This is a genomic window from Amylibacter marinus (assembly GCF_030160015.1).
Classification (GTDB): Bacteria; Pseudomonadota; Alphaproteobacteria; order Rhodobacterales; family Rhodobacteraceae; genus Amylibacter; species Amylibacter marinus.
In genome coordinates this window covers 1-57,671 of record NZ_BSNN01000007.1, presented here as the reverse complement: position 1 = coordinate 57,671, position 57,671 = coordinate 1, and the positions used below count along the sequence as shown (strand labels likewise).

At 51.1% G+C, this 57,671-nt stretch carries 45 protein-coding genes (1 of these 45 running past the window's edge); 9 read left to right on the top strand and 36 right to left on the bottom strand.

What is annotated here, in order from left to right:
• The 4 genes in view from QQL62_RS11400 to QQL62_RS11385 are tightly spaced (at most 20 nt apart) and all read right to left on the bottom strand, a layout consistent with a single transcriptional unit that may run on beyond the window.
• Nucleotides 1–113 carry the start of an SDR family NAD(P)-dependent oxidoreductase gene (locus tag QQL62_RS11400; protein ID WP_284379211.1) on the bottom strand. Its footprint begins 634 nt before the window's first position, so the window shows 113 of its 747 coding nt (coding positions 1–113); it begins with the start codon at nt 111–113; its stop codon lies beyond the left edge, outside the window.
• Between the two features lie 20 nt (nt 114–133).
• A complete protein-coding gene (locus tag QQL62_RS11395) occupies nt 134–1,138 on the bottom strand; it encodes a 3-oxoacyl-ACP synthase III family protein (protein WP_284379208.1) in 1,005 nt (334 codons plus the stop codon).
• A 12-nt stretch (nt 1,139–1,150) separates the two neighbouring features.
• Nucleotides 1,151–1,366 carry a phosphopantetheine-binding protein gene (locus tag QQL62_RS11390; RefSeq protein WP_284379205.1) on the bottom strand — a complete coding sequence of 72 codons (216 nt, stop codon included), beginning with the start codon at nt 1,364–1,366 and terminating at the stop codon, nt 1,151–1,153.
• A 10-nt stretch (nt 1,367–1,376) separates the two neighbouring features.
• Nucleotides 1,377–2,390, bottom strand: a complete 1,014-nt coding sequence (locus QQL62_RS11385) for a 3-oxoacyl-ACP synthase III family protein (RefSeq protein WP_284379203.1) — start codon at nt 2,388–2,390, stop codon at nt 1,377–1,379.
• Nucleotides 2,391–2,727: 337 nt separating this feature from the next.
• Between QQL62_RS11385 and QQL62_RS11380 the strand changes: the two genes are divergently transcribed.
• The 3 genes from QQL62_RS11380 (at nt 2,728) to QQL62_RS11370 (ending at nt 6,044) form a co-directional block, all read left to right on the top strand.
• Complete coding sequence (locus QQL62_RS11380; protein ID WP_284379200.1) at nt 2,728–3,480, top strand: metallophosphoesterase; 753 nt, start codon at nt 2,728–2,730, stop codon at nt 3,478–3,480.
• A gap of 132 nt (nt 3,481–3,612) precedes the next feature.
• Nucleotides 3,613–4,773, top strand: coding sequence for a glycosyltransferase family 4 protein (locus QQL62_RS11375; RefSeq protein WP_284379197.1), 1,161 nt, complete (start codon nt 3,613–3,615; stop codon nt 4,771–4,773).
• Nucleotides 4,774–4,847: 74 nt separating this feature from the next.
• Complete coding sequence (locus QQL62_RS11370) at nt 4,848–6,044, top strand: O-antigen ligase family protein (RefSeq protein ID WP_284379194.1); 1,197 nt, start codon at nt 4,848–4,850, stop codon at nt 6,042–6,044.
• On the opposite strand, the gene QQL62_RS11365 is transcribed toward QQL62_RS11370, so the two are convergent.
• Both QQL62_RS11365 and QQL62_RS11360 read right to left on the bottom strand, forming a co-directional pair.
• Nucleotides 6,041–7,246: a DegT/DnrJ/EryC1/StrS family aminotransferase gene (locus QQL62_RS11365; protein ID WP_284379191.1), complete on the bottom strand. Its 1,206-nt coding sequence runs from the start codon at nt 7,244–7,246 to the stop codon at nt 6,041–6,043. The two genes, QQL62_RS11370 and QQL62_RS11365, sit on opposite strands and share 4 nt — an antisense overlap.
• A 16-nt stretch (nt 7,247–7,262) precedes the next feature.
• Entirely contained in the window at nt 7,263–7,853 is a 591-nt protein-coding gene (locus QQL62_RS11360) for a sugar transferase (RefSeq protein ID WP_284379188.1), read from the bottom strand.
• Between the two features lie 224 nt (nt 7,854–8,077).
• Between QQL62_RS11360 and QQL62_RS11355 the strand changes: the two genes are divergently transcribed.
• On the top strand, nt 8,078–9,349 hold the full coding sequence (locus tag QQL62_RS11355; protein WP_284379185.1) for a lipopolysaccharide biosynthesis protein: 1,272 nt from the start codon (nt 8,078–8,080) through the stop codon (nt 9,347–9,349).
• Here QQL62_RS11355 and QQL62_RS11350 read toward each other — a convergent pair.
• From QQL62_RS11350 to wecB, 7 genes are read right to left on the bottom strand one after another with little or no spacing between them, the layout of a single operon-like run.
• On the bottom strand, nt 9,346–10,767 hold the full coding sequence (locus QQL62_RS11350) for a phenylacetate--CoA ligase family protein (protein WP_284379181.1): 1,422 nt from the start codon (nt 10,765–10,767) through the stop codon (nt 9,346–9,348). The genes QQL62_RS11355 and QQL62_RS11350 overlap by 4 nt on opposite strands.
• Nucleotides 10,768–10,771: 4 nt before the next feature.
• Complete coding sequence (locus QQL62_RS11345) at nt 10,772–11,860, bottom strand: DegT/DnrJ/EryC1/StrS family aminotransferase (protein WP_284379178.1); 1,089 nt, start codon at nt 11,858–11,860, stop codon at nt 10,772–10,774.
• Complete coding sequence (locus QQL62_RS11340) at nt 11,861–12,442, bottom strand: acyltransferase (protein WP_284379176.1); 582 nt, start codon at nt 12,440–12,442, stop codon at nt 11,861–11,863.
• Nucleotides 12,439–13,389, bottom strand: a complete 951-nt coding sequence (locus QQL62_RS11335) for a Gfo/Idh/MocA family protein (RefSeq protein WP_284379172.1) — start codon at nt 13,387–13,389, stop codon at nt 12,439–12,441. The genes QQL62_RS11340 and QQL62_RS11335 overlap by 4 nt, the downstream gene beginning before the upstream one ends.
• Nucleotides 13,390–13,406: 17 nt before the next feature.
• Entirely contained in the window at nt 13,407–14,684 is a 1,278-nt protein-coding gene (tviB, locus tag QQL62_RS11330) for a Vi polysaccharide biosynthesis UDP-N-acetylglucosamine C-6 dehydrogenase TviB (RefSeq protein ID WP_284379170.1), read from the bottom strand.
• A gap of 18 nt (nt 14,685–14,702) precedes the next feature.
• A complete protein-coding gene (locus QQL62_RS11325) occupies nt 14,703–15,719 on the bottom strand; it encodes an NAD-dependent epimerase/dehydratase family protein (RefSeq protein WP_284379167.1) in 1,017 nt (338 codons plus the stop codon).
• Nucleotides 15,719–16,810: a non-hydrolyzing UDP-N-acetylglucosamine 2-epimerase gene (gene wecB, locus QQL62_RS11320; RefSeq protein WP_284379165.1), complete on the bottom strand. Its 1,092-nt coding sequence runs from the start codon at nt 16,808–16,810 to the stop codon at nt 15,719–15,721. Before wecB ends, QQL62_RS11325 begins: the two co-directional genes overlap by 1 nt.
• A gap of 156 nt (nt 16,811–16,966) precedes the next feature.
• Here wecB and QQL62_RS11315 point away from each other — a divergent pair, with 156 nt between their 5' ends.
• The gene (locus QQL62_RS11315) at nt 16,967–18,229 is read left to right on the top strand and encodes a glycosyltransferase (protein WP_284379163.1); all 1,263 of its coding nucleotides are present in this window, start codon (nt 16,967–16,969) and stop codon (nt 18,227–18,229) included.
• Here the strand turns inward: QQL62_RS11315 and QQL62_RS11310 are convergent.
• A complete protein-coding gene (locus tag QQL62_RS11310; RefSeq protein ID WP_284379158.1) occupies nt 18,226–19,356 on the bottom strand; it encodes a nucleotidyltransferase family protein in 1,131 nt (376 codons plus the stop codon). The genes QQL62_RS11315 and QQL62_RS11310 overlap by 4 nt on opposite strands.
• A gap of 148 nt (nt 19,357–19,504) precedes the next feature.
• Between QQL62_RS11310 and QQL62_RS11305 the strand changes: the two genes are divergently transcribed.
• On the top strand, nt 19,505–21,670 hold the full coding sequence (locus tag QQL62_RS11305; protein WP_284379155.1) for a GumC family protein: 2,166 nt from the start codon (nt 19,505–19,507) through the stop codon (nt 21,668–21,670).
• Here the strand turns inward: QQL62_RS11305 and QQL62_RS11300 are convergent.
• Complete coding sequence (locus tag QQL62_RS11300) at nt 21,667–23,367, bottom strand: ABC transporter ATP-binding protein (RefSeq protein WP_284379152.1); 1,701 nt, start codon at nt 23,365–23,367, stop codon at nt 21,667–21,669. The genes QQL62_RS11305 and QQL62_RS11300 overlap by 4 nt on opposite strands.
• A complete protein-coding gene (locus tag QQL62_RS11295; RefSeq protein WP_284379149.1) occupies nt 23,364–23,858 on the bottom strand; it encodes a lasso peptide biosynthesis B2 protein in 495 nt (164 codons plus the stop codon). The genes QQL62_RS11300 and QQL62_RS11295 overlap by 4 nt, the downstream gene beginning before the upstream one ends.
• A 223-nt stretch (nt 23,859–24,081) precedes the next feature.
• Here QQL62_RS11295 and QQL62_RS11290 point away from each other — a divergent pair, with 223 nt between their 5' ends.
• The 3 genes from QQL62_RS11290 to QQL62_RS11280 all read left to right on the top strand — a co-directional run bounded on the left by QQL62_RS11290 (nt 24,082) and on the right by QQL62_RS11280 (nt 28,830).
• Nucleotides 24,082–25,956: a polysaccharide biosynthesis protein gene (locus tag QQL62_RS11290; protein WP_284379146.1), complete on the top strand. Its 1,875-nt coding sequence runs from the start codon at nt 24,082–24,084 to the stop codon at nt 25,954–25,956.
• A gap of 130 nt (nt 25,957–26,086) precedes the next feature.
• Entirely contained in the window at nt 26,087–28,189 is a 2,103-nt protein-coding gene (locus tag QQL62_RS11285; RefSeq protein ID WP_284379143.1) for a YjbH domain-containing protein, read from the top strand.
• Between the two features lie 2 nt (nt 28,190–28,191).
• Nucleotides 28,192–28,830: a YjbF family lipoprotein gene (locus QQL62_RS11280; RefSeq protein WP_284379140.1), complete on the top strand. Its 639-nt coding sequence runs from the start codon at nt 28,192–28,194 to the stop codon at nt 28,828–28,830.
• Nucleotides 28,831–28,856: 26 nt separating this feature from the next.
• Here QQL62_RS11280 and QQL62_RS11275 read toward each other — a convergent pair whose 3' ends face one another.
• The 20 genes from QQL62_RS11275 to QQL62_RS11180 all read right to left on the bottom strand — a co-directional run.
• Nucleotides 28,857–29,978, bottom strand: coding sequence for an SH3 domain-containing protein (locus QQL62_RS11275; protein ID WP_284379138.1), 1,122 nt, complete (start codon nt 29,976–29,978; stop codon nt 28,857–28,859).
• A 17-nt stretch (nt 29,979–29,995) separates the two neighbouring features.
• Nucleotides 29,996–33,367 (bottom strand): hypothetical protein, encoded by a 3,372-nt coding sequence (locus QQL62_RS11270; protein ID WP_284379135.1) that lies wholly within the window; start codon nt 33,365–33,367, stop codon nt 29,996–29,998.
• Between the two features lie 15 nt (nt 33,368–33,382).
• Nucleotides 33,383–34,192, bottom strand: a complete 810-nt coding sequence (locus tag QQL62_RS11265) for an FHA domain-containing protein (RefSeq protein WP_284379133.1) — start codon at nt 34,190–34,192, stop codon at nt 33,383–33,385.
• Between the two features lie 88 nt (nt 34,193–34,280).
• Nucleotides 34,281–37,874, bottom strand: coding sequence for a caspase family protein (locus QQL62_RS11260; protein WP_284379131.1), 3,594 nt, complete (start codon nt 37,872–37,874; stop codon nt 34,281–34,283).
• 77 nt (nt 37,875–37,951) lie between these two features.
• Nucleotides 37,952–38,818: a type II secretion system F family protein gene (locus QQL62_RS11255; protein ID WP_284379129.1), complete on the bottom strand. Its 867-nt coding sequence runs from the start codon at nt 38,816–38,818 to the stop codon at nt 37,952–37,954.
• Nucleotides 38,815–39,672 carry a type II secretion system F family protein gene (locus QQL62_RS11250; protein WP_284379124.1) on the bottom strand — a complete coding sequence of 286 codons (858 nt, stop codon included), beginning with the start codon at nt 39,670–39,672 and terminating at the stop codon, nt 38,815–38,817. Before QQL62_RS11250 ends, QQL62_RS11255 begins: the two co-directional genes overlap by 4 nt.
• A gap of 9 nt (nt 39,673–39,681) precedes the next feature.
• Nucleotides 39,682–41,577, bottom strand: coding sequence for a TadA family conjugal transfer-associated ATPase (locus QQL62_RS11245; protein WP_284379121.1), 1,896 nt, complete (start codon nt 41,575–41,577; stop codon nt 39,682–39,684).
• 5 nt (nt 41,578–41,582) lie between these two features.
• On the bottom strand, nt 41,583–42,287 hold the full coding sequence (gene cpaB / locus QQL62_RS11240) for a Flp pilus assembly protein CpaB (protein ID WP_284379117.1): 705 nt from the start codon (nt 42,285–42,287) through the stop codon (nt 41,583–41,585).
• Between the two features lie 223 nt (nt 42,288–42,510).
• Nucleotides 42,511–43,326 carry a hypothetical protein gene (locus QQL62_RS11235; RefSeq protein ID WP_284379115.1) on the bottom strand — a complete coding sequence of 272 codons (816 nt, stop codon included), beginning with the start codon at nt 43,324–43,326 and terminating at the stop codon, nt 42,511–42,513.
• 88 nt (nt 43,327–43,414) lie between these two features.
• Complete coding sequence (locus tag QQL62_RS11230) at nt 43,415–45,127, bottom strand: TadE/TadG family type IV pilus assembly protein (RefSeq protein WP_284379113.1); 1,713 nt, start codon at nt 45,125–45,127, stop codon at nt 43,415–43,417.
• Nucleotides 45,124–45,783 (bottom strand): TadE/TadG family type IV pilus assembly protein, encoded by a 660-nt coding sequence (locus QQL62_RS11225; protein ID WP_284379112.1) that lies wholly within the window; start codon nt 45,781–45,783, stop codon nt 45,124–45,126. Before QQL62_RS11225 ends, QQL62_RS11230 begins: the two co-directional genes overlap by 4 nt.
• Nucleotides 45,784–45,828: 45 nt before the next feature.
• On the bottom strand, nt 45,829–46,035 hold the full coding sequence (locus QQL62_RS11220) for a hypothetical protein (protein WP_284379110.1): 207 nt from the start codon (nt 46,033–46,035) through the stop codon (nt 45,829–45,831).
• An 8-nt stretch (nt 46,036–46,043) separates the two neighbouring features.
• Entirely contained in the window at nt 46,044–46,202 is a 159-nt protein-coding gene (locus QQL62_RS11215) for a hypothetical protein (protein ID WP_284379107.1), read from the bottom strand.
• A 107-nt stretch (nt 46,203–46,309) separates the two neighbouring features.
• Nucleotides 46,310–47,461: a TadA family conjugal transfer-associated ATPase gene (locus QQL62_RS11210; protein WP_284379104.1), complete on the bottom strand. Its 1,152-nt coding sequence runs from the start codon at nt 47,459–47,461 to the stop codon at nt 46,310–46,312.
• On the bottom strand, nt 47,458–47,586 hold the full coding sequence (locus QQL62_RS11205) for a hypothetical protein (protein ID WP_284379102.1): 129 nt from the start codon (nt 47,584–47,586) through the stop codon (nt 47,458–47,460). Before QQL62_RS11205 ends, QQL62_RS11210 begins: the two co-directional genes overlap by 4 nt.
• A gap of 12 nt (nt 47,587–47,598) precedes the next feature.
• Entirely contained in the window at nt 47,599–49,485 is a 1,887-nt protein-coding gene (locus tag QQL62_RS11200) for an ABC transporter permease family protein (protein ID WP_284379099.1), read from the bottom strand.
• Nucleotides 49,482–50,285 (bottom strand): ATP-binding cassette domain-containing protein, encoded by an 804-nt coding sequence (locus QQL62_RS11195; protein WP_284379097.1) that lies wholly within the window; start codon nt 50,283–50,285, stop codon nt 49,482–49,484. The genes QQL62_RS11200 and QQL62_RS11195 overlap by 4 nt, the downstream gene beginning before the upstream one ends.
• Nucleotides 50,286–50,306: 21 nt before the next feature.
• The gene (locus tag QQL62_RS11190; protein ID WP_284379094.1) at nt 50,307–52,835 is read right to left on the bottom strand and encodes a hypothetical protein; all 2,529 of its coding nucleotides are present in this window, start codon (nt 52,833–52,835) and stop codon (nt 50,307–50,309) included.
• A gap of 51 nt (nt 52,836–52,886) precedes the next feature.
• Nucleotides 52,887–55,004: a hypothetical protein gene (locus QQL62_RS11185; protein WP_284379092.1), complete on the bottom strand. Its 2,118-nt coding sequence runs from the start codon at nt 55,002–55,004 to the stop codon at nt 52,887–52,889.
• Nucleotides 55,005–55,200: 196 nt separating this feature from the next.
• A partial coding sequence (locus QQL62_RS11180; RefSeq protein ID WP_431355768.1) for a beta strand repeat-containing protein occupies nt 55,201–57,671 on the bottom strand: 2,471 nt, incomplete at its 5' end.

Below are 57,671 nucleotides of genomic sequence, written 5' to 3'. Positions count from 1 at the left end.
TCTAGGCTACGCCCTAGTGCCAACACGCGCGCACCATGGCGTGCAAGTTGCTGTGCCACGGCACGTCCCAGGCCCGATGAGGCACCTGTGACGATGAATGTTTTGTCAGCCATTATCCGGTCATGAAACAGGGTCATAAAAAGACCGTTTCGGCGCATTGAACATTCCCAATTTCCATAGAGACTGCGGCCCAAGAGAAGCCTACGCCAAATCCCAGTAGGGCATAGGGTTGGTTGGGGCCTTGGATTTGTTCGCGGACATCACTGCACAAAAGCAAAGGTAGGGTGGCGCTACTGGTGTTGCCAAAATCTTGGATATTTATCGGGACTTGATCAGGGTTTAATTTTGCCTTCTTCGCAATATGTTTTAGCATAAATGCGTTTGCTTGGTGCATCAGCACATAAGCGAAGTCAGTTGGTTCTTTGTTGTCCAGCTTGGCCAAGTCTTTGATCAGCTTGGGGATCGATTTTAGGGTAAAGTTGAAAACCGAAGCCCCGTCCATATACAGGTAGTCGTCCTTGTCGTTGGTTTTTACGGCCGAGCGAAACTGTCCGTTTTCTATTTTAAGGCTGTCTATACCACTGCTGTCACTGCCAATGATGAATTTGGGTTTTTGTGTAGTTTCTGATGCGGTGATTAGGGTTGCGGTCCCTGCATCGCCGAAAATCATTGCGGTAGAGCGATCCTCAACAGACAGGGTTTTTGATATGGTATCACCGGCAAGCAACAGCACCTTTTTGTAGCGCCCCCCAGAAATTAAATCATGCGCCAGCGACAATCCTAGCACATAGCCCGAGCAACCTGCATTTATATCCAAACATGTACAATCTGAGGGCAGGCCCAGCTGTCTATGGGCAACGAAGGAAGACCCTGGAAGAACATAATCAGGGGTCTGTGTTACGAAGATAACGGCATCGCAGTCGCTGATACCGCCGGTCACTTTGTCGCCCAATTGCTGGGCGGCATGAATGCATAAATCAGCCGTTGTCTCGGATTCCGATGCCCAATAGCGGGTTTCTACGCCAGCCATTTTCGCAATGTCGTGTACAGTTTTGCTGTCGATATTGGCTTCAAAGAAATCGTTTTGAATACGACGTTTTGGCAAGCAAGAGATGATACCGACGATTTGAGAGCTCATTTTATGCCTCAACTAACCTTTGGATTTGATGAGGTCGAGTACGTCCTGAACCGTCTTACAGGCAACCAGTTCATTGCCATCAAGAAGCACGTTGAATTGTTCATCGACCAAGACGATTGTTGAAACAACGGCTAGTGAATCCATTTTGTCACCAAAGGCAAATTCTGGCGTCACAATTTCGTCTTCCAGCTCTAGGATTTCAGACAATTCTTCGAAAAATTCAGACATGTGTATTCCTTTATATTTCCACAATGCAGGCAGCCCAAGAAAGACCTACGCCAAACCCTGCGAGCAACAGCTTATCGCCTGTTTCGAATCTATGATCATCGATACAGCTTTTCAATAGGATAGGTATCGTTGATGATACTGTATTACCAGTATATTCTAGCGACAGTGGCGCCTTGTTTGGGTCGATTTTTAACTTCTTAATCAATTTTTCCAGCATTAATAAACTGGCCTGATGGAAGATGAAATGGTCGATTTGTTCTAGGTCTAATTCTGCCTTGGTTAGCAGGGCCTTGATGGCCTTTGGCACCTCGCCTAGGCCGAACATCATGATCTTTGATCCATCCATAAACAGCTGGTCTGCGCTGCGGGTATTGCCGAATTCGTCCCTGACCTCGTGAGCGCTATCCTTGGTAGGGCGTTGACGAAATCCCCCCGCTGGTACGATCAGCTGGTTGGCGCCAGCGCCATTTGTGCCAAAGACAAAATCCTTGATACCCTGTGGCCCTTCCGAGGCGGTAATGACCGAGGCCGCCGCCCCATCGCCAAACAAGGTGCGCACGCTGGTATCGTTTTCGTTGATCAGTTTCGTATAGGTATCGGCGGTGATCAGCAGGATTTTGCGCGCGATACCGCCGACGATCATGCCCTTGGCCACGGCTAAGCTATAAACATAGCCAGAGCACCCTTGGTTAATATCAAAAGCCCCGATGTGTTTTGGTAGGCCTAGCCGATCCTGAATAATACAGGCGCTGGTTGGTAAAAAGTGATCAGCGGTCTGCGAGCAGAAGATAAGGTAGTCGATTTCATCCATTAATTCGGGATATTTCATCAGCAGTTTTTGCGCCGCTTTCACGCCTAAATCCACGGATGTCTCATTTGGCGCTGATATTCTGCGCTCTGAGATGCCGGTTTTGGCTAGTATCTTTTCTGGTGTCCAAGAGGGAAAGGTTACGCAGAGGTCTGCATTGCTAAGCACGTGATCTGGGAAATGGGTCTCGATGTGTTCAATTCGTGCATTAATCATGAATTCGCCCTTGAGCTATCAAATTTGGAGGGGTGCAACACTGAATAGATAGATTGCTTGGGGCGGGGCTTCAAGCACCAACGCAGCGTTGCGCTGCAAGGGGAGGGCGGGCTGGGCACATATCGGCATACCAATTGTGCCAGTATTTTGGGATCAGTACCTGTGGTGGGGTCAGACTGGGCGGTGCATCCGCCTAAATGCCCAAGTAGATTTTGATTGAAGAACCTCGTGTACAAAGGCGCCAAGGATGGCGTATTTACGATGCTCTGTGGTATATCGGGGTGGCTCTTTTATAATTTGGTGCTTGGGCCTATATATTTGGTAAAACACTGGGTGCATGATGGGCATATTAAGTAAATTATTTGGCAAGAAAACCGCAGAAGAAAACTGGCCGGATTTTGCGGGGGCATTATCGGTTAGCCGCCCCTTGTTCGTGGTGGGGGATCTGCATGGGCGTCTGGATCTGTTAGAGCGATTGCTGTCGAAACAGCCGGCGGGCACCCATTTGGTTTTTGTGGGTGATTTGATCGATCGCGGCGAACAATCGGCCGAGGTTTTGCACCGTGTGGCACAGCTGTGTGATGAGGGTGCGCAATGTTTGATGGGCAACCACGAACGCATGATGCTGGATTTTTTGGATGACCCCAGCGAAAAGGGCCCGCGATGGTTACGCTATGGCGGATTGCAGACGCTGAACAGTTTCGGGTTGCGCGGGGTTTCAGAGCGCGCCAGCGGGTTGGAATTGATCGAGGCTGTGCAGGGGCTACGCGATAAAATGCCCAACGGAATGGAGGCATGGTTGCGCGCATTGCCCCATCAGCTGTCGTTTGGGAATCTGCATGTGGTGCATGCGGCGGCCAGCCCCAATCACCCGATGGAGACGCAAAAAGAAAGCGCTCTGTTATGGGGGCACCCCCAGTTTATCAAAAAGCCCCGCCAAGATGGACAATTTGTGGTGCATGGCCACGTAATTGTGCCACAGGCGAAGATTGAGCAGGGGTGCATATCGATCGATACGGGTGGCTATGCCACGGGCAATCTGACGGGCGCGCATTTCTACGCTGATCAGGTGGAATTTATCACCGCCTAAGATGTGCGTTGATTTGTGTGGGGACGCACGCTAAGGGGGTGTGTCGATCCCTTGACATTCTAAGCCGTGATTTTATTTCTGAGGTATATGTCTTTTCCATGCGCTACTGGCGTAATTTATAGGAGCATCTAGGTGCCCAAAAAATTCTTGATTTGTTGTTCTTTTGCGCCCTCCTTGATTACATTTCGCGGGGATCTGCTAGCGAGCATTCGCGCGCGCGGCATCGATATCGTGGCTGTCGCGCCAGAATTTGATGATAAAACTCGCCAATGGTGCGAGGCGCGCGGGATCCAATGCGAGCCAGTTTATATGAACCCTCAGGGGTTAAACCCCGTTAAGGATTTACGCACTCTTGTTGGGATTTGGCGCTTGATCCGCAAGCATCGCCCCGATGTGACCTTGGGCTATACGCATAAGCCCACGCTTTATACCGCCTATGCCGCCTTTGCCGCAGGTGTAAAGCATCGCGCGATGATGGTGACAGGGCTAGGCTATGCGTTTTCACCCGATGGCAGCCGGATTGCGCGCCTTATCACGGCCATTACCAAGGGCATGTTTTGGGTGGCAACACGCATGAGCCATGTCACGATTTTCCATAACAGCGATAATGAGGCCCTGTTTGTTGATGGGGGGCTGTGCAAGCGCGGGGCGAATACGGTCGTGGTTGGCGGATCGGGTGTGAATATCACCAATTTTCCAAAAGTTCCGGTGCGCGATGTTCCCAGCGATGAGTTTGTATTTTTGCTGGTGGCCCGTTTGGTGAAATACAAGGGCATTACAGAATATGCGCGCGCGGCACAGGCCCTACGGGCCGAATACCCCAAGGCACGGTTTGTGCTGGTGGGCGTCCATGATCAATCGCCCATTGGGTATCAGGGTGCAGATTTCGATTTTGTGAAAGAGCATTTAGAGTTCAAAGGCCCAAGCGATCAGATTGCTAAAGAGATGGCAGAGTGTGATGTGTTTGTTTTGCCATCCTATAGCGAGGGATTGCCACGCACGGTGCTAGAGGCCATGGCCACAGGGCGCGCGGTGATCACCACGGATACCGAGGGGTGCCGCTCGACTGTGAATGTGGGGGAAAACGGCATTCTGGTAGCGCCGCGCGATTGGCAGAGCCTGTGCGATGGGATGCGCGAGTTTTTGCGCGGCGATCATGATGTGGCGAAAATGGGGGATGCGGGGCGCGCATTTGTGGAATCCACATTTGATGTTAGGGTGGTAAATGAACAGATGCGGCGTGCGTTGGGCGTTGATCAGGATTTAACCGCGTCGGGCGAAGGCGAGCAATGAGATATATAATTTTAGGGGCGTTGTTGCTTTATGTGTTCTTAAGTTCACGGATAACTGGTGCTAAGGCGGGAGAGTTGAGCGTTACAGATCGTTTGATTGCTGCGGATGTCTTTGCATTGGTTCTAATTGGCTTGGTGCTGATCTTGGGCTTCAGTGGTAAACGATTAAAAGTGCATGGCGTGTATTGGATGTTTCTCCCTTTGCTTGGGTTGTTTTTGCTGTCTGCTATATTTGCGGATAAACCAGATAAGGCTTTTACAGAAACTGTAATTTTATTGTTCAGTGCTTGCGTTTCCATAGCTATTGCCAATTTGATCTATAATTTGACAGAACAAGACCTAAAGATTTTTCTGAAGGGCTACGCTTTATTGCTAGGCGTTTTGTCGGCGTATTTCCTACTAGATTATATGGTTTTAAATGTTGCTTGGGGTGGGCTTAAAGGGACGTTTCGCAATACCGGGCAGGCAGGCACTTTTCTGGGCACCCATGCCGCAATTTGTTTGGCACTTTCGATGTCGGGGTTGGTCCCGAAAAACTGGATTTATAATATCTGTATTGGCTTACTGGTTCTAGCCCTTATCCTAACGGTTAAGCGTGCGGCGCTGATTGGTTTGATTTCTGGGGTTTTCTTCGTGATGGTTTTTCTGCTGCTTTCTAAGTCCAAAACCGAAAAACGTATTGGGGTTAGGATTCTTGTGATAACTGCTTTAACAATTTTTGTTGGCAGTATTTTGGTGCAGATTGCAATAGAATTGGTGCCCGGCTTGGCATGGCGGTTTGAAACCAAGGTTAACTCTGATACCGTAGATGACTTCGCTTCTGGATTTTTTGCCGAGAACGTTGAAGGCACACTAAAGGCTTTGGATGAAAATCCATTTGTTGGTGTTGGCGCAGGCAATGTCGCGGGTGTCTATACGGCCAAGTACGAGATTCATTCGACCTATTTGGGCATATTGGCTACCTCGGGTATTTTGGGGGCCGTGGCCTATCTGATGTTCGTGTTACGCTGTTTTATTATGTTACTAAATGGGGGGCGTAATCGCGCCGATGATCCCTATGCCAAGTTCATTTTCTACATGTTGCCCATGTGTATGGGCATGTTCATTTCGTGGGGGTATACCTACCATCTGCGCAAGCGTAGTTTTTGGTTTATGGTGGCGATGCTAACGGCAATTTATGCTATAAAACGGCGCCGCGCGGCCGAGGTGGTGGCGGCGCAGTATTATGAGATGGAGCAGGAACCGAGGCCTGTTATTTCAGCCCCCGCCTAGCCTGTGGCTTGTGCCAAGATGGTTTGAATTACACGACAGCTCTTATCCATCTCGGCCTGTGTCAGGGTTGGATGCACCAAAAACGTCAGGCATGTATCGCCCAGTTTTTTTGTGGTTTCTAGGGGCTGTGTAGGGCGCCAACCTGTGCTATCAAAGGCGGCCTCGCGGTATAGTTCGGAACATGTACCTTGGAAACAGGGCACGCCGGCGGTGCTGATTGCATCAACGATGCGGTCGCGTGTCCAGTCTTTGCCTAGGTTTTCTGGGCGCACGAAGGCACAGAATCGATAAAAGGCATGGGTTATGCCACTGGGGGTGGGGGTAATGCGCACTGGGCCTGTGGCATGGGCAAATTCGGCCAAGGTGCTCTCTAGGCGTTTCGCGTTTTTCTGGCGCGCGTCTTGCCACTCAGCCAAGCGGCGTAATTGGATGCGCCCGATGGCAGATTGCATTTCTGCTAGGCGCCAATTGGTGCCGAAATCCTCGATGACCCACCGATATCCGGGGGGGTGTTGTTTTTCATAGACTGCATCCCAGCTTTTGCCGTGATCTTTGTGCGCCCACATGCGCTTCCACAGGGCGGGATCATTGCAGGTGACCATGCCGCCTTCGCCACCGGTGGTGATTATTTTATCCTGACAGAATGACCAAGCGCCCACATCCCCCAAGGCCCCGACCGGGGTGTCGCCTATCTTGGCGCCATGGGCCTGTGCGCAATCTTCGATCAATTTAATATCGCGCCCTGTGACCAATTGTTTGAAACCCAGCATATCACAGGGCCAGCCGCCCAGATGTACGCAGAGAATAGCGCGGGTGCTTGTGGTGATATGGGGGGCGACGGTATGAGGGGTGATGTTTTGGCTATCTGCATCGATGTCTGCAAAAACAGGAATAGCGCCGGCGCTGACCACAGCCGAAACCGAGGCCATGAAACTGCGCGGGGTGACGATAACCTCGTCGCTGGCCTGTCCGCCATTGCGTGCGCCTATGCCCAGCCCCTGTAGCGCCAGATCAAGAGCCAACGTGCCATTGGCCACAGCGATCGCGTGGTTTGCACCTGCGAATTCTGCGAATTCTTTTTCGAATTCGCGCCCCTGTGTGCCTGTCCAATAGTTGACCTTGTTGGACAGCAGGATTTGAGAAACTGCATTTGCTTCTTCATCAGTGAAACTGGGCCAAGGGGAGAAGGGGCCGTTGAGCATGGGTTATCCGATCTGTTTACGATGTGCCGGTGAATTTGGACATGGTGGCCTCGCCCGCGGCAGAAATGCCATCACGCTTAATGACTTTCTTTACGGTTAGCGCAAGGATTTTAATATCCAGCCAAAGCGTGCGGTTTTCCACATACCAGACATCTAGCGCGAATTTTTCATCCCATGATAAAGCATTGCGCCCGTTTATCTGGGCCCAGCCTGTGATGCCGGGGCGAAGATCATGGCGGCGTGCTTGTTCTGGCGAGTAAAGCGGTAGGTATTCGACCAAGAGAGGGCGCGGGCCAACGAGGCTCATATCGCCGCGCAAGACATTGTACAATTCTGGCAATTCATCCAATGAGCTGCTGCGCAGCTTGGCCCCCAGCGGGGTAATGCGATCCGCATCGGGCAGGGGGGTACCGTCGGGGGCATTGGCATCCTTCATCGAGCGGAACTTGATCATTTCAAACGGTTTTCCGTCCCGACCGGGGCGGGTTTGGCGAAAGAAAACGGGTGCGCCCATATCTGATTTTATTTTGAAATACAAAAGAAGAAAAACGGGGCTAAGCAAGATCAGGCCAATGCCAGAGCCGAAAATATCGAAGAGGCGTTTCATAGATTTATCCAAACAGATTATGCTGTTATTGCCAGAGTTTAGACGCTTGGAGATGGTATGGAAACCGGATAATTATTAGAGATTGGCACTGTAGATCTCGCGTAATTACTTGGATTTTCTACAGGGCATATGGAGCACTAGGTATAGAGGGCAATCTCTATTGCGCGAAACTTTAAATTCCATACACTTTAAAGGTGAGGTTGTGATTTAGGAATTTGGTCCCAATGATTCAAAAAGGCTCGGCGCATTTAATACATCAATTTGCAACCAGTGGTGGTTTGATTGCGACAGGGGTTATGTTGAATTTGTTTTTACAAATCGTAATCACACGCAGCCTTGGGATAGAGACGCTTGGGGAATTCACGCTCTGGCGCAATAATATTCTACTGGTTTCTGGGGGGGCAAATTTTGGCATGGCATTGCTGATTCTAAAAGAAGTTCCAAAATTGAGAGCAGAGGGCAATGCGGGTGAACAGCGTAAGTTTTTATTCTTTGTGATATCGGTTTTGCTGGTTGGGCTCTGCTTAGTATCTATGCTCTATTGGCTTTTCAGTCCACTTCCCTCGGCCTCTAATATAATATTTTACCTGAGCTGTGCTGGATTCAGTGTGGTGGTCTTAGGAGCAAGTTACATTCGCGCCAGTGGCGATTTGGTGCTGGCCTTGGTATTGGATAATATTTCGGTGCGCATGTTATTGCTTGGCTTTCTGTTGATTGGTCTCGTTATGGGGGGACGTCTGAACGTACAAATTTTGTATTTTGCGGCTATTTTGGTAACAGCAAGTATCCTGTCAGTGGCCGTCTGGCAGAAGTTTCGTCAAAATATTAGACGGGTTGGGCATGGCGCAGGGGTTGGGTACCGATATTGGTCGCAGGAAACTGCAGGTTTCTTTCTGTTGTCGGTGGCATATTTACTGGGCGAGCGATCCACACTGTTTATTTCTGGTCTATTTTTACCAGCATTCGATCTAGGCCAATTTGCATTTATGTCGATGTTGGCGGGTTTGTTGATGGTTCCGCAAATGGCGGTTAATCGTGTTATCGCTCCGCAGATGGCGAATAAATATCTACAGAAAGACTTTGTAGGTCTGCGAGAAATTGTGCGAATTGCACGTTGGTTTTTGTTTGCAATTGGGGTTTGTGGGGCAGGTGTTTTGTATCTTGCTTATCCGCTGGCTGAAAGCGCGACAAATGCCAAAGGTGCGATTATACCGTCGGTTTTTTTTATTATGCTTTTGTCGGGTGTTGTTCTGTGTATCGGGGCGCCGGTAGGGATTGGCATCTCCATGATTGGTCGCCAGAGGGCAGCTGCCATAGTTTTTGGGTCTGCGGTTATTATTAAGATTCTGGCATTTTATATGCTGGTGCCAAGATACGGTATAGTGGCCTTGGTACTTGTGGAACTGGGGTATGTGATTTTATGGAATCTGATTATGGCTGGTAGGTTTTATTATTTTCTACAACTGGAAGAACAAGCCGATAAACCAGTGGTTTAGGAATGCGGGCTGTTGTCCTTCATTCCGATTACGGCGCGCAATTTTCCGTTGGTTCCGCGGGGCAGGGATTGGTGGTGCTCGGTGGTGATCTCTACCGCCCCGAGGCGGGCCAGAAGCTCGGATCGCACGCCATCTAGGTCTGTGTCTTTGAAACCTGCGCGCGTATCGGGTACCACGCGCAGGGTAATGGCCATGGGGGCGGTTTGCTCAATTTGGCATTCAACAATTGTTGACGGCGTTTTTTTGAATACCGGATCAAGACGGCCTACATAGCCCCGTTCTGTGGTGTGTAGGATATCTTCTTGGCGCCCTGTGATCGATTGAACCACCGGCATATCCCATGATTTCGCATGGCGGGCAGGGTCGGGCAGGGTGACACTATCGCCGATACGATAGCGGATCAATGGATAGGCATGGGTGGTAAAGCTGGTTACCAGCATTTCTGCGGTTTCGCCGGCCTGTGCTGGGATATCGGTGCCTGCGCGTACGAATTCAAATACGCCGCTATCGGTGTTGATCACCAGATCGCCGTTGATGTCTTGGGTGATGAAGGGCGCGCCCTCGGAGGAGGCATATTGATTGAGGATCGGGCAATCGCCAAAGGCGGCGGCGATCTCTTCGCGTTGAAAGGGTTCTAATGTTTCGGCAGTGGTCATGATCAGGCGCGGGGTGATCTTGCCCGCCAGACCATGGGCGTTGATGAAACGCGCCAAGATGTAAATTGCGCTGGGGTAGCCATCGATCAGTTCTGGCTCGTAGGTGATTAGGCGGTCTACATAGGTCAGCAGGTTTTCTGATTTCAGATTATACGATGACATCAGCATCTGGCGCATCGGCCAGTTCATCCGCCAGAACACCTTGGTCTGTTGGGCATTTGGAAACAGGGTGCGCCCAGAAAATCGCACGGATTTTGGCAAGAGGGGTATGTCAAACTGTGCGAACATACGCTGTAATGTGGCGAAACGGGTGCGGGTGTCTGCGGGCGTAAATGCCACCGAAATCGGCGTGCCGGTGGTGCCAGAGGTAAAGCTCTTGTTCAGCGACTTGGGGTCATATTTGGTGCTGGCGATGCGATCAGTTTCGCGGCGCAGGGTGTCCTTTTCTAGGATCGGACAGTGTTGCAGATCAGATAGGCTGTTTAGGCTGTGGGGGTCGAAGCCCGCCTGTTTAAAGGCGGCCGTGTAATGGGGGCAGGTATCCTGTGCATGGATAAGGAAGGCGCGCAATTTATCCAGTTGCAGCTGTTCTAGCTCTGCGCGCGGGCGGCTTGCCTGTGCGATTAACTGTGCCAGTTCTGTTTTAAACCCAGCGCCGTAGCGCTGCTTGCGAAAAATTGTCCCTTGCACGGATATCAGCGCGTTTTGCGCCCAGATTGGTAATCGGGGATAGATCTGCTCGGCGTGTTTCTGCAATCCCATGGTGTTAGTGCGCCGCTTGGATCAGGGTCTCGATCACACGATCCTGATCTGATGTGGAAATATAGGGGTGCATGGGCAGGCTGATCACCTGAGTAGCCGCCAGATTGCCGTGGGGCAGGGTGGCGGTATCATCGGCCACTGCGGGTTGTTGGTTCAGCGGCAATGGATAGTGGATGGCGGTGGGGATGCCAGCGGATTTCAGCGCATCCTGCACCTGATCCCGGTTGTTCACGCGCAGGGTATATTGGGCCCATGCGCTGGTGTTTTCGGGGGCAATATCGGGCGTGGTGATGCCATTGTGGCCGGCAAAGCCCGCAGTGTAGTAATCGGCCGCTTTTTGGCGGGCCTTTAGCTCGTCGTCTAATATTTCCAATTTCGGCAGTAGAATTGCGGCCTGTAGCGTATCTAGGCGGCTGTTCACGCCAACGCGAATGTGGTGATAGCGGCGATCTTGGCCATGGCGCGCGATTTGGCGTAATACCACGGCCAAATCTGGGTCGGATGTGAAAATCGCCCCACCATCGCCGTAGCACCCCAGCGGTTTCGAGGGGAAAAAGCTGGTGCAGCCGATGGTGGTTAAGTTGGCGGAGCGTTTGGATTTATGTGTGGCACCAAAGCTCTGGGCCGCGTCTTCGATCACGGGGATATTGTGGCGCGCGGCAATTTCGTTGATTGCATCCATATTGGGGCACTGACCATAGAGGGATACGGGGATAATCGCCTTGGTTTTGGGGGTGATTGCTGCCTCGATCAGGGCAGGATCTATGGCGAATGTGATGGGGTCAATATCCACATAGATGGGTTTTGCCCCCAGCACCGCTACGGTTTCAGCGGTGGCGATATAGCTAAACGCGGGGGTGATCACATGGTCCCCATACCCCACACCCACAGCCATCAGCGCAACCTGCAACGCATCGGTGCCATTGGCACAGCTGATGCAATGGCTGGCACCGGTGAAATCGGCCAGCCGCTCTTCGAGTTCCTGCACCTCTGGGCCGTTGATATATTGGCCATGGGCCAGCACGGCGGCGATACCTGCATCGATTTTTTCGCGCAGGCGGTCTTGTTGGGCGGCCAGATCGATGAAGTTCATTTAGGCCTCTTCCATGCTCAGCGCGCCGTTGTTTAGCGTGTATTTCGCACCTGTGTGCGGGCAGGTGGTTGCCCCAAATCCCGTTAGCGGTAGGTCTATTTGCTCGCCGTAGGCACTCATCCAGCCGATCTGGCGGGCAGGGACGCCAACCATTAGCGCAAAATCGGGCACATCTTGGGTAACAACCGCGCCCGCACCAATAAAGGCGTGCTGGCCGATGGTGGTACCGCAGACAACGGTGCAATTGGCGCCTAGGCTGGCGCCGCGGCGCACCAATGTATCGCGGTATTCATCGCGCCGTGGCACCAGTGCGCGTGGATTATAGACATTGGTAAACACCATTGATGGCCCGCAGAAAACGCCATCCTCTAGGGTGACGTTATCATAGACGGAGACATTGTTTTGTACCTTGCAGCCATCGCCTATTTCAACGCGGTTGCCTACAAAGACACCTTGGCCCAAGGAGACATTGGTGCCGATTTTTGCACCAGAGCAGATATGCACGAAATGCCAGACACGGCTGCCGGCGCCGATTTGGGCACCTTCGTCTACGATGGCGCTGGGGTGGATGGTGGTGCTCATTTCACGATATCTTTTAGCATTGGGTGATAATCGCCGACCAGCCCTGTGGGGGTGGCATCACGAATGGTGGAAACCGCCTGAATAGCAGTGCGGTTTTCCTCTAGGCCGAAGCCGCGCCCTGCCAAAATTTCTTGGTAGCTGCGGGTGTGCAGATCGGTGAATCCGCCAGAGAATTCGATCTCTTCGCCATTTACAGTGATCGAGCGATAGGTGCGTTGGCCCTGATCGCGCAGTTTGGCGGGCACATCTGTTTCGTCTAGCGACAGCACCCAACGGACGCGGGCGTTTTCATATTCTAGAAAGCCAGCCGCCTTGGTTGGCTCGTTCATATGGGTGACGTTATCTTGTAGATTGCCAAAGAGGAAATACAGCATATCAAAGAAATGCACGCCGATATTGGTGGCAATACCGCCTGATTTATTCACATCGCCCTTCCAGCTTTGCAGGTACCAATTGCCCCGCGAGGTTACGTAGGACAGGTCGACCTCGAATTTTTTGTCCCTTGGGGCGGCGGCGATTTTATCGCGCAGGGCGATGATGGCGGGATGCACGCGCAATTGTAGGATGGTGTGGATGTTGCGCCCTGTGGCCTGTTCCATTTCAATCAAACCATCGATGTTCCATGGGTTCAGTACCAGAGGTTTTTCGCAGATAGCATCGGCGCCTGCACGCAGGGCAAATCGAGAATGGGAATCATGCAGGTAATTGGGCGAACAGATCGCCATATAGTCGATTGGCGCGGTGCCGGTGCGCTGTAGCTTGTCTATGTGGCGGTCAAAGCGTTCGAATTCGGTGAAAAAATGCGCATCTGGAAAATAGCTGTCGATGATACCTACGGAATCGTTGGGGTCAAAGGCAGCAGACAGGGTGCCTTCGGTTTCTTTGATGGCCTGCATGTGACGGGGTGCGATATATCCAGCGGCACCGATCAGGGCGAAGTTTGTCATGTTCTTTTCCAATTCTTTTACAGGCGCAGGTCCGCATCATCTGCGGATAATACATATTTCAAATCATATAAAACCGAGGTTTCTTTGCCTAGGGTGCGGATGCCCTTGGCACCCATGTCGCGGAATTCATTATGGGCTACGGCCAGCACCATGGCATCATAGCTGGCGGGCTCGGGCGTCTCGATACAGCTGATGCCGTATTCGGCGCGGGCCTCATCGCAATCAATCCATGGATCATAGACATCGACCTCTACCCCGTATTCGTGCAGTTCTGCGATGACATCCACAATGCGGGTATTGCGCAGGTCCGGGCAATTCTCCTTGAAGGCCAGCCCCATGATCAGCACCTTTGCGCCGTCAACCTGAATGCGTGCTTTCAACAGCTGTTTGACCAGCTGGCTGGCCACATAGGCGCCCATGCCATCATTCAGGCGTCGTCCAGCGAGGATAATTTCTGGGTGATAGCCAATTTCCTGCGCCTTGTGGGTCAGGTAGTAGGGGTCTACGCCGATACAGTGCCCACCGACCAAGCCAGGGCGGAAGGGTAGGAAATTCCACTTGGTACCCGCGGCCTTTAGCACCTCTTCGGTATCGATGCCCATGCGGTTGAAAATCAATGCCAGCTCGTTAATCAGGGCGATATTCACATCGCGCTGGGTGTTTTCAATCACCTTGGCGGCCTCGGCCACGCGGATAGAGCTGGCCTGATATGTGCCTGCGGTGATGATTTCGCGGTAGAGCGCATCGACCAGATCAGCCACCGCGGGGGTAGAGCCAGAGGTGACCTTCTGGATTGTGGGCAGGCGGTGCTGTTTGTCGCCTGGGTTAATGCGCTCTGGGCTGTAGCCTGCGTAAAAATCGCGGTTGAATGTCAGGCCCGAGGTGCGTTCCAGCACGGGTACACAGTTTTCTTCGGTGGCACCGGGGAAAACTGTGCTCTCATAAATTACAATATCGCCCTGTTTCAGCACAGAACCGATTGTCTCAGAGGCCTTTATCAGGGGGGTTAGATCGGGGCGGTTGTGTTCATCAATGGGTGTGGGGACGGTTACGATATAGCAGGTGCATTCTGCCAAATCGGCGGTTTGGGTGCTAAAGCGTAACTGTTTTGCCTCGGCCAGCTCATCACTGCTGACCTCTAGAGTGGAATCCTGGCCGTTTTGCAGGGCATCCACGCGGGGCTGGTTGATATCAAACCCGAGTGTTGGGCGTGATTTGCCGAATTCCACCGCCAAGGGCAGGCCCACATAGCCCAGACCGATAACTGCTATTTTTAAATCAGATAATTGATGCATTTTTGTGATCCCAAAGACCTAAACTTGATAATAATCGCGGTACCATGCCACAAATTTTGCAACGCCGACCTTGATATCGGTGCTGGGCTGATAACCAGTTAAATTTTTCAACAGATCCGCATTGGCCCATGTGGCGGGTACATCGCCTGTTTGCATGCCCATGTAATTGCGGATGGCGGGTTTGCCCAGCTCTGTTTCGATGGCGTCGATGTAATCGAGCAGGCGCACCTTGTCTGAATTGCCGATGTTGACCACGCGAAAGGGGGCCACGGGGGACAGGCTGTCGCCCTCGGGGATATCGGCGGGTGTTTCGGGGCGTTTGGGCGGTGTATCGATCAACAGGCGGATGCCTTTTACCAAATCTTCTACATAGGTGAAATCGCGGTACATATCGCCGTTGTTGTAGATATCAATTGGCGTATCTTCCAAGATGCCTTTGGTGAATTTAAACAGCGCCATATCGGGGCGCCCCCAAGGGCCGTAAACCGTAAAGAAGCGGAACATGGTGGTGGGGATATCCCACAGGTGCGCATAGGAATGGCCCATGTTCTCACCGGCCTTCTTGGTGGCGGCATAGATGGTCATGGGGGTTTCGGTTTTTTCACGCTCGTTAAACGGCATCACATCGTTTGCGCCATAAACCGAAGAGGTCGAGGCCATCAGCAAATGCTCAGGCGCCAGCTCGCGCGCGGCCTCCATGATATTGAAGGTGCCTATAACATTGCTTTCGATATAGGCGCGGGGGTTTTCTAGGCTGTAGCGCACGCCAGCCTGTGCGGCCAGATGCACGATTGCGTCGGGTTCAAAGGGATCGATGGTGGCGCGCAGAAAGTCGTTATCCTCTAGCTGGCCTTCAACGAAGCTGAAGCGTTCGTTTTGGAGCAGCAGCTGGGTACGCCGCTTTTTAAGGTTTACGTCGTAGTAGTCGCTCATACCATCATAGCCAAGAACGGTGAAACCCTCGGCCAGCAACAGTTTGGCCAGATGAAAGCCGATAAAACCAGCGGTTCCAGTGATAAAGACGCGTTTTGACATTATAATTCCGATAGAAGAGTTTGTACGATTTGGCGCGTGGCGCTGCCATCACCATAGGGTTTTTGCAGGCTATCGCCAGTCTGATTCTCAAGGCGCGCGGCGCTGCTGGTGATATTGGCAGGGTCGCGCACATCTACCAATTCGGCCCAGCCCATATCCAGCAATTCTACCCATTCGGTTTCGTCGCGCAGAATCGATACGGGGGTCGCGTGGAAATAGGCCTCTTTTTGCACACCGCCGCTATCGGTTAGCACCAATTTCGCGGATTGCATCAGGCGGATGATATCTAGAAAACCCAAGGGATCGGTCAGGGTTAAACCGGCCGTGAGCTGATCAAACAGCCCCGCCACGTTTAGCGCATTTCGGGTGCGGGGGTGCAGGGGCAGAACCAGTGGCATTTCACGGGCCAATTCCTGAAAGGCTGTGAAAATAGCGCGCAGGTTTTCAACACTGTCGGTATTGGCAGGGCGATGCAGGGTCGCCAGCCGGAAATGACCCTCGGTGAGGTCAAGGTCTGTAAGGATGGCGGATTTTTCCCGGGCGATATCGGCGTAGTGTAAAGCGGCGTCATACATGACATCACCGCAGTTGGTCACGCGCGCGCCTGCAATGCCCTCGGTTTTTAGATTATCCACCGCCAATTGCGTTGGTGCGAACAGCCAGTTGGACAGGTGGTCTGTCATCACGCGGTTGATTTCCTCGGGCATGGCGCGATTGAATGAGCGTAGGCCTGCCTCGACATGGGCGATCGGGATCTGATTTTGCGCGGCGGCCAATGCGCCGGCCATAGTGGAATTTGTATCACCATACACCAAAACAGCATCTGGTTTTTCGTCGAGTAGGACGGTTTCGATTTTTTCCAGCTGACGGCCGGTCATCTGGCCGTGGCGCCCGCCTGATACCCCTAGGTTATAGGCGGGTTTGGGGATGTTCAACTCGTCAAAAAACACATCCGACATGTTTTCATCGAAATGTTGCCCTGTGTGCAGCAATGTTTCGCTGATACCATCGGTACGGGCGATTTCATGTGAAATGGTGCTGGCCTTGATAAATTGGGGACGTGCGCCAAGAATTGTGATGATTTTTTTCATAAAATGCCCCTGTGTTCTAGGCAGAGACTTAACAACCCTTGCCAGAATGTCTAGTAGTGGGTTGGCAAATTTCTATATAGGCGGTCTGATGCATTTCTGGCTGGACAGGCCACTGAAACCAAGGCAGATATCTGAGTGATTGATGCAGGATTTCTTATGAAAAATTATCTTTTGGTTGCCTATGCCTATCCCCCGATCAGCGCCCCTGGTGCGGTGCGTGCCACCCGCCAGATTGCGCATCTAGAACCATTAGGTTGGCGCGCCACTGTTGTGACCGTGCAGGATGGGTATAGCCTGCGCAAGGGCGGGCTGGCTGATCCATTGGATAATCAGGGTGGGCGTTTGTTGCGCATCAAGGATCCGGTTGCACAGGCACATGGGCGCATTATCGCGCCATCCAGCGAGGCGCCAAGCCTACGCCAACGGGTATTGGGGCGATTAAAAGCGTTGGCGAATGCGGTTATTTTTCCGGATCGCTCGATCCTATGGGCGCTGGGTGTGCGCAAAATGGCCAAGGCGATACCGAATGATTTTGAGCTGGTCTATTCCAGCTCGCCCACCGCGTCTTCGCATTTGGCTGGTTATTTTCTGGCGCGCCGCTTGGGGGTACCATGGATTGCTGAATTCCGCGATCCACTTAGCTGGATTTCAGAAAAGAACACCATGGGGGCGATCCGCAGATCATTGCTGTGTAAATACGAGGCTTGGGTGGTCAAGCGCGCAGATGCGGTTGTGGTGGTATCTGAGGCCTTTGCGGAGTATTTTAGCGGGCTTTATCCGGATGCGGATATTGTTTCAATTGCCAATGGCGCGGTGTTTGACGAGACGCAGCTAAAGGCCGTGTTGGACGCGCGTGCGGCGCGCGGTCAGGGCGAAAAATTGCGTCTGGTCCATACGGGATCTTTTTATAATGGTGAGCGCCCGATTGCGCCTTTGATCGAGGCTGTGAAGCTGGCGCAGGAAAAACACGCTGTGGCCTGCGAAATTTTATGTGCGGGCAATGATGCGCATTTGGCCACAGCGGCGGCCAAAGAGCTGGGCTGTCTTGAAATGGTGAAAGATCTTGGGGTTCTTAGCCACGCCGAGACCGTGGATTTATTGCAATCGGCCGATGCGACCCTGTCGTTGTTACATAATGAAGATCTGGGTAAAATCTCGATCATGTCAAAATTCCTGGACTACCTGCCCGCGGGGGCACCGATTTTGAATCTAGGGGCACATGATGCGATGTTGTCACGGATCATCCGCGAGGACAGTGCGGGGGGCAGTTTTGAATATGGCGATACCGATGCGATTGCCGCATGGATTGCGGATCTGCCCAATATGGCACAACCGGATACCGTGGCCTTGTGCCAAAAATGGTCGGCCGAGAATATGGCGAAGAATGTAGCTGACTTGATGGCGCGGGTGTTGGGCTAGGGGCGCCCTACAATTTGGCCTAGCTTCTTGAAAAACCGCATGCGGGTTTCGCGGCCCAGCAGATTTTTGACGATGCGCTGGCGTTCTTGTTTATCCCATAGGCCATAGCGCATGAAATCTGTGATGAAGTAGCCGAAATACAGCAGGCTGTTTAACGGCGAATTTTGGTTTGTGTAGGTGTAGAGCGCATAGCGCATCCTTAGGCTTAGGGAATGGGGGGCGCTTAACTCGTCGGCACCGCAAAATTTGATGCAGAGGTATTTCCAAAAATCCAGATCCTGAGGGCGGTTAATCGCGGCAAAATGTGCATCCAGCGCGCGCTGTTGGTCTGTGTCTAGGCGGCGATACAGCAAATAGCCTTCGAAGATATTGCGCAGTCTAAAATTGGCATGAACGGCGCGTTGATCGCCGTATTGGCTGTGGATGATATTAATGATCAGCTGATCCACAGGGCTAGGGGCATATAGGCCAGGCATGGCCTCTTGGGCGTTGGTCGCAAGACTTTTGGGCATGAATGCCTGTGCATGTTTTGCGATTAAATCTTGGTGCAGCTCTACGCGTTTTTTATAGGGTGGTTTGAACAGCGCGGGCAGGTGGTGGTGGGCCTTGCGCGCACTGCGCAAATAGTCTGTATCTGCCGTGGCAAGGTCAAAGGCTTGGTCTTGTGCCGCATATCCCATTTGCTGGAACTGGCGTAGAGTTGAGGTGCCTTGAAAGTAGAAATCCAAATCGGCCAAAAACCTGTGTGCAACGCTGGGGTATAGATCATCAAGCAGGCGCAACCCGCCTTTGAGAACAATCATGGGATCTGTTGTGTTTTGATGAAAGGCATCCGCGATCTCTATCAGCTGTTCTTTGCTTTGCTGACCCTGTGCCAAGTGATGCAGATAGGCGAATTTCAGCTCGCTTTTTAGCGCGCTGGGAATCAAGGGATGCCAGGTTTTGGTCTCGATCAGCAGGGCCACCAGATTGGTCCAAACGCGGCTCTCGCGGGCCAGTTTGCGCGTTTTTTCCCAGTCTTTACTGAGCAGGATCAGGGTTTCGGCCAGCTGTTGATCCGTGCCGCGGCCAAAATATCCATAACGCAAAACTGTAGAAATATATGTGAGGGTTGTTATTTTATTCACGGATTTGGCTCTTTTTTTGTCATTGTACGAACTATATCGGGGCGGGTGGTTTACATCCAGTGATTTGACTATATTTAGGAGACTGGTTGCAAAATAATGCTCGGCCAGAGCCCTGTTGTTGTTTAGGTATATTAAGGAATTGAACGCCGTGAAAAATGCAAATGTACCGAGTGCCGTAAAATCACAAGCGAATGCAGATGATATTGATCTGTTTTGGATCCTAAAGGTTCTGTGGCGCGGTAAATTCATTGTTGCATTCACTGCATTTGTTGGGTTCACGCTGGGTGGTTACTATGCCTTTCGTGTGGCGGTACCAATCTATCCTGCAACGGCATTGTTGGTTATGGAAACCGAACGCCAGAATGTGGTTAATTTACAAAGTGTGGTTGCTGAAAATCTGATCAGCGGCAATGTGCGAGATACGGGTAAAATCAACACGGAGATGCTGGTTATTCGTTCGCGATCTATGATGAAAAAACTGGTCGACCATTTGGATTTGATGAATGATCCAAAGTACAATCCCAACCTGCGTGAGGCGGTTGTTGAGGAAGAGAAGTCTTTCTTGCAGGACTTCAGTTTGCGTAAATTTGTCTGGGGATTGTTTTCGGATGCCAAGCCCCAAGAGAAGATTGTGCTAACCAATGAGCAAGTGCAGGAAGGGTTGATCAGCCGCCTGAATGGGTTTTTTGCACTTTCCCCTGTAGAGCGCACCTTCGCGTTTCAAATCACCGCACGTTCAACCGACCGCGCCGAGGCTGTGCGCATGGCTAATGGCTTGGCCGCGGTCTACATCCAAGATGGCATCGATCAGAAATTCGACGTCACCGAAAAGGCGAGCGAGTGGCTGAGCCAAAAAGCGGCAGAGCTGAAGGCAGAGATTGATGCGGATGAAAATCGCCTGCGTGAATTCCAAGATAGCACAGATCTGGTCAGTGCCGAAAACTTGGTGGCGCTGAACCGTCAGCTAAAGGACATGCGCCAACGTCTGAGCCTGTACCAAGAGGATATCGACCGTGTGAATGTACAAATGGAGCTGGCTAAACTGGCCTTGGCCGAGCAGGATATTGAAAAGTTGCGCGCCTTTGCTACGCGTCCTGCCTACGCTGCTCTTGCACCTATTTTGGGCAATACCCGTTGGGACTTGACCGATATCCATACCAGCCTTGATCGCCGTATGCAGGATTTGAAGGTTGAATCGATCAGTGCAACACAAAAATTACAGGGATTATCAATTTCAGAGCAGGCGCTGAAGCAACAGGTCGAGCGCCAGTCCAGCGATTTGTTGAAATTACGCCAGCTAGAGGGCCAATTGCAGGCCAATGGATTGCTCTACGAGAGTTTTATCACCCGCCTGAAAGAGATCACCTTGCAACAGGGTTTGTTTGCCCCCACCACACGCTTGTTGTCCGAGGCCACCCCACGGCGCGCCACGTCCCCGCGGCGCAGCGTGATTATGATGCTGACACTGTTGATGGGCATTGGTGCGGGTATAGGAATATTATTCATTCGTGAGATCATGAACAATGCATTCCGTGCGCCAGAGGAATTGGAAGACTATACCAACCTGCGCGTTTTGGGTGTGGTGCCAAAACTAAAGGTGAAAACCCGCAAGGATGTTTTGACCTATACGCAGGATCACCCCACCTCTGCGTTTAGTGAATCGGTCAACAATTTGCGCACCTCGATTTTGCTGGCTGATATCGAGAAAGAGCCGCAGGTGATTATGATTACGTCTTCAACCCCTGCAGAGGGTAAGACATCTGTTTCTCTTTCCTTGGCGCAGAATATGTCTGGGCTGGGCAAAAAGGTTCTGTTGATGGAGTGCGATATCCGCAAACGGATTTTCTCGGAATATTTCGATGTTGGCTCTTATCCTGGTTTTGTGTCTCTGATGATGGGAACGGCAGAACTAGAGGATTGCTTGATCAAGCCAATGGAGAACGGGCCGCATATCATTTCCGGTGATAAAACATCGTCTAATGCCACGGATGTGTTCTCTTCTCAGAAGTTCATAGATCTGTTGGCGCGGCTGCGCGAGGAGTATGACTATATTATCATAGATACGCCACCTGTGCTGGCGGTGCCGGATGCGCGTGTGATTGCGCGCCATGCAGACAGTATTGTGTATTCGGTATTGTGGGATGGTACCACCAAGTCCGAATTGCGCGCAGGCTTGAATATGCTGGAAAGCGTGGGCACCCCAGTGGATGGTTTGATCCTGAACATGGTGGACGTGAAGAAGGTCAAGAAATACGGCTATAGCGGTAACTATGGTTATTACTATGGTAAGAACAGCTACTATACCGCCGATTAGCCCACTGTAGCAGTCCCTGCATCAACGGTGATAATCTGATCTGCATTTTCCAATGTGGGCAGGCGGTGGCCGATAATGATCATCGTTAAATCACCATGCAAGGTCTGGATGGAATCGCGAATGCGTAATTCATTTTCCAGATCCAGCGCAGAGGTTGCCTCGTCTAGGATCAACAGCTTTGGTGCATTCAGCATGGCGCGTGCCAGCGCAATGCGTTGACGCTCGCCACCCGATAGGCGAATGCCACCATCGCCCACCACCGTATCCAACCCATCGGGTAAATCAAATACGAACTCTGCCGCGGCCTTGCGCAGCGCTTGTTCCAGGGCATCATCATCTGCATCCATACGCGCCCATAACAGGTTATTGCGAATGCTATCGTGAAACAGGAACACATCTTGGGGCACATAGGCGATTGACTGGCGCCACGCGCGCCGGTTGGCACTTGTTAATTCCTGACCATCGATGGTTATTTCGCCGGTATCTGGGGTCAGCAAGCCCATGATCATATCCGCCAATGTGGATTTTCCAGAGCCAGAAGCGCCTTTGATGGCTGTGGTTTTATTTGCGGGGATATCCAGCGTGATGTCGCGCAGGGCATAGCGCCCCTCGTGGCCATAAGAGAAAGAGATATTTTTTAGGCGGATGGTGTGGTTCAACGCAAGTGGGGCCTCTGCGCCTTGATCTGGGGTATCTTGGTGCTGATCTGCCTGTGATAGGGTCTGGCTCAGGCTGTCTAGTGCGGGCTCTGCGTGAAGCAGGATATTTATGTCCGACTGTAGCTTTCGAAACATCGGCGCGGCACGCGCAAGGATCAGCACCAAGATCAGCAAACTTTCCATCTGTAGGGTCAGATAGTCTAGCCCGATGATCAGGAATCCCGCCAGAAACAGCGCAATAATCACTTGAAATAATGCCCCCGCACGGGCGTTCACGCGGGTGAATGCCAGCCGCTGATCCCGCAGGTTTTGCATGATTTGTTCCATAACCTGGCGGTGGCGGTGCTCGTTGCCCAGAATTTTGGTCAGCTTGATCCCACCCAAGCCCTCGTCGATGATCTGTTGCATCACCTTGTGGGCATTGTTTAGTCTGCGCCCTAATTGGCCTGCGCGGCTGTGTTGCTTGCGCAATAATAGTGCCGCGATCACGCCCACCAACAGCGCCACCGCAGTCATCGGCACAGACAGCGCCGCCGCCACCAGCAGATAGATTGCTAATCGCACAATATTGACCAAAAACTGTATGGATACAGACAGACCCTGAGAGATGCGCGCGATATCATTTAGCAACAGGCTGGTGTGATCGGATTTACGCAACCCCAGCAACCATTTCCACTGTGCCCCCAACAGGGCGGCAAAGGTCTGGCTGCGCAGATCGTCCATCAGCTCTAGCTGGATCCGCTGAGAAACCACCGAGCGCAGATAGTCAATAATGGCGCGCAAGGCCACAAGGCCCACAAAAATCATCACGATAGACTTGGTGGTATTTGGGACGCCAAATTGTTGTACCATCTGTCCGACGCGCGCGGCCATTCCCCCGCTGTCGGCTGATTGACTCTGTAGGCTGGCCAAGAGCGGCACCAACAACAACAGGCCAATGCCCTCGGTTAGCCCAGCGAGGGTGGTGGTGGCAAAAATCAGCGCGGTTTTGCGTGGGGAATGGCGCCATAGCAGGGATAGAAAGCGGGTGAAAATCATGAGCCGGCCTTTTGCCAAGAATCTGCGCCAAAGCTGCCAACCACAGTGTATTCATTAAAGGCATGGCCGCCGGCCACCGCACAGGGGCCAGAGACCACCCAAGCATGGGCCTTAAGGCAATTGTTTTTGCCCTGTTTGTTAACGCCAAAAAACATCATATAGGGCACGCCATAGAGACCCAACAGAACCCGGGCCGCGATGGCCTGTGGGAAGCAATTGCTGGTCCAGGGGGTATAGCGCGCGGCCAATTTGATCACTGCTTGAATTTGGCGCGCGCGGCGCTTCTGGGGTTTGGTTAACAGCGGCACAGCGCTCATCAGCCCCTCGCGACGACCCAATAACCGCGCAAGGCGGCGAAACTCGACCGTAAGAATCATCGCCCGCGCCGCGCCCAACATTAACCAAACCGCGGGCAACCAGACCAATGTGAACAGAGGCTTTTTTAGCAAAAATCGAAATTTGCGCAGCAGGGTGCGAATAATTGATGGCAAGTGAGTCTCTATCGTTAACGGCTTAGAAAGTTTTGTGTCGGTTTATAGGAGGTGCTGCGCATGGGCAAGTCGCCATAGTCTTGGCGCAATACAACCCAAGGATGAATTGCTATTTGAGAGAAACAAGCTAATATATTGACAGCTAAGCTTGAATTTCCAAGCAAAGATATTAAATACCCATTTGGATCGCGGGCCGATTGCAAACGGAACTGGAAAGACCGGAATGAAAAATTTTATCCGAAACCTTTCGCGTAGATCAAAGCGCCGGATCCTGATCCTCTTTGATTGCATAACAATTCTGGCCGCTCTTTATCTGGCGTTGGCCCTTGATGCTAAGGCGGCGGTGCCCATGGCGTCCTTGCAAGAGGCGGCCTTTTTGTTTCCATTGTTGATGGCGATAGGTGGGGTTCTGGTATCCTTCATCGGCCTGCCACGTATCAAGCTAAGCGCCTATGAAAACCACGGGATTGTTCTATCTGCGTTGGCTTCGCTCAGCTTGGCCGCGATGGGGTTGCTGGTTACGGCCATGTTCCCTGTGACGATCGCCAAGTCCACCTTTGTGGTTTTTGGGGGATTGTTTTTTATCATTAGCGTCACGGCGCGGTTGGTGGGGCAGAAAATCCTGTTGTTGATGTTCGAGGATGAAACCATACGCAAGCGGGTTCTGGTATACGGTGCCGGTCAGGCAGGGGGCCAGTTGGCCGCCGCATTAGCCATGACCAGCGAGGTAAAGCCGGTCTGTTTTGTGGATGATGATCCTGCCTTGGCTGGGCTAATCGTGGGCGGGTTACCTGTTATTTCCGCGCGCAATATCGAAAAAACCATCACGGATCGCCGTATTGAGCGTGTGGTGGTGGCCATCCCCTCTGCCCCCGATAGCCGCCGGCGCGAGCTGCTACGTGATCTAAGTGACCTGCCTTGCGAGGTGTTGGCCCTGCCGTCATTTATTGATTTGTTGGATGGCAAACAGGATCTGGTAGAGAGCCTGAAGCCCATTTCGCTGGATGACCTGCTGGGGCGCGATCTGGTGGATTTGGAATTACCTGAGGTGGCCCAGACCTATGCCGGAAAATCGGTCGTTATCACAGGGGCGGGGGGGTCTATCGGATCCGAGTTGGCGCGCCAACTGCTGCGTTGCGGCATCCGCCACCTAACCCTTTTTGACCATTCAGAATATGCGCTGTATTCCATCGAGCGTGAATTGTCCGAGGTGGCCCATGCCGCGGGGATCAAGCTCAGCGCCCGGCTAGGATCGGTGACCGATCCTGTGCAGGTTGGCAATTGTTTCACCACCGCTGAAGCGGAAATCGTACTGCATGCCGCAGCCTATAAGCATGTGCCCTTGGTCGAGTCCAATGAGGCCGTTGGGATGTATAACAATGTTCACGGCACTAAGGTGGTGGCTGATGCGGCGCTGGCACATGGGCTAGAGCGTTTTATTCTGGTTTCTACTGACAAGGCTGTGCGCCCCACCAATGTGATGGGCTCATCCAAACGTCTGGCGGAGCTGGTGATCCAAGATTTGGCCTCGCGCCATCAAACGCCGCTGTTTTCTATGGTGCGGTTTGGTAATGTATTGGGCTCTTCTGGCTCGGTCATCCCGCTGTTTCGCGAGCAAATCGAACGTGGAGGGCCGGTAACTGTAACCCATGGCGATGTTACGCGATTTTTCATGACTATCCCCGAGGCGGCGCGACTGGTTCTGCTGGCGGGTAGTTATGCGCGTGGTGGCGATGTATTTGTGCTGGATATGGGCGCACCTGTTAAAATTGTTGATTTGGCAGAAACTATGATCCGCCTATCAGGGCGCACCCTGCGCAATGAGCAAAATCCAGATGGGGATATTGCTGTTGAAATTACTGGTCTTCGCCCAGGTGAAAAGCTCTATGAAGAGTTGTTGATCGGGTCAGATATGCTGACCACACCCCATGCTAAAATCCTGCGCGCCCAAGAAGAAAAGCTGTCTGAGCTAGAAGTCGCTAATTTCCTACGTGATTTACAGGTGGCAGCCCAAACTGGCGATGCAGATGCAATGCGAAATATCATTATGCGCCATGTTGCCGGCCATGAAATTGCCCGCGCCAGCAGCGATACCTAGGCCGAAGACGTAGGCGTCTCCTAAAAAACACACTTTTCACTCCTGCTGTCTGTTCTCGGAATTTTGATGTAATTGCCGGTGTGGTCTGCTATTCAGAGGGAAAATTTTGAGGCCGAAAATGGGGAAATCCGTGCATATAATTTCTACGCGACTGGCTGGGGTGCTGGCATCCTGTTCGGCCTTGTGTCTCGCCACCCCAATCACCGCGCAAACCTTGGGCTTTGGGGCATCGACCAACCATTATGGTGGCACGGGCCTAATTGATATGCCTACCGCCGAAAGCCAACCTGACGGCGAGCTAAGTGTTACCATGGCTGGTTTTGCGGGCACCACACGTGGGGCATTTGCCTTTCAGATTTTGCCGCGCCTGTCGGGTACATTCCGCTATACCCGATTGGCCAATTGGATACAGGGCGGCGACACCTATGATCGCAGTTTCGATATGCAATATCGCCTGCTAGACGAGGCAAAATATCGCCCCGCAGTGGCCATTGGCCTGCGGGATTTTCTGGGCACGGGGATTTATAGCGGCCAATATCTAGTGGGTACCAAGAACATTGGCACCAAGCTAAAGGTCACCGCGGGTCTTGGTTGGGGCCGTTTCTCCAACAGCGATGAATTCCAGAGAGATACCTCAGGCAATCCAGGTGGAACATTATTATACCGCGAGTGGTTTACAGGGCCAGTGGGCGGATTTGCGGGGATTGAATGGCAAACACCTGTTAAGAACCTGCGACTAAAGGCCGAGTATAGTTCCGATAGTTATATCCGCGAGAACCGCATTGCGGGCGAGCGAACCGAGGCAACCTTTGAGCGCAAATCATCGCTGAATTTCGGGCTGGAATATGACACCAAATGGGGTGTGACGTTGGGCGCCTATCACATGTATGGCTCTGAGTTGGGTTTTAGTGTGCGCACATCTCTAAACCCGCATCGCGGCCGTGGGATCGCCGAGCGTGCCCCCCGCCCGATTGCCGTGCGCGGCCCTGATATCGATCGCGATACCTCTTGGACAAAAATCAACGGGATCTCGCAAACAGCGCGCAAACAACTGGACAAGATTCTGAATCGCGATGGCATGGCGCTAGAAGGTCTGTATTTTTCAGGCGAAACCGCCGAAATTCGCGTGCGCAATTCCCGCTATGTATCCACCGCTCAGGCGGTAGGGCGCAGTGCGCGCGCCATGGCCCGCGTTTTTCCAGATTCCGTAGAAAAATTTATTGTGGTACCTATGGTTGATGGGCTGGCCACCGCCGCATTTCATATCGAACGCAGTGACCTAGAAGAGTTCGAAAACCATCCGAATGCCGCGCGCATGATGGCCGGGCGAGTGGAAATCAACGATGCTCGTCTACTAGAATCAGGCGAGGGGGCTGTTTCTGGCCTGTATCCCGCGTTTAACTGGTCTTTGGCGCCTTTTGTTTCTGTACGTATTTTTGATGCCAGCAACCCCTTTGCAGTCAGTGCAGGCATTCGCCTATCTGGGGCCTATCAACCGCGCGCCGGGCTAACCTTTGCCGGATCAATCGTAAAGAATCTGAAACATGATGATGTATCATTCGACGATGTAGTCAGCGATGGTCTACACCGGGTGCGCACCGATTCTGGACGCTACAATGCCGAAGGCGACCCCTCTCTGGAGCGCTTGACCGGCGAGTATCTGTTTAAGGTGCGCCCCGATACCTATGGCCGCGTGACCGTAGGATATCTAGAAAAAATGTATGGTGGTGTCTCGGGTGAAATTTTATGGAAACCAGCCGACAGTAAATGGGGGTTTGGGGCCGAGCTGAACTATGTGAAGCAACGTGATTTTGACCAGCGCTTTGGGTTCCAAGATTACGATGTGGTCACGGGCCATGTTTCTGCATATTTGGATTTGCCGCGCGGATTTGTGGCGCAATTGGATGTGGGGCAATATCTGGCGGGCGACAAGGGTGGTACCATATCGCTACACCGAACCTTTGGTAATGGTTGGAAGGTGGGCGCCTATGCCACCCTTACGGATGTGCCCTTTGAAGAGTACGGTGAGGGCAGTTTTGACAAAGGTCTGAGCCTGACAATCCCGCTGGGGTGGGTTACTGGTCAACAAAATCGACGCTCTATCGAAAATACATTGGCCTCGCTTACGCGTGATGGTGGCGCGCGCCTAAGGGTGCAGAACCGCCTCTATGGCCTAGTTGAAAATTCACACGCCACAGCGGCGTCGGCCTCTTGGGCCAGATTTTGGAAGTAGTTATGACACGTAAAAACGCAGTTCTATTGGCATTAGTTTCTGGGATAGGCCTCAGCGCATGCGGGTCAAAAGGCCAGGAGCGCCCACAAATTTTTGGCGGTGCGATCACACAGGCCATTGTAAAAGCCCGCCAAGAGCAAAAGGCAGGCCCAGTGCAACAAAAGACCGTATCAGCACAATCCCTAGAAGCGATCAAAACGTCGGTAGTGCTGGTTTCTGTACCGCGCATTGGCTACCAGAGCTATGGAACCCAGATTTCAGATAATGGTGGTTATGTTAATTATCGAACTAAATCCCAGCAGTCCTTTACCACCAATGGCGGACAGTTAACCGGGACAAATGGTTTGGCCTTTGATCTGATGTCTGCCGAAACTGGTTACGGGAAACGGGTTTATCGGTTCTTGTCATCGACCAATTCAATTCGCACACTTACTGTGAACTGCGAAGAAACCAAAACCGCCACTGAGACCATCGAAGTGCACGGCAAAAACTATCTAACAACCCTGACTGAGGAAACCTGTCGCAATGCCAGCAACGCATTTCGAAATCGCATCTGGCGCGACAAATCGGGTGAGCCACGCAAGGCTGAACAGTGGGTCAGCTTTGAAATGGGGTTTGCAGTGATTGAATGGGTTAATTAGGGGTCGCGCCAACGTCGGCGCACCCCCTAGTTTATTTGCTTTAGCGTTGGCGAATTTTGCTTGATATAGCCACAGGGCACGTTTGGCGCTGGCGAGCCCAGACGTATAATCCAATAGCCAGAAGTCGATCCAACGATTGATTTAATCGTATTACCCGCACCCCAACTGAAGCGCACGGTGCCCTTGGTATCGCGATAAACCTTGGTTGGACCGGTGGTTTTAAACCGCACAGCTAATGCTTGTTTGTTGCATTTAGAATTGCCCACTGACTTAGCGGGCTTTGGGGCCGGTTTCCTTGGCGCAGGCACCACTGTTTTAGGCTTCACAACGGCTGTAGGCTTAGCCACCGCTGGGAATGCTTCGAAGCCAAAGTTCGCGGCGGTAACATATCCTTTGCCGCCCTTAATACGCAGCCACTTACCACCGCGTGCAATAGAATGACGCTCGATCGCAATGATCTTACTGCCTTGCTTCACCTGCCCTGTTATTGCGCTTTGGGTGCTTGGGCCCTTGCGAATATTGGTGTTTTTCTTGGCATAATATGTCGTGTTTGGCAATTTAACCACGGTAGCAGTTTTTGCAACCGGCTTCGCAGGAGACGCGGGAACGGCGGTTGATGCCGTTTCGGCGGGTTTTTCCACAACCTTTGGTGCGGGCTTTGCAAGCTCGAAACCATCGGGCATTGGCTTTAGGCGGGCATATTCCTCCGCCATGGGCATATCATCAAAACGAGGCGTCTTGTCCGTGCCAAGAACATTGGTTTTGGCCAATAAGAACTGCAATGTGCCTGTGTTATATTTGGCCAATGCATCCTCTAGGTAATCTACGGTTGCCGCGCGACGATTGCGAGACAGCGCCCGCAGCACGGATTTGGTTTTGGCCTCTACCAAGACCTGCTCCAGTTTGCGTACCAAAACATAAGCCTCGCCTTCGGTTGCGGCTCGTTTGATTGCATCGCTGGTCTTTGTCGATGCAATCAATCCTTGGTACATTTCCTGTGCTTTGTCTTCATCCGTGGCAATCATTTCAAAAGCGGCACTGAGCGTTTGGAAATCCTCTTTGATTAAATCGGATTGCGCAAACAGCGCGCTGCCACTCCCAATGGCCAAAGCAGACACAGTAACCAATATTTTGAAGCTTGGTATCATCCCCTTCACACCCAACCTTATTGCGCAGATTGCGCACAGATATCGCCTGCCGCAATTCTGAACCCAAGTTTTGGGCGCAGGCTGTTGTTGGACACACAGCTTGCGTTGATCTCGCCGCCAATATCATTCAGCACCAGATTCTTGCCAATGGCCGATTCCGCACCACATGCATCAGAGAACAACTCGCCAACCGGTACAGAAATGGCCTCTCCACTTTGGGATTTAGCCAAAACCGTAGCGACCGCGGGGGCAACACATACAGGTTTCTGAACTGTTTTTGACACATATTCCGCATAGCGGCGCGCCAACCAGTAAGAGATATTAACCGCTGTCCCTGCCGCGCCTTCTTGAACGTTGGCGATCTCGGTTTTGATATCCCCCTGTTGTGGGCGCAGCGAGTCATTGAAGGTCTGCATCTCAGCCATTGTTACAGGTTTGCTATCGATACAGAATCCAAGCGATGTATTATCATTCGCCGGCAGCGCGATACCCGCATCCAGAGCGGCCTTCTTCACCGCGTCTGACCCTTGGATCAGCTGTTCATCACTTAGGATAACCGGATGCAGTGTATAGCCAGCATCGAACGCACAGTTGATCAATTCACCCGCATCAAAGCGCGTAATTAGAGATTGCACGGCGGCGATCGCATCCGTTAGGGATGCGTTTTTCTCTAGGATATTTGCATCTGCAGGTGCCAATGTGGCGGCAACCTTGATGTATTCTGGGTGGCTGGCCAGGGGCGATGCCGAAACATCTGTGACCAACGCATCATACTGACCCTGCAATGATCCATTCGTGGCCTGTGCAGCGGCGAATGCATCGCTGGCCTTGTCCAGATTTGCAATGACGGCATAGGCCTTAGAGGCATAATCATCATAAGAGGTCTGATCATGCGGGATATTCACCTCTTTCAGATCTTCGTATTCTGATACCGCAAATGTGTACTCTGGGATAAAGAACCCAACGCCATCCTCTTTTAGACCAGCCTCGGTTACCTTAATTTCCTCTAGCAATTCGCGGGCATCTAATTCGATGTTGCCACGCTTGGCCAGCCCATAACCGGTTTCACATTTTTGGAAATCCTCGCGCACCATATTGGCCGTATCAACAGATTTGATGTGGTTCAAAATAGACGATAGCTCGGCCCAGATTTTGGTATTTTCGATGCCATTCACACCTTCGATGCTGGACATCATAGCGTTGCAGGCAGACTGGCCCTCGGCCCATTGCGCCTCTAGCTTGTCCATTTCACCGGCCAAAGATCCACTGATTTTGCTCAGAATTGACCAATCTTTATAGGTCGAAAATGACTCACGGTTCACAAATTGGCTAGATAGAGTCGCGATTTGCGGCTCGTCTATCCATTTGTTTTTATTGGCGGTTTCCAGTGCAGATTCAATGTTTTGTGTCAGGCGTGGCAGTTCTGCGGCCAGACCCTCCATGTGTGAAGACATCTGTCCCAGGCTGGCATCTAGGCCACTTAATGTGTTGAAGAAGCCCACAAACCCTGCGGTTTGCTCTGGTAGACCTGCCGCTTTCAGCTCTGCAAAGGCATCGCTGGCATCTTTGAATCCAATGTTGGCATCCCCTGCGTCTGCTTTGTCCAATGCGGCTAGGGTTGCCTCGGTTGCGCTAAAGCGCTCGTCCCCCGCCTTGGTCAGGCGTTTCAAATCAAAGGCCTGCAATTTCGACAATGCCGCCTTCTTCTTGGCCAGATTTTCACTAGAAATTGCTAATGGCGCTACGTTACGCACACGTGACAGCAATCCTTTCTCTTCGCTGGATTGTTTCGTTGATTGTAGCAATTGAGTGGCAACCTCATTGTCCAATGTCGCCTGTTCCAGCCCAGATACAAAAGCAGTGTTACGTTGTTGGTTGATTTCATCAGCCAATCCGCCCAAGAGAACCTCGATCTGATCGAATTTGCGCGCTTTTTCAGCATCCGCAGCACTGGCCAAAATGTCATCCACGCTAAGGGCCGAGAAATCTGTGCCCTCTTCTACGCTGTTATCAATTCCGTTTTGGATATCGCTTTTGAATAGTGCAATTAGATCACCACGCAGCTTGTTAACCTCGGCATTGCCTTTTTCACAATAACCTTGGGTCTCTAACAGCTTGGCCTCGTCTTTGCCATTCTCGCTGATCCGCGCGTTGAAAAATTCGACATTTGCCCAATCGGACAAAGAGGTCACACGGCTTTCCTTCAAACTTGCCACGTTCTGACCAAAGGTCGAACAGGCAGCACCGGTGGCCGCATATTGCGCTTCAAGAGCTTTTTTCTTGGCATTGGATTGCATAAGCATAAACCCACCGCCGGCCAATACCAAAACAGCCGCCGCAATACCGCCGATCAACAGCGGATTGGTTCCACCGCCACCGCCAGAACGCGCCGCACCCGTGGGCACCTCCATCACGCCAACATCGGAAATATCACCACCCATGATGGTCATCAAACCATGGTATAGAATCTCGGCATCATCAGGGCGCACACCCTTGTCCATTGAGACCGCATAATTCATGAATTCGGAAATCTCGGGGCTGATTTTTTCGCCGGTTAGCATCGACAATTTACCCGCATCCAGCTCTAGGTCTGAATGGGCTAAGTTTGTCCATAGAATGTGATCTGTCAGCTTGCCTGAAATTTCACGCGGATCGTCGCTGGCTTCTTCATCACTGGTGAAAAATTGAATGAATGGGGCTGGCCCCATCAGGAAATACAAAATGAACTTCCCTAGCGAGTAAACGTCGCTTTCTTTGTCCTTTTGTTGGGGCGGTTCGCTGCCTCCATCAAAGACCTCTGGTGCTGTAAAGGCCGGCTCAAAGAACAGCGATTGCGCTGGTTCTTCTGCGGCAATATCGCCAAAATTCAACAGATCAACCTGCAACAGCAATGTCTCACTCTCGCGAATACAAGACAGGGTTTGATGCCCCAGCGCGCCGTGAATCATACCAAATTCATGCAGGATATTGACCGCCTGAACCAGCTTGCGCATGGCACCCAGTTTTTCTGGCATGCTGAATTTATCGTTCTGTGCCCAATCAACACCTTCGCCGCGGCGCTCCGATGCCATCATGTTTTTCTCGGAAGAACGGCGCGTAACCAAGAACATCGACCCGCCGGCATTCTTGCCCTCAATCAGCTCGATCGCCTCTGGCAAGCATTCGTGCAACGCCTCTTTGAAATAATCCTTGAATTGCGTGCGAATGATTTTTTTCGCATTGCCATTTGCCCAAACATCATCGCGCGGAACATAGATCCGCACTGGTCTGCGTGATAGGCGGTCCTCGGCCTCTACAATTGTACACCAGCCAAATTCATAGGCTTGCGCGCGGTCATATTCAAATTCCTGCGAAAGGATATCGTGCAGAGCACCGGATAGATCGGACATTGTTTCCCCTAATTCTTATTGTAATACGCTGAGACGATCGAGCGCGATTTCTGTGGTCTTCAGATGGCGATCAACCATGATGGCAATAACCTTCCCATATAGTTCTGCCGCATCAGGATATTTTTCCTGTTGCTCCATGCGCCAAGCATCTGAAAAAACCGTTAAAACCTGGTTCTTGAAATCTTCCTCTAGGGCGGTTTTTTCCTCTTCGGATAGACCGGCCTGCAAGAATGTCTTCAGCTCGTTGAATGTTTCGGGGCGATTGGACAGCGCCACCTCCATGCGGGCCGCATCTTTGCTGGTGTCAATGCTTTTTAGATCCTCGTCCAGCGCTGTCAAAACCTGTGAAATCTGTAATTGCCCTTGACTGGTGGCATTGCCGCCCGCGTTCATCATGAAATACATGCCAACCAACAGCATCAAAACCACATAGGCACCGCCACCGATCAAAATCGCCGGGCTGATAGCAGAGGCGCTTTTCTCTTTCGTGGCCTTCTCTTTCTTGGGCACCGTCAACGCCAGATCATAACGATAGCTCTGGCCCTTTTTCAGGCTAGGCAACCGAATGAAATCACCATTCTTTAGCGTGTTGCGCCGCTTTAGATGCTGATCATTTAGCAAAATACTCTTTGGTTCAAACTCAATCAGTATCCATTTGCCAGCTGTCTGTTTCAGCTCTGCAAATTTAACGCCATATGGCACACCAGACAGCTCGATGTCTGCCCCGCTACCTTTGCCGCCAAGTGTACATTCATCACCAGGAATAGAGATCTTTTGACCGATTTGCGGCCCGTCTTTAACAATTAATTCAACTAGTTCTGACATTTGTACTCGTCCAATTTATTTAAATTACAGTAGAACATAGATTTGTTTTTAGGCAAATCCTTTTTCTTCTTTCTCAAACAGCTTTGCATTACCTAAGCCCCCCCAAGCTTGCAGCGCATTTCCCGTTTGCCAATTTCTTCACACAAACGGTTACCTTCACTTTTTTCTTTTTCTTCGTCTTTTTCTTGATCGGCTCTGGCGCTGGCTCGGCTACCTTGGCCGGTTCTTCTACCTTTTTGGGTGCCGGTGTCGGTTTCTTCACCTCTGTTTTCGGCTTGGTCGTAGTAGGCGCTGGGGTGGCCACAACCTTTTTCGGGGCAACCTTGCGTGTCACACATTTTCCGGCGATCAAATCTTGATTGCTGTTACACACCAAAGGGCAAATCCGCGTATTTGGCAATTTCTGCAAATCATCCAGCAGAGCGCAGGTCGGCAGATTACTATCTGGGTTGATCTTGGCATGACGGAAATATTTGTCCAATCCCCCCTGTGAACCGCGGCCCCATGCCCCATCCGGCGCACCTACATTACAGCCCACGGCGTTCAATTTCACCTGCAAGGCACGGAAACCCTCGCGCTTTAGCACGCCATTGGGATTCTGCTCGGTACCTGCGGTACAAAATGCGGTTGCCGCAACCTTTGGCACGGCGGCCACCTCTGGTGCGCTAGGCTCTATCTCGCATTGACGATCCTTGATCAGCGCATCCGCACGGAACCCATAAACAGAATTGGGGTATTTCGCCTTAAAGCCCAGATAGGCCTCGCATGTGTTTGCGCTCTTGGCGGCATCCCAATCGGCAATCATCGCACCCGTCGTTGGGGCAATCGTGATCGCCTCTTTCACTGGCTCTTCGACCTTCTCTTCTGGCTTGGCGGCGATAATCGAATTGCCCTCTAGATTAGAGCAAAATGTCTCGCCATCTGCCTCTAGCTGGGCAAAACAGCGAAAGCCAACCTTCTCGGCCGCCACCTCTGGGTTATTCAACAGCACCGGCTCTTGCAAGAAATCCTTCAGCTTAGCCTTGCGGGCCTCTGAGGCGATTGACCATAATGCCTTCACCTGCAAATCTTTGAAATCGATCGCCAGATTGTTGCTTACGGCATCGGTCAGACCCCTGATATAGGGGCTGCGCGGGTCTGCTTGATTGTCGCCTATTGTCGCCGCGGCAATCTGCCCGTCCTTTACCGGATAGAAGGCCGATGCCCCCACCAGCTTTTCATTGCTACAGGTGCGTTTTAACAAAAATTCCCAGTGCGGCTCGTCGTTTTCATTTGGCAACGCTTGGGCACCACAGCCATTATAAATCACTGCCAACTGGCGAGGATTGTTTTCCAATAAAAAGCGCGTGATGGACTTCAGCGGGATTGTACGCTCGGCAAAGCGACGCTTGCTGAGGCGTGTTTGACCCGTGGTTGGCGTTGTGAAATTGGACGGGATGATATGGTTTGAATTATCCTGCTGATAAGTCATCGAATGGCCAGAATAATAGAACAGCAGCTCTGACGCTGGCTTCATCTTCGAGGCAAACTCGAAGACCTCTTCTTCCAAATCGTTCTTCTCGCGGTCTTGCAAAACCAAAATATTTTCTTCCGGGATTTGCAAATCCTTGATCATCTTCAAAACCGCATCACGATCCGCCTCGCTGGCAGCAACAGGCCCCAATGCTTCGTCATATGCAGCATTAACAATCATCAACGCATAGCGCTTGTTGTTCTCAAATATTTGTGGACGGGTGGGTTCTTCTACCTTTGGTTCAATCTCTACAACTTTAGGCTCTTCAACCTTGGGTTCCACCACCTCTGGCTCAACGATCTTTGGTACTACCGCAACAATCACCTTCTTTTTGGCCTCTTCGGCGGCAATGCGCAGTGCCTCTTCTTTGGCCTCTTTTTGTTTTGTGAATTCTTTGCGCTCTTCACTAGAACACACCCGCAATGCGGATGTTTTTGCGCGGAATGCATAAACCGTGCTGGGGTAATCTTCGCGGAATTGCATATATGCATGGCATGTATGTGCTTCTTTCGCCACGGCCCATGCCTCGGTAAAGCTTAGTTTTTTGGCGGGTTTATCGTCCTTCGCTGCCACTTCATCTTTTGGGTCTTCGATTTTTGGCAGAAGGGCAACCACAACTTTTTCGTCGCTCTTACAGGTTCCTGAATCAATCTTTTGACGGGCCGCAACATTTTGCAACGCGTTCTTATGCGCCGCAATAAAGGCCTCGTAATCTGCGCATTTGTCAGATTTCTTGGCCGCCGCCCATGCGATAGCCAATTGCTCTGCTGTAGGCTTTTTGGCCTCTGGTTTTGGTGCCTCTGCTACCTTGATCTCTTCTTTCGGCTCTTCGGATGCTTCGGTGGTCTTCACGTCTTCTTTTGGGGACTCTGATTTTTCTGCGACAACAGCGCCCACTGGGCCTTCACAGGTACCGGCAAGGGCCTTTTTGGCTTTGCGGGCCTGAAATGCCTTGGGGTATGTTTCTAAAAAGACCTGATAATCGGCACAGGCATTCGAGGCCTTGGCCTCTTTCCATGCCGCCGCCATTGCCAACTTACCCGCCATTGCAGCCTTCTTCTTCGCTACAGATTCTGCGGTAGCCGTAACCTGTACGATCTCGGCGTTTTCCTTGGCCTTTTCAGCGGCCTCGATATCGGCCAGCTCGGCCTTTTCCTCATCGCTCATTTCAATCTGCAAACCCTTGGCACGGGGCAGAACCGACCCATCAGATGCAACCTGTGTTGTCACCTGTGGATCTGGGGCTGGCTGATCTGGCTCTTTGGGCACCTCGGCCACGGCTACGGGCTCTGGCTTGGCCTCTTGGAAACAGCTTAGAACGCCATCAATCTCTGACTTGGCCAAACACCGCCCGCCAACACCGGCACCCCCGCTGCGCAACAGGCTCTCGCCCAGACCTTCCGCCCCGAATTCATCCGCAGCCGCTTCGCGCAAGCTTAGATCCAAACTTTCAATACTTTGGGTTGGTTGCTCTGATAACGCAACAATCATGCTTTCCAGATAGCCGCCAGCGGGAATATTTGGGTGGCCATAAATCACATTAGCGCCAGTAACAGGCGCTAGATCACAGGGCTGGTTTTTGATAATCTTCCAATGACTGGCAGCGGGATCCGCATCCAATGGCACGGCGCGGCAGGCATCATAAAATACGGTGACATGGCTGCCTTGGGCAAATCCGTCCACCAAATCCGCCAAGGCGAATGCCCCACGTTTCAGACGGCGATCCCACAAAAATTGATCCGAAGACCCCGGAATGCGCAACCCGCTCAAAAGCAGAAGATTGCCCTCTTGTTTTTGCAAGGTTAGGGAATTCCCGTGGTAATACACCAAAACCGATGCGCCCTTGGGCATGCGACTGTTCAACAGCGCCAGAGATGCGGAAATCTCACCCTTATTTGGGTTTTCCAAGAACACGACGTTATCTTTGGAAAAACCAAGGTTTTTGTAAATATAGCTGATGCTATCGCGGTTAGCGTCGGTTTCTTCTACCGGTGCAAAGCTAGCATCATAGGTCGAGTTTAGAATCACAAGACCAAATTTGACCCCGCTGTCTTTGCTCGAAACATCGGGGAAGGTCTGCGCACCAATCGGCCCGCCGGTAACCATACCCGCCAACAAAACTACGAATGCACATATAACTACATGCGATGATTTCAGAAAACGTCTCACGCTAAGCACCAAATATATAACTAAAAGCAGAACAGTAACGAGTCATAGTCTACCCTAAAATCCCTTGATTTCAAAGCTTATAGGAAGCCACTGTCTACCATTTGAACAATCGCGGGGGAGAGGAAGATTAACAAAACCGCCACCGCACTCAGTATAACGGGAATATTGAACTTGGCGTTCAACCTTTCGGCGGCCTGCGCGCCCAATTCTTCCCTTAATGTCCGCATATCCTCGGATTGTTGTTCCAAGGTTTTCTGCAATTCTGTACCTGTGCGCAACTTTTGGGTCAATTCACCCAAAATATTACGCAGCCCCTCATTGCCCACACGATTACGCAAACGCTCGAAACTGTCGATCAAATCATGCGATTTCAAATCCTCGCGTAGGATAACCAGCTCTTGGGCGATTTCATTATGCCCGAAAATGCTGTGATAGCTTTCGATTGCATCCTCGATATTGCCGTTTGATTGTACCGTTAGCAGAAAAATATCCAAAAAGAACGGGAACTGGCGCACCTGTTCTGTCATCTGCGATTGGATGCGGTCATTGGCGGTAAAGGTGGTGATGAAATAGGTCATCACCCCCGCAATCGCCGCAATAATGATACAAGAGATCAGCGCCGCGCCAAACAAAAACGCAACCAACAGGAAACAGACCGCCATAAAGATGGTGAAATTCTTGACCCCACGGGCATATTGCTCTTTGTTTAGGTCGAGAAATTCGTGAACCTCGCTGGAAATACCTTGGGTATAATCCACCGCCTCATCCTCGGCCTCTACCTCGCCCGCAAAGGCAATTACAGCGGCACCAATAGGATCGTGGAATTTGATCGCTTCTTGGAATTTTTTATAGGTTTCCACCCCTGGCTTCCAAAGCCAGCTAAGCACACCAATGGTGACCAATGCCCCCGCAAGGGCCATAATAAGGGGGATAAGATTACTCATAATTTCACCTTCGACAACCAAATCGCCAAAAACAGCGACCCTAAATAAAATACAGTGGCCGCACCCAGCATCACCTTGCCTGCCGTATTGCTAACCGCCAGCGCCAATAGACCCGGATCAACCATGTAAACAATGCCGATCACAACAAAGGGCATGGCCAACATCATCTTCATCGACATGCGCCCCTGTGCGGTGGCGGTATCGATACGGTTTTGCATTTTAATCAGCTGTTGGAACACCTTAGATAGGTTATCCAGCGCCGCACTGGCCTTACCACCCTTTTCATCTGCAGTGATAAGAACCGCCGTCACAATATCAAACCATTGGCTATCCAGCCGCTCGCGCGCGTTGGCCAAGGCCTTGGTAAAGCTTTTCAATTCTTGTTCTTGGCGGCTGATTAGGGCCAGCTCGTAATCCATAGGCTTAGGGGCAGTAATCGCCACCTCTTGCAATGCCATAGAAATAGACCCGGTGTTTTTGGTGTTGGCGGCCAGCTGTTGTAAAACATTGGGCAAGACCTGATTAACACGCTTGATCTTTTCCATCTTCTTAGCGTCATAAACGATGCCCGGTAGGAAATAGGCGATTGCCAGCACAAAAATCACCAAGACCGGATTGATCAAAACCCCCAGCAAGCAAGCCACCAAAGTGGCCAGCAAATACATGCCAAAAACCTTTGGCACATTGTTGGGATATTGCAGCTCCAGCACGAATGTATCGCGGTATTTATCTGCCGCGCTATTGTAGGCGCTGGTCAGCTCTTTGTGAAAGCCAAACCAGATACCTATAATAAACAAAAACGCGCCCAAGGTCGCCATAACGGCCAATATCGCGGTATTTTCAAACAGTTCCATTTTAATATCCTAAAAACTCAGCTCTGAAGCATCAAAGCCTGCTTTGATAATTTCCTCGATCCCCTCGGGGGTTGTCCCCGCAAAGGCAAAGTTCGCCTTGGCCTTGCTATCGCGATAATCATAACGGGTCTCAAAAATCGGGCTTACCTCGATGCGATTGGTGGTTTTATCAATACCCCCAATTTCGCAGACCTCGGAAATTTTACGCGCCCCATTAGGATAACGCTTTAGCTGTACCACAAAATCCACCGCACCAGAAATTTGGTAACGAATCGCATCAATGGGCAGACCTTGGTCCGCCATCAACACCAGATTTTCCATCCGCGACATCGCCTCGACACCATTATTGGCGTGTAACGTGGTCATCGATCCCTCGTGGCCGGTATTCATCGCCTGAAGCATATCAAACGCCTCGCCGCCACGACACTCACCAATCACCACGCGATCCGGACGCATCCGCAACGAGTTTTTCACCAAGTCGCGAATAGAAACCTCGCCCTCGCCATCCGCAGATGCAGGCCGCGCCTCTAGGCGTACCACGTGTGGCAAACCAAGCTGTAGCTCGGCCACATCTTCACAGGTAACGATACGCTCGTCCGGTGGGATCAATGTGGCCAGCCAGTTCACCATCGTGGTCTTACCAGTCCCTGTACCGCCAGACACCACAATGTTTTTCTTGGCAACTACACAGCCGCGCAAGAAGCTGGCCATGGCCGCAGACATCGCGCCCCATTCAATAAACTGCTCTGCACCCAAATTCTCGGCGGAAAATTTACGAATGGTTAGGGCCGTTCCGTCAATCGCCACGGGGGAAACCACCGCGTTAACACGCGATCCATCCAACAAACGCGCATCCTCATAGGGGTTTTGCACGTTGATCTGCTTGCCCACACGTCCAACGATATAGCTGGTGATTGTGGTTGATGATTTTTCATCCACAAAGGACAGGCCGGTTTCCACCAGATTGCCCTTTAGCTCGACAAAGATCTTATCCGAGGCAATAACCATGATCTCGGAAATATTGTCATTCTCGCGCAGATATTCCAGCGGGCCAATACCAAACACCACAGCATCCACCGAGGACACCAATGTCTGTTGTAGCAGCTTGCGCAAGACTGAATTTGAAAAGCTCTTAGAATTCTTCGCAAAAGAGACCTGATAATTCTCTTTGATCTTGGCCAAAACCTCTACAGAGTCGCCATGATCATTGATGTCCAGCTTCCCTAAGATTGTGTTCTGGATTTTATCCAACGCCAATTTGTCCGCATCGGTAAAATCGGCCACATCGCTTTCGCGGGTTAGCACACCATCACCACCCAAATGGCGATAGATCAAATCACGCCGGGCCGCATCACCAGCTAGCTCATGAAGATCCGTACCCTTTAGCCCACCCAGCGTGGTCTCGGTCAGCTTCTTCAGGATTTCGCGCACCTGCGCCATATACTCGGGATCTTCTGTATCGGGCTTTTCGATACGGGTCAGCAATTGCGTTTCTTTGGTCAGACGCAAATGCACATCGCTGATCAAGGCATCTAGCGAGGCTCCTTGACGTGGGCCATCATCCTTGGCCGCGCGCTGGCTTTGTTCTGCTGCTAGGAATTGAAACTCGATATTGCCAACAACAAAGGCGGAATTGGGCCCGACCTTTTTCGGATCGCGCACATCCAACAGCTGATTGCCCTGCGAAGAACGCATGCGAATTTGCGGCTTCAGCGCGGTGATCACCCACCCCGCCTTGGTTGATTCCACCAAGGCGTGGTCTTTGGTTACAAAGGGGCTGTTGATCTGAACGGGCTTGCCCTTATCGCTCTTCTCTTGATTGCCGATGACATAGACACCGTTATCAAGCTCGAACTTCTCAGATTTGGATTCCCCTGGATACTTGACTTCGAGAATAAGATCCATGCCGCTCACCCGCAGCTTGGGCTAGGCTCACTGGTATCACACTGGTTGCGCAGCAATACAATGGGATCCCCCGACATATCCTCTAGATCCGCCGCCAATTGCTCGCCCTGCTCTGGCAAGATTTCAACGGTGATGGTGTCATAGTTACCGCGCGCATCGCTTTGGAATTGATCAAAGGTCAATGACTTACCAACCGCGATTACCTTCACATCCTCTAGCATGCTCACCGTCTTTGAACGCTCTTGGCCCAAAACAATCATCGCTAAAATATCAATGCGGTTCCCTGGGATGATACGATTCGCCAAAGAGCTTTGCTTGCTAACCTTAAAGGTAAAGGCACGCTTGCCGATGGCCACCACTGAATCCAGACGATCCACATCCAGATCTTCGAACAGATCATACGTTAGCACACGCCCCGCGGGGATCGTGGCATTCAAACGCTTGCCGATCAACCACGTGCGGTTGGCAGGCGTATCTGCGATTAGCTGCGTCTCTAGACCAAAGATATCACCTTGGTTTGGCACCTGAATTGTACCCAAATGAGCCTCTTCAATCTGCGCCCCAGACAGCAGACGTTCTGTTGCCTCGTTGGTATAGGAAAGATAGGTGTTTGGCACCAGTTTCGCCTCGGTATCCTGTAGCTTGCCATAAACCATGAAACCTGCAAATCCGCCCACAATCAGGCCAATCAAAATTATAAGCTTGTTCAAAATAATCCCCTATTCGTTCTTCGCTAGAATGCGGTGTTGAAAAACTAATCCACCATTTTAGCGCTATGTTAGCCTGTTTCCTTTAAGCTGTAAATCAAGTTGCGGATGCAAAACCAAATTGTTTCGGCCGCAAAAACACGCCCAGATTGCATCCGCACCACTTCAGTACACTGATTGCAATTTAGAGATGTCAAAGTAGTTTTAAGTATAAATCCGCACTAATTTAACGATCTGGTAAATTAAACACCCGAACGATCATAATTGTGCCATCCTCATCCTCGCCCTGAATGGCAAACATACCTCTGGTTTGCGGATCAACAGTAAAGCGAATGCTGAGCCCACCATCAGTTCGGTTTTCACTATAGGAATAACCGGATTTCTCGAATATCTCCTGCACCAAAGGCACCACCTCTTTCGCGGATTTCGGTATGAACAATAGGTGCGCCTGAAGACCATCGGGTATTTCTGGGCGGGATGGATTGAACTGTGACAGAAACTCGGTCGTGTCGGGCAGATCCAGATACTCGGTCTCGTTTAGCTTTAACTTGATGTTGTGCAACAAATCATATGATTCTTTTTCGGTGATACGTTTGAACAAGCGCGCAAATACGTTAATCTGCACCCCTGCCCCGGCCATAATCACCGTCACACCCTCGGGATACCTGCTGAAATCGTCCTCGGTATAATCGGGAAATGTCTCAAGCAACAATTCCACCAATGCCTCGGGCAACTCTTGACCAGTAATTCCAAAAACCGCCACACCATCAGTCGGGCGCAGAATATAGGCCGCTGGCTCATCCGTGCCCGCCTTGGCAACATCGACAAATTCATCATTATTGGTGCTGGTCACAACCTCATCGCCATAGGCCGCAATGAGCTTTTCCAGCAAATCTTCACTCTCTTCATCCGTTAACAATAGCCGATCAGATTCCCAGGCCTGAAACGGCATCATCGGTACCGGAATAGGATCCGCGGCAAAACTAATCTGCCCCTGCAAAACTATCATCAGGATTGCACAAGTTCTGGTGAAAAAAGTCATGATAGGCCTTTGGTGTTTTGAATGCTGTGGTGTGGCCATGGCCGGCCCCTGCGCGAACCATAGCCGCGCAGGTCAAAGAGCAACAGCCCTATTTAGATACTACTTCGCCCCAAGAGCCTTCGCTTTGCACAGCCTCTAAATCTTGGCGCATGCGATCAAAGACGCTGACAGCTTTGCTATTCATACGGCTGGTCACACCAGATAGGCCCGTTTCCATCTTGGTAGCCGGCATCAGATGCCCCTGCCAGTTCTGGGAATACATGGTCCATTCTTCTGGATTATAGAAAATCGCCTGACTATAGGTCGAAAATCCTGTGGTTGGGTTCGCAAAAATCTTGGGCGACCATCGTTTGTTTTGTTCTCGGAAAACAAAGGCCAGAGGCTTGTAATGATCTGTATAGGTATCAACACCCGGCAGAATGTTGGGGAACAGACCCGCCTCCTTGGGATGATACACATCCAGCTGCGTTAATGTTGGCACGATCGCATCCGCGAAGGATCCCAATCCACCCAGTGAATCGCCAATACGTCCAAACACATCCCCAAGGCACATCGCGGCAATCAAGATGTTCTCGTAATCAAGGAAAACATTGTTCCCCTCTTTCTGCGCATAAGGCAGCTTAAACGTCAGCTTGTCACCAATAACGATCGCCTTGCGAACGGTGTCATCAATATTTGGATCGATCTCGCGATAATCGGTAAACAACTGCACCGTCGCGATTGGAACCTTCATAGCAAATGCAGCAGAATCAATACCAGTCTGCCAAGAGAATATCAGCCCGTCATACATGCGTTTTTCTTCTCGGGCGATATCATCGTAATATTCCAAAACATCACCAATACCAGATTCCACATCAACGTGATCAGGCAAGAAGACATTCGGGTCTTTCCCACCCCGCATCGGGCCCTTTAGTGAATCAAAGCCGCGCCTTACAAACGAGCCATTCAAGAAGCTAACACCAGGATTACCCAGCCCACCGGGCAAAGATACAGGCAGAGCACCACCCAATGTACCGAAATACATCGCGGCACAGAACGAGGTGTAGGAATCCGGGAACTTGTTCTTATCCACAGGTAGATCCATCCCCATGCCCATATTTGCGGCAGTGTTGCTGACCGCGCAGGTAGCGGATGTCCCAGTGACACAGGGGTCATCAAAATAAATCGCTGACACTTTTGAATCCTGAGCGATCTGCTGCGAGGCCTTCATAACAGCCTCTGGATAGCGATCGATAATTGCCTTGTTCTTGGCGTTCAGCGCCTTGATAGAATTATCCGCATTCTTAAACGCACCATGGGGATCATATTTCCATTGCAATGCAAGGACCTGCCCCTCGTTCACCGCAAGATCCAAAATCAACAAATCATAGGGAACAGTACAGGCCGCAAACAACGCCCAGTTAATATCAAAAGGCAAAGACATCTGTGCCCATTTTTTACAGGTGCTCCACAACTCTAGGCCGGCCTCAAAAATGCCACCCGCTGTTATCGCCGCCTGTAGCAACGACACAGAATGCAGCGCGGCGGCATTAGAGCCAGATGAAAACGCCTGTGTCAGGCTAACATGGTTCATCGACAGCGTATTCATTGCTCGCGCGCCTTCCGCGGCATGCAGCAATGCAATCATGTCCGATGTATCCTGCGCACGTGTTTTATCATGCACAGCCTTACTGGTATTCACCATATAAAACATCAAAACCGTCAAAGGCACGGCAGCAATCACTGTTAACCAAGCAATCGCCCCGCGGCGATCCTCTTGAAAATCAATAATACTTTGACGAATTTTTTTGAAAAACTTCATAATACGGTTACCTCGGCCTCTCCGGCCCAAATTTTAGTACCATCGCTTAGCTCACCAGTGGAAAAAATCATCCGAACAGGTGCAAGAACCGGCAGTTTAAATTGAACTTTTGCCTTCACAGGGGGCGGACCACGGGTGATTTGCACAACACCAGGAATGGTGGATTGCCAATCGATCTGCACCGCCACATTGTCAGGCTCAAAAACATAACAGGCCTTGTTTTCCAAGGCCGTACGCATGCGCGCTGAATTGCGCACCGCATCACGCATCATTATTGTGATCAACGCCTCAGGATAATTACATCCGCCCCGGGCCTTAGATTTAGGGCTGGAAGAGGCAATGGGTAACAACGCGATACGCGCCGCATTTTCCCACTCTTCTTCCTTGGGGCTACAGCTTATTGTTGTGGCCAAAGACGCAACATTAGACGCCACGTTCACCAAACTGATAGTAGGACATCCGTGCACCAGAGCGCTGCGCGCCGCAGCATAGGCCGCGCTCTTCATTACTATCTGCGCCTGAGTCATCATCATAAACTGAATGACGCAACAAGTAACAATAATCAGAATTGGTGAAAGCATGGCGAATTCCAACGTTGGAATTCCGCCATCCTGTGCCCGCAAAAATTTCGACAGGTATCGTCGAAGGTTGACCATAGCCGTTCCCCTGACCAAAAATTTAAATACCATGCGTAAAAGGAATTAGCCGATCCAGCTAGCCGCCTCATCGAAAATATTCGGGGCGTTATCCTGAACCCACTCGATTACGTTCTGACCAAAAATAGCCAAGAACAAAACCAGAGGCAAAGAAATAACGCCAACAATCAGCACAGTATCTAATGCGCCGCCATTAGTATCGTCGCGAAACGATACCAAATGACGGCGAATATGTTTAATGTACGGTTTCACGTTGGAAATTACCAAGCGCCGCCGTCAGCTTTTGATTTCAACGCGTCTGTTTGCGCTTTAGAAGCGTCAGCGTTGTCAGTGAAGTTGGTCATGATGTTTTCACCAAAGAATGCCAAAAACATTACCAAAGGCAATACGATTACGGCTGTCATAAGTACTTTGTTCATTTTAATTCCTTTCGTTCAGGTCCCATACCCGAGTTTGAATTTGTATCTACTGTCTAACGTTTCTGTGATTTTCGATCAAACCTAAACTCGCGAAACAGTGAAGATTATCACCAATTTTTAACCAAGGCCTCGCGGTCAACGGTCATGTTATTGTCAAGAATCGGCATCGCCCCAGTCCAGCTTAGCATCAGGCCACCCGGCCCATCCGGATCCGGCTTTAACACAAACAAATCCTGCAACTCATACTCGCCGGTTTGGATATTATAATCCACAACCTCGGTAATATGCGTCACACGGCGAATCCCCTGATGGCGCGAAATCTGAATGATTACATGCATTGCAGATGCCAATTGGCGCTGCAAAGCAACCAATGGAATATCCACGCCAGACATCAAACAGAGTGTTTCCAAACGCGCCAAACAGTCGATCGGAGAGTTAGAGTGCACCGTGGATAATGACCCAGAGTGACCCGTGTTCATGGCCTGTACCATGTCAATCGCCTCGCCGGCGCGACACTCACCAACCACAATGCGATCAGGGCGCATCCGCAGGGACGCACGCAACAATTCGCGAATATCAATGCCACCCATACCCTCTTTGTCGGGCTTTACAGTCTCAAACTGTAACACGTGATTCTCGTCCGGCAGCTGTAGCTCTGTCGCATCCTCGATCACGATAATCCGCTCTTCGGGATCAATCATCTCAGCCAAACAGTTCAACAAGGTCGTTTTACCAGAGCCAGTACCACCAGACACGATCACATTCATGTGGTGTTGCATGGCCGCGATCAAAAACTCTTCGGCAATTTTCGGCATCGAATTAAAACGATCCACCAAAATGCGCATGGTTAGACGCTCTTTGGGAAATTTACGAATCGCAATACTTAGCCCTGGGCGCGCCGCAGGGGATTGCAACACATGTACACGTGACCCATCAGGCATACGCGCCTCGACAGACAGATCCGTAGGCGTTAGGCGCTTGCCGACGAATTGCAAAATTGCACGCGCCAGTGCAATCAATTGTTCATTGGATGCGAATTCGACCCCCGACAAATCTATGCGACCCTTGCGTTCCACATAGATTTCCTTGGGGCCGTTGATCATGATTTCAGAAATATCATCATCATCATAAAATTCACGCATTGGGCCCATCAGGCCAGCGATTACCTGATCATGATAGCGTTGGATCTTCTGCTTATCAGATAGTTCCTGCGCCTCAACTTTGTCTTCTTTGGGCTCTTCTTTAACGTCTTCGCTCATATTGGCAGCATCCATAAACTGGCGGAAATATTGTAAACCAATGCAACCATATCAATGGTGCGGGTGATAACAATGGCCATCGGCACACCAATGGCACCCAAAAGTAAAACATAATCTAGTGTCATATCTACTCTCCTTTAGCTCAGCAGCCGCTCCAGCGGGCTGCGCGGTGAAAGTTTGTTTAATCTCAAATGTATCAGCGTCAGAACAATGGCAATAATAACCGTTGCCACCAAAACCATAATAATAACAGGAATCTGCACTGGCATCACGTCAATTGGATTCCCCAATGTGATTTTCTCGAATATCTGCGTCAAAGGCGCCATACGCAACAATAACAAAAACTTCACGGCTATAATACAGGCTATCGCGAAAACCAGCGAAATACAAACGCCCAACAAAACCTGTATTACAATCATCATCTTTAGCTGAAACCACGTAACACCATTAGACAACAGCATCGCATAGCGGAACCGCCGGTGCCCCAATACGGTGCCCAATTGAACCCAAAGTATCGCAATCAGCATCCCAATCATCACCAAACCAATCGGCCCAGAAATCGCATTCAACAGCTGGGTCAAGAATCCAAACCTCTGAAGCGAATCCTCGTATATCTGGTTAATCATCAGGCGGCTCTCGGGGATTTTCACCTCTTCGCCAGCCACCGTACACAGATGCTCGTTCACCAATGGATCAGGCCGCCCAACCACAGGGCGACAAGACATGAAATCCACAAGACGCGCGATATCCAAACGATTGCGCGCAAATAACAACATCTCGGAATATCCAGTTTTACGAGTGGCCATGGGAATCGTGGCTATGCATTTATCGCCCTCGCCATCCACATTGCCAGTCTCACGGGTACGTTGCGATAGCGCCTCGCAATTGGCCGTAACCCGATCTGGCCATGCCTGAACCATGCTCGAGGTCTTCAAAACCTCGTCATACTGTTTCTCGTCAATACTCAGACCCAAATCTGCCGCCGCCAATTGCAGACGGTATTCGGCAATCCCTGCATCACAGGTCTCGCGTAGGAAATTACGATCCTTGTTACGATCCCCAAAGTAAACAGACATACGGCTGCCGCGGTCTTCAACCTCGCCACCGAAAATCTCGGCTAATTGATTAAAGCTGGCCTTGAACGCCGCCTTTTCCTCGGCCTTCATCCCCAGCAAACGCCCAGAACGCAGAGATCTGATCCGCTGTCCCAATTCCGGCCCACCCTCAAGGAAGGTACATAGCCGCGGGTTCTCCTTGGTCAGGGTATACAGATTGTACATCTCTATCGGCAACATAAACGCCGTATTAGAAGAGCCAATGCCAAAGTATTTCGACCAAGTCACACGAAACGGCGTTAGCCGTTCACTGCGATGTACACGGGTATTCAGCCAGATAATCGGCGATTTCACCAGTTCGTCAATATCCTTGGGCAGAGCATCAAACTGCGATTGCGGTAATTTCCCCTCTAGGGATTGGCGATACCGCTCTACATCAAAATTCTCGCGAAACAGTTTTACATCCAGAACAATCGGCCATGCATCGGCAAAAACCTCTGGTACCGGCGCCTGAACATCACGGTTCAAAATATTCGCAGGATACAGCGGGCCATTGAAATCCACCGCCAGCCCCGAGAATTTCAGCTCATCCACATTGGTGTTTTGTGCCCAAATCTCGCGATCCGTCATGCGAATCAGACGATCATTTGATAGCGCACGATAGGGCGCCGCCAAATAGCCCCCCTGCTCTACTTCCTTGATCAGTTCTGTAGTGATCTGAACCGGTTGATTCTCGCCCAGGAAATTCGGCAAAGACCAAATCGGGATACCATAGCCCGGCTTGTTCCCCAAAAACGCATCCACAGAACGCTCTAGCACACCTTCACGCGCCGTCAGAATAACCAGCGCCAATAATTGCACAAAGAACATCAGCAGCGTCATCCACAGAAAATCACGCCCCCCCGGTGCACGGCGTGTCATCGCGCGGAAATACTCTAGGCAGGCCAGCTTTATTGCAACCATACTCATGATTTGCCCACCTCCCATTTTGGCACCTGTTTCCAGCCCTCGGCACCCTCTTCTTCCCATTCGGCGCCACCACCTGCCACCACAAGGCGTTTGCTGGCATGATTATCCTTAGGATCACTGTCATGATGCGTTACCCAAAACAGCAAGCGCTCTTCTGGCTTTTCTGCCAACCAATCACGCAACAGGCCCATCACCTCGCCACGCGTGCCCTTATCCAAACTGCCTGTTGGCTCATCGGCGAACAGAACATTGGGATTGCGAATAAAGGCCTGCAGCAGGGAAATGCGCTGACGCTCCCCCCCTGATACCTCGGTATCATAACGCCCCAACATATCGGTGGCACGCTTCTCGTTTCCTGCGAAAACCTTGACCAGTTGCTCGTAGGCCGCATCCGCGGCCACGCTGCTGGGCACGCCCGCATTTTCCAACCCGAAGGTCAGGTTCTCTTTGATGGTCAATTGAGGCTGAAGACTGGCGGTTTGAAACGCATAGCCAAAATACTTGCGCCGTAGATTCAACAGAATGTCGCGCCCCGGCCCTTTGGATCCCCATTCACAGGTATAGCCGTCAGGAAATTCCCACATCACCTTAGCATCTGGATTCATCGGAAAACTGATGGCGGATAACAGGTTCAACAGCGTGGATTTACCCGCGCCACTTGGCCCCATAATCGGCAGGCGGTTTAGATCACTGCCACCGATGCGCATATCCAAGCTGTCAACCGCAAGGCTAAAGCTGACCTCTCCGCGCGCATTTACACGCGCGAAGTCAACGTTTTCTATTTTAGGCCCCCATGCCATAGGCTGTCCCCCTGCCCTGTCTTACGGCAGGAACTTGTTGGGCAACCAGAAGATGGTGTCGTCCAATTGTGCCTTACGATAGCTCATGGTGTCCTCAGGGAACAACTTGCGATCGCCCATGATCAATTCCGGTGTCGGATGTTTCATGTCACAGTCCTGAGAGCTGTCTTCCAATGTAAACACAGGCACCTCTGTGGTATCCACCGCATCGAAAATCTCGCGGTGACGTTCCAGCCAGCGGGCCACACGGTACAATTCGCAAATCTCGATCAATTCGCCATCCGATCCACTGCCGTCACCACTGTAGATGAAATCGCTGATGGAATAGTTCAGCAAAGGCGTCTGCTCGCCCGTTGGCAAACCATGCTTCAATTTCAAGAAATCAGCGATCGGCATGCGCATCTCAGAGGGTGACAAATCACCGGTAGAGTTTTTAACACCATCAACCATCATCTTAACAATCACGCTGGACAGCTCTTTGGGTGATAGGGCCGATGTATCCTTGATCAGCTCTAGCTTAGAGCGCCATGCGCGGAACTCTTCGCCACCAACCCAGATATCCGTCTGCACATCGCCGTTGGCCGGAATGTACCCCTCGGTCACATCGTTGAACACACGTTCCTGACAGGCCTTACCCAATTCATCACAAATCCGCTTTTCGATCTGGGCCAAACGCAACGCAGGTACCGAATTTTTAGACCCAGATGATTTAGACAGCGCATCAATGATCTTCACCAAGGCCGTCCCACCCTGCAACTCGGCAATCACCTCGTTGATCGGACGTTGGTCACCAAATTTGGATACGCGATCCAGAATATAATTCACCAGCTCTTCTTGGCCCGCATCGCCACCAGCATCAGACATCTGATAGAAATGCTCGCCGATGTTGATCTCGGGGTTGCCCTTTAGGCCAACCGAGAAATGCTCGCCAATTTTCTGAACGAAGAACTTACCCTGATTTGTAAACTTGTCATAGGCTTCTAGATAATTCGCACCGGTTTGAACCTTTGGTACTTGGATAAAGAATGGGATGATTGGATCATCTTCGGTAGAGAACCCTTGGGTCATATAGCCCAATACTTCGTCTTCACCCTCTAGCGGTGTGCCGCGCTCAATCTGGGTCTCCAGATCATAGCCCGTATCACCTACAACAAACAACAATTTCACGTTGTCAGAACAGGGTGTCATATCATCCGCCGCAATCGCCAGACCCATGATCAAGTTCTCTTCATGGTCTGTATCGCGAGGGCCATTGCCAGATTTTTGAGTATCAATCTGCTTCACCTCAGCGTTGAAACGCTCTTGGTTCAGCTTCAGCTCATCATCCGTAGGCGCACAGTTTGAATCAAACGGCATGCCTTCGCCAACACCTTCATCGATGCCATATTCACTGGCGTACCAATCGCGATACACACGGTAGCCATAGCGCACCTTCACACCATCAAAACGCGGGTCATTCGCAAAAGCATCCTGAATAGAGGCCAAAATCCCTGTGCCCTCTACGCCACCGGTCAAACTATCGATATGCGGTTGCATAGATTGCGTACCATCCAACAAGAAGAATACATCCAAGCTACCAAGGTTTTTCAGCAATTTAATCGCTTCGTCCAAACCATTAACCTGAGACAAAACATCATCCGCCGCTTCTGAGCCAACACCAGATGTCGGCATAGCAACGCGGAAATAATCTTGGCCTGCGTGGGTTACACGCTCGAATACCGGAATGCGAAGCGCATAGTTGAACCAACGGTTACCACCAAGGATCGGCACGAAACATGTGTCTGATCCCACAAACTCTTCGGCTTTTTCCAGTGTTTCATATAGGCAGGCGCGGCGCTCTTCGCCTGCGGCCCACTCGCCCTTGCCTTCGTCAAAAACCAAGTTCTCTTTGGGGCGCAATCCATACCGCGTATCCCACAGCCAACCATCCTTCATGCTGACCCAACCAATAAGGCGGGCATCACCATCATTGCGTGGACGTGCCATCAACAACACGCGCTCTGATGCTTCGTCCATTGCGAATACGAAATAAAGAGTAAAGCGTGACAGCTCGCGACAGCGGCCATTAATATTTGCACACTCTTCAGATTTAGGCCCAGCCTTTGGCTTAATTGTACCCTGCTCATCATCTACGAAGGACGCTTTGGTACGCACATAAAATTTACGCGCGATGCCATCTTTGTTCAGGATCGGCAAGTTGCGGCACAGGATGTCCTCGCCCTTTACCCAGCCAATGGTGTCTTTTTCAACGTTTAAACGGGTGTCGCTAGAAATCTGATAAAAATCATCTTTGAAACGCACAATGAAGAAACGCTCGCCAAATGACAGACTCATCACCTTGGCACTATTGGCATCCGCTTCGGCATAAACCGTGGCGCCATCGTTCAGAACCGGCAAGGGTTCGTTGCGGATGATTGTACCATCAGCGTTGAATGTCCCCAGCGCATTCGGATCCTGTGCGTACCCGGAACACGAACCATTAATTGTCGCCTGAGCGCCCGTGCCAAATGATGCGCAGATCACAACGGCAGCGGCCGCTTTAAATGCCATTCTGATGGACTTTAATCCGTAACTTTTCATTCCCATTGACCCCTTAGTCTTTTACTCGGCTTGTAGTCGCGCCAAGCCTTGTTCAATATTTTCTGTTAGAACCGCTTCGAATGTTTCTGCGTCACCCTCGGTGCAGGCGTCATACAACAGCACATCTTGAAACACGTTACAGTTCTTGGACGCGCCGAAATTAATCACGCTGCGGTACTTGTCTTCGATCTTCCACGCCATTGATGCGGGCGAATCTACCATGCTGGTTGGGGTGGCATTATCGCCATCCACAACCGCAATCAAGCCAGACAAACCGCGATCCCATTTGCGATTGACCCATTCAAAGTCCCGCAAAATTTCACTATTTCCGTTTACAAAACTCATGGTCACCGCCGCTTGGAATTTGCTGGTATCCTCGGCAAATTTAATATCCTCGGCAGACAAAAGAACTTCGCGTTTTTCGCCCGATGCCCGAACAATATCTACCGGCAGACATTTTTCTTCGCCATGCAAACGAGATGCCAAATTGGTCAGAGCCGACACAATGGATTGACCAACAATCCCGTTCATTGTTTCATTCTCAGATACCAATACCACCAAACGCTGCTTGCCACAGCCATCCACCTCTAGATTAGCAGAGGCAGTCTTTGCCGTCGCATCATAATCAATGCGCGTACAGCTAGACCGCGGGCTGTTACCATCAAAAATACGATAGAAACTACACTGCGGAACATCCGGCACCCTATTGCCAGGGTTAGATAGATTCAATGAATTCGTGCCCGCAGAAACAGAACATTCATTGTCCTTGAATACTTTCATCACACGGCCAAATTTATAAATGCCGCCATCTGCATTAACACTTAGGGGTACTGATCCATCACCACCACCGGCCATCTTGCGGAAAAACGACGTGATTGATTGCGACGGTGTGGGGAAGCTAACGCTGGTCTCACCCAATGTTTGAACACCATCGTTGGTGATTTCGGTCAAACGCAATTTCGCCCCGGTTGGCAGGTTAGATTTATCCCAACCAACACTGGCCAAATCCGCCAGATACCCAGACCCACCAATCAACACCGCCTGCTCGCCCAAATCTTCGCAGATGTCGCCCATGCAATAACCAGCAAGACTTAGCGAGACCTTGCGCGGGGTACATTGATCCTGTGACAGGGCCTGAATTTCGCTGCTAGCCACATCAGTAGGGAAGGCCGGCATCAATTGCGCCAATGTCACCGCCTCGGTCACATCAGCCGCCGCGGCGGGTACCTGTATGGATTTCCAGTTCGGCAAATCCAAGGCAACCCCTTTGCCCGCTCCTGCGGTTAAACAGCTCACAGAACCTTCGCCAATTTTGCTACAGGGCGTATCAACCAACGGCAATTCCAACGGCAACGAAATAATCTGCTGCTCACACTCAAAGCTAACGTTGGGGTTTTCTTGCAACTTGGAAATAGAGAAAATATCGCTACAGTTTTCAGACCGCTTAGAAGACAGCACAAACTTACTGCGCATGCTGGGATCCCATTTCAAAACCCCATTTATCTTGCCGTTGGCCTCGTCATTCTCAATAACCAAATGTTCCCAATTCACCAACAACGAGCCATAAGCAGAATCCCAAGAGATATTCACATCAATCTGCGCCTCTGTATCCACCGGGGCGGGCGCTGGCTCTTCTGGGGCGGCTGCGACCACGGTTTTAGCACCCGTAGCACTTACGTTGGTGGCCGCCACATCAACCTTGCCGGCCTTAACCAGCGGCCTTGCATTTTCCTCTAGCGCCTCAATCCCTGCATCTGCAGCAGCGTCATCCTCAAAAAACTGAGAAACCACATAGATCGGCGCAAACAGCACGGTAGAATCAAATGTATTAGGGCGGATTTGCATAATCCCCACTGAATCCTGCTGTTTATCCGTCTGCCAGTTCTTGAAACTTACATCAAATTTTGTTTGCGCAGGGCAGGAAAATACCAATTCCGCGCCATTGGCCGCAGGGGCTACAAAATTACAATCCTTCACCGAAAAGCTGGGGATATTGGCCGCTTCGGGAAATACAAACGAGACCTCAATTGTCTCGTCTTGGGCATAAACCGGCGCAGATAGCAGTATGGCAAAACCAGCCATGGCACCAACAGCCACAGACCGGAAATCCTGTCTCTCTGAAAAAAATCTACTCAACATATTAATCAATCCTACCGTTGTAGATGCGTCATATTAGGGCCGAGCGTTGCAAAATCATAGTAAATAGTTTCACTGTTTATACAACTTCCGGCCTAGATCGTCAGCACTTCACACTATTTACTAGCATTTTCTTATTATTATTGTACTCGCGTGCAAAAAGGGCGAGAGAGTCCCCCGCCCTTTTCTAAGTGGTAGATTAGAATGTCAAACGTGCATTCAATGTTAAACCATAGCTTTTCACATCAGCATTCGCCCGCGCATCAATACGCGCGCTCAGGTTCATCTGACGCGCCTTGCCTAGGCCAGCACCTTCGTCAAACAATTTAACATAGGCGACACCAAGGCTCAGCTCACCAAACAGACCAATTGTATCTGTTTCCAAATCTTGGCTGTTAGATGACGCATCCGTAAAGGTCGCCTTGGTTGGATCAGAGAAATCATTGTAAACAGTGAAGGTACCAAAGTAGTTGGTCGCCGCATCACCGGTATCGGCAACTTTTGATTTTACTGCGGAAATCCCTGCGAAACCAATCACAGTGGTACGGTCCGGCGTTTCCAACAGCTCGCCATTGGCAAAGTTGATGTCATCCGTAGAGGTTTGAGAATACCCAAAACCACCAACCGGAACCAATGTCATGTCCAGCTGCTCGCTATAGATCGCGCGGCTAACCGCACCGCTAACCGTGGTGGCAGAGCTGTCAAATTCAACCCCGTTCAACCCGATCAACGCACCGCCCACGGCCGTTTCGCTCATTTCATATTTGGTTTTCTCGGCACGCACTTGGAAATCAACGATATAACCGTTCTTCGTCGCACTTAGATATACACCTGCGTAGCTTTGGTTAAAGTCATTGTCGATCACACTGGTCAGAACATCGCCGGCAAACACATCCTGAGATGTTGTCCCAACGTTGATCCCACCAACACCACCAAAGGCCATGTTCCAGCCCCCAAAGCGGCTGTCAGAACAGCCCCAGTCAGCGCCAGCTTGGAAACCACCATATTTGGCATCCAATGTAGTATCTGTTGATCCCGATCCAACGCGTGTGGTGCTGGTCGATTCCGCAACACCCCCCGTGGCACGTGTCCAGATACCGGTGTTACAGCCATCTTCATCATCAAAGGCCACCGCAGATACGTTGGCACTTGATGGGCGGTTAATCACGGTACCCAGCAAGGATTGAACCAAGCTCAGACCACCAGAAATACCACCAATCGCAGGGTTGGCATTGTTCACAATCACCAAATCACTGCCTTGAATTTCCTCGGAATACAGAACCGAGCCACCCACAGGCAAACCTGTCAGCGTATAGGTCATGCTGCCGATATCCGTGGCCAGAACAATCGCATCATCCTGCAAACCATAAGAAGACGATACATCATTCACCGTAAAGGCCAGATCAGCGGTAGAGCTGCCGCCTAGGTCAATATAATCACTTTGGGTAAGGCCACCTGCACCAGTCGCCAGATCAACATCCAAATACACATCCGCAGATCCAGAAGTACCACCAGAGAAGGTCAGTGCATCGCCAACACCATTTGTACCCCCTGCACTACCACGTAGATCGATGCTTGAGCCGCTAGCCAAAACCACCGCGCCAGTAAAGTCGCCGGCAGTACCAGTTGCCGTGAGCACGCCATTGTTTGTCAATGGGCCAGAAACAGCGCCACTGTTGCTCAGCGTAGAGCCCGCGCTAACTGTACCCGTCGTAAACGCCAATGTCGCACCTGAATCTACAGATGTAGAACCCGCTGTTTGACTGAATGTACCAACAGTTGTCGTACCAGAGGTAACATTCATAGTGCCCGCGTTGATAAAGCTTGTGATACCTGTTAGCGCTCCATCTGCCGTAAAAGTACTGTTATTTGTGACCATACCAGTGATCGTGCCAGTCGCAGACGTCGTGGAGTCATTGGTCAAATTGCCAGTCATCGTTCCGTTAAAGTCAAACGTCCCACCATCCACAGCAACGTCACCCTGGATATCACCATCATTGGTCATAGTACCAGCAGTATTGGTTACATTACCCGTGATCACGCCAGCAGAACCATTGTTCAAAATGCTATTGTTTTCTACAGCACCGGTAATGGTCAGGTTGTTGGTAAATGTACCAGCCGTAACATCGACATCACCCTGAATGTCACCACGGTTGGTGAAAGTACCATTCGAATTGGTCACCGCACCGGTGATCACACCAGCCGCGTTGTTGTTAAACGTGCCACTGTTATCAACCTCACCTGTAATAGTCAGGTTGTTGGTAAATGTACCAGCAGTCACATCCACATCACCCTGAATGTCACCACTGTTGGTGAATGTACCTGTTGTGTTTGTCACCGCGCCGGTGATCACACCAGCCGCGTTGTTGTTAAACGTGCCACTGTTATCAACCTCACCTGTAATGGTCAGGTTGTTGGTAAATGTACCAGCAGTCACATCCACATCACCTTGAATGTCACCACTGTTGGTGAATGTACCTGTTGTGTTTGTCACCGCACCGGTGATCACACCAGCCGCATTGTTGTTAAACGTGCCGCTGTTATCAACCTCACCTGTAATTGTTAGGTTATTATTCAACAAGCCGTTTGCAACATCCACATCACCCTGAATGTCACCACGGTTGGTGAAAGTACCATTGGTATTGGTCACCGCACCGGTGATCACACCAG

Bases quoted from the DNA above. Each gene is read 5' to 3' on its own strand.
- QQL62_RS11395 (WP_284379208.1), bottom strand. From the start codon at position 1,138: ATGAGCTCTCAAATCGTCGGTATCATCTCTTGCTTGCCAAAACGTCGT.
- QQL62_RS11390 (WP_284379205.1), bottom strand. From the start codon at position 1,366: ATGTCTGAATTTTTCGAAGAATTGTCTGAAATCCTAGAGCTGGAAGAC.
- QQL62_RS11385 (WP_284379203.1), bottom strand. From the start codon at position 2,390: ATGATTAATGCACGAATTGAACACATCGAGACCCATTTCCCAGATCAC.
- QQL62_RS11380 (WP_284379200.1), top strand. From the start codon at position 2,728: ATGATGGGCATATTAAGTAAATTATTTGGCAAGAAAACCGCAGAAGAA.
- QQL62_RS11365 (WP_284379191.1), bottom strand. From the start codon at position 7,246: ATGCTCAACGGCCCCTTCTCCCCTTGGCCCAGTTTCACTGATGAAGAA.
- QQL62_RS11360 (WP_284379188.1), bottom strand. From the start codon at position 7,853: ATGAAACGCCTCTTCGATATTTTCGGCTCTGGCATTGGCCTGATCTTG.
- QQL62_RS11355 (WP_284379185.1), top strand. From the start codon at position 8,078: ATGATTCAAAAAGGCTCGGCGCATTTAATACATCAATTTGCAACCAGT.
- QQL62_RS11350 (WP_284379181.1), bottom strand. From the start codon at position 10,767: ATGGGATTGCAGAAACACGCCGAGCAGATCTATCCCCGATTACCAATC.
- QQL62_RS11345 (WP_284379178.1), bottom strand. From the start codon at position 11,860: ATGAACTTCATCGATCTGGCCGCCCAACAAGACCGCCTGCGCGAAAAA.
- QQL62_RS11340 (WP_284379176.1), bottom strand. From the start codon at position 12,442: ATGAGCACCACCATCCACCCCAGCGCCATCGTAGACGAAGGTGCCCAA.
- QQL62_RS11335 (WP_284379172.1), bottom strand. From the start codon at position 13,389: ATGACAAACTTCGCCCTGATCGGTGCCGCTGGATATATCGCACCCCGT.
- tviB (WP_284379170.1), bottom strand. From the start codon at position 14,684: ATGCATCAATTATCTGATTTAAAAATAGCAGTTATCGGTCTGGGCTAT.
- QQL62_RS11325 (WP_284379167.1), bottom strand. From the start codon at position 15,719: ATGTCAAAACGCGTCTTTATCACTGGAACCGCTGGTTTTATCGGCTTT.
- wecB (WP_284379165.1), bottom strand. From the start codon at position 16,810: ATGAAAAAAATCATCACAATTCTTGGCGCACGTCCCCAATTTATCAAG.
- QQL62_RS11315 (WP_284379163.1), top strand. From the start codon at position 16,967: ATGAAAAATTATCTTTTGGTTGCCTATGCCTATCCCCCGATCAGCGCC.
- QQL62_RS11300 (WP_284379152.1), bottom strand. From the start codon at position 23,367: ATGATTTTCACCCGCTTTCTATCCCTGCTATGGCGCCATTCCCCACGC.
- QQL62_RS11290 (WP_284379146.1), top strand. From the start codon at position 24,082: ATGAAAAATTTTATCCGAAACCTTTCGCGTAGATCAAAGCGCCGGATC.
- QQL62_RS11280 (WP_284379140.1), top strand. From the start codon at position 28,192: ATGACACGTAAAAACGCAGTTCTATTGGCATTAGTTTCTGGGATAGGC.
- QQL62_RS11275 (WP_284379138.1), bottom strand. From the start codon at position 29,978: ATGATACCAAGCTTCAAAATATTGGTTACTGTGTCTGCTTTGGCCATT.
- QQL62_RS11270 (WP_284379135.1), bottom strand. From the start codon at position 33,367: ATGTCCGATCTATCCGGTGCTCTGCACGATATCCTTTCGCAGGAATTT.
- QQL62_RS11265 (WP_284379133.1), bottom strand. From the start codon at position 34,192: ATGTCAGAACTAGTTGAATTAATTGTTAAAGACGGGCCGCAAATCGGT.
- QQL62_RS11255 (WP_284379129.1), bottom strand. From the start codon at position 38,818: ATGAGTAATCTTATCCCCCTTATTATGGCCCTTGCGGGGGCATTGGTC.
- QQL62_RS11250 (WP_284379124.1), bottom strand. From the start codon at position 39,672: ATGGAACTGTTTGAAAATACCGCGATATTGGCCGTTATGGCGACCTTG.
- QQL62_RS11245 (WP_284379121.1), bottom strand. From the start codon at position 41,577: ATGGATCTTATTCTCGAAGTCAAGTATCCAGGGGAATCCAAATCTGAG.
- QQL62_RS11235 (WP_284379115.1), bottom strand. From the start codon at position 43,326: ATGACTTTTTTCACCAGAACTTGTGCAATCCTGATGATAGTTTTGCAG.
- QQL62_RS11230 (WP_284379113.1), bottom strand. From the start codon at position 45,127: ATGAAGTTTTTCAAAAAAATTCGTCAAAGTATTATTGATTTTCAAGAG.
- QQL62_RS11225 (WP_284379112.1), bottom strand. From the start codon at position 45,783: ATGGTCAACCTTCGACGATACCTGTCGAAATTTTTGCGGGCACAGGAT.
- QQL62_RS11215 (WP_284379107.1), bottom strand. From the start codon at position 46,202: ATGAACAAAGTACTTATGACAGCCGTAATCGTATTGCCTTTGGTAATG.
- QQL62_RS11210 (WP_284379104.1), bottom strand. From the start codon at position 47,461: ATGAGCGAAGACGTTAAAGAAGAGCCCAAAGAAGACAAAGTTGAGGCG.
- QQL62_RS11205 (WP_284379102.1), bottom strand. From the start codon at position 47,586: ATGACACTAGATTATGTTTTACTTTTGGGTGCCATTGGTGTGCCGATG.
- QQL62_RS11200 (WP_284379099.1), bottom strand. From the start codon at position 49,485: ATGAGTATGGTTGCAATAAAGCTGGCCTGCCTAGAGTATTTCCGCGCG.
- QQL62_RS11195 (WP_284379097.1), bottom strand. From the start codon at position 50,285: ATGGCATGGGGGCCTAAAATAGAAAACGTTGACTTCGCGCGTGTAAAT.
- QQL62_RS11190 (WP_284379094.1), bottom strand. From the start codon at position 52,835: ATGGCATTTAAAGCGGCCGCTGCCGTTGTGATCTGCGCATCATTTGGC.
- QQL62_RS11185 (WP_284379092.1), bottom strand. From the start codon at position 55,004: ATGTTGAGTAGATTTTTTTCAGAGAGACAGGATTTCCGGTCTGTGGCT.